General features: G+C 68.3%; 58 protein-coding genes and 7 pseudogenes (2 of these 65 only partly in view). 41 read left to right on the top strand and 24 right to left on the bottom strand.

Annotated features, from left to right (window positions below; all coding sequences use genetic code 11):
• The 9 genes from OG520_RS44945 to OG520_RS44985 form a co-directional block, all read left to right on the top strand.
• Positions 1-258, top strand: the final stretch of a protein-coding gene (locus OG520_RS44945) for an HAD family hydrolase (RefSeq protein ID WP_331737381.1). The gene continues 2,601 nt to the left of window position 1, outside the view; 258 of the gene's 2,859 nt are visible here — the last part of the coding sequence; its start codon lies off the left edge, out of view; the stop codon is at positions 256-258.
• Positions 259-330: 72 nt separating this feature from the next.
• A complete protein-coding gene (locus tag OG520_RS44950) occupies positions 331-1,299 on the top strand; it encodes a carbohydrate kinase family protein (protein ID WP_331737383.1) in 969 nt (322 codons plus the stop codon).
• Positions 1,300-1,475: 176 nt separating this feature from the next.
• Positions 1,476-2,663 (top strand): Cmx/CmrA family chloramphenicol efflux MFS transporter, encoded by a 1,188-nt coding sequence (locus OG520_RS44955; RefSeq protein WP_406016807.1) that lies wholly within the window; start codon positions 1,476-1,478, stop codon positions 2,661-2,663.
• A gap of 650 nt (positions 2,664-3,313) precedes the next feature.
• Positions 3,314-3,814: a hypothetical protein gene (locus OG520_RS44960; RefSeq protein WP_331737386.1), complete on the top strand. Its 501-nt coding sequence runs from the start codon at positions 3,314-3,316 to the stop codon at positions 3,812-3,814.
• Positions 3,811-4,803 carry a hypothetical protein gene (locus OG520_RS44965; protein ID WP_331737388.1) on the top strand — a complete coding sequence of 331 codons (993 nt, stop codon included), beginning with the start codon at positions 3,811-3,813 and terminating at the stop codon, positions 4,801-4,803. Before OG520_RS44960 ends, OG520_RS44965 begins: the two co-directional genes overlap by 4 nt.
• An 89-nt stretch (positions 4,804-4,892) precedes the next feature.
• A complete protein-coding gene (locus tag OG520_RS44970; RefSeq protein ID WP_331737390.1) occupies positions 4,893-5,489 on the top strand; it encodes a hypothetical protein in 597 nt (198 codons plus the stop codon).
• 366 nt (positions 5,490-5,855) lie between these two features.
• The gene (locus OG520_RS44975) at positions 5,856-6,128 is read left to right on the top strand and encodes a DUF6225 family protein (protein WP_331737393.1); all 273 of its coding nucleotides are present in this window, start codon (positions 5,856-5,858) and stop codon (positions 6,126-6,128) included.
• 91 nt (positions 6,129-6,219) lie between these two features.
• The gene (locus tag OG520_RS44980) at positions 6,220-6,564 is read left to right on the top strand and encodes a hypothetical protein (protein ID WP_331737395.1); all 345 of its coding nucleotides are present in this window, start codon (positions 6,220-6,222) and stop codon (positions 6,562-6,564) included.
• Positions 6,565-6,566: 2 nt separating this feature from the next.
• Positions 6,567-6,896, top strand: a complete 330-nt coding sequence (locus OG520_RS44985) for a DUF6233 domain-containing protein (RefSeq protein ID WP_331737397.1) — start codon at positions 6,567-6,569, stop codon at positions 6,894-6,896.
• Between the two features lie 13 nt (positions 6,897-6,909).
• On the opposite strand, the gene ligD is transcribed toward OG520_RS44985, so the two are convergent.
• Both ligD and OG520_RS44995 read right to left on the bottom strand, forming a co-directional pair.
• The gene (gene ligD / locus OG520_RS44990; RefSeq protein WP_331737400.1) at positions 6,910-7,863 is read right to left on the bottom strand and encodes a non-homologous end-joining DNA ligase; all 954 of its coding nucleotides are present in this window, start codon (positions 7,861-7,863) and stop codon (positions 6,910-6,912) included.
• Between the two features lie 23 nt (positions 7,864-7,886).
• A complete protein-coding gene (locus OG520_RS44995) occupies positions 7,887-8,837 on the bottom strand; it encodes a Ku protein (RefSeq protein WP_331737402.1) in 951 nt (316 codons plus the stop codon).
• A gap of 337 nt (positions 8,838-9,174) precedes the next feature.
• Here OG520_RS44995 and OG520_RS45000 point away from each other — a divergent pair, with 337 nt between their 5' ends.
• Positions 9,175-9,882 carry an HNH endonuclease family protein gene (locus tag OG520_RS45000; protein ID WP_406016808.1) on the top strand — a complete coding sequence of 236 codons (708 nt, stop codon included), beginning with the start codon at positions 9,175-9,177 and terminating at the stop codon, positions 9,880-9,882.
• Between the two features lie 732 nt (positions 9,883-10,614).
• Here OG520_RS45000 and OG520_RS45005 read toward each other — a convergent pair.
• Positions 10,615-10,872 (bottom strand): hypothetical protein, encoded by a 258-nt coding sequence (locus tag OG520_RS45005; RefSeq protein WP_406016817.1) that lies wholly within the window; start codon positions 10,870-10,872, stop codon positions 10,615-10,617.
• Between the two features lie 376 nt (positions 10,873-11,248).
• Between OG520_RS45005 and OG520_RS45010 the strand changes: the two genes are divergently transcribed.
• On the top strand, positions 11,249-11,836 hold the full coding sequence (locus OG520_RS45010; protein ID WP_406016809.1) for a hypothetical protein: 588 nt from the start codon (positions 11,249-11,251) through the stop codon (positions 11,834-11,836).
• A gap of 136 nt (positions 11,837-11,972) precedes the next feature.
• Here OG520_RS45010 and OG520_RS45015 read toward each other — a convergent pair.
• The 3 genes and pseudogenes from OG520_RS45015 to OG520_RS45025 form a co-directional block, all read right to left on the bottom strand.
• A pseudogene (locus OG520_RS45015) lies at positions 11,973-12,409 on the bottom strand (DUF2267 domain-containing protein).
• Positions 12,410-12,469: 60 nt separating this feature from the next.
• Positions 12,470-12,865, bottom strand: coding sequence for a DUF2267 domain-containing protein (locus tag OG520_RS45020; RefSeq protein ID WP_331737540.1), 396 nt, complete (start codon positions 12,863-12,865; stop codon positions 12,470-12,472).
• A 101-nt stretch (positions 12,866-12,966) separates the two neighbouring features.
• A complete protein-coding gene (locus tag OG520_RS45025) occupies positions 12,967-13,398 on the bottom strand; it encodes an Hsp20/alpha crystallin family protein (protein ID WP_326743322.1) in 432 nt (143 codons plus the stop codon).
• Between the two features lie 127 nt (positions 13,399-13,525).
• On the opposite strand from OG520_RS45025, the gene OG520_RS45030 reads away from it, so the two are divergent.
• The 4 genes and pseudogenes from OG520_RS45030 to OG520_RS45045 form a co-directional block, all read left to right on the top strand.
• Positions 13,526-14,179, top strand: a complete 654-nt coding sequence (locus OG520_RS45030) for a type III effector protein (protein ID WP_331737410.1) — start codon at positions 13,526-13,528, stop codon at positions 14,177-14,179.
• 94 nt (positions 14,180-14,273) lie between these two features.
• Positions 14,274-14,912, top strand: coding sequence for a transposase (locus OG520_RS45035; RefSeq protein ID WP_406016810.1), 639 nt, complete (start codon positions 14,274-14,276; stop codon positions 14,910-14,912).
• 61 nt (positions 14,913-14,973) lie between these two features.
• Entirely contained in the window at positions 14,974-16,551 is a 1,578-nt protein-coding gene (locus OG520_RS45040; protein WP_331737238.1) for an ISL3 family transposase, read from the top strand.
• A gap of 38 nt (positions 16,552-16,589) precedes the next feature.
• Positions 16,590-17,300: pseudogene (locus tag OG520_RS45045) on the top strand (IS256 family transposase); the annotation flags it as partial.
• A gap of 75 nt (positions 17,301-17,375) precedes the next feature.
• Here the strand turns inward: OG520_RS45045 and OG520_RS45050 are convergent.
• Positions 17,376-19,103 carry a pentapeptide repeat-containing protein gene (locus OG520_RS45050; protein WP_331737414.1) on the bottom strand — a complete coding sequence of 576 codons (1,728 nt, stop codon included), beginning with the start codon at positions 19,101-19,103 and terminating at the stop codon, positions 17,376-17,378.
• A gap of 774 nt (positions 19,104-19,877) precedes the next feature.
• Here OG520_RS45050 and OG520_RS45055 point away from each other — a divergent pair.
• Together OG520_RS45055 and OG520_RS45060 are read left to right on the top strand one after the other, a co-directional pair.
• Positions 19,878-20,057 (top strand): hypothetical protein, encoded by a 180-nt coding sequence (locus OG520_RS45055; protein WP_406016811.1) that lies wholly within the window; start codon positions 19,878-19,880, stop codon positions 20,055-20,057.
• 75 nt (positions 20,058-20,132) lie between these two features.
• A complete protein-coding gene (locus OG520_RS45060; protein ID WP_406016812.1) occupies positions 20,133-20,402 on the top strand; it encodes a transposase in 270 nt (89 codons plus the stop codon).
• A 46-nt stretch (positions 20,403-20,448) separates the two neighbouring features.
• Here OG520_RS45060 and OG520_RS45065 read toward each other — a convergent pair.
• A pseudogene (locus tag OG520_RS45065) lies at positions 20,449-21,129 on the bottom strand (transposase); the annotation flags it as partial.
• Between the two features lie 89 nt (positions 21,130-21,218).
• Between OG520_RS45065 and OG520_RS45070 the strand changes: the two are divergent.
• The 4 genes from OG520_RS45070 to OG520_RS45085 all read left to right on the top strand — a co-directional run bounded on the left by OG520_RS45070 (position 21,219) and on the right by OG520_RS45085 (position 24,296).
• Positions 21,219-22,115, top strand: coding sequence for an IS3 family transposase (locus OG520_RS45070; protein WP_331737418.1), 897 nt, complete (start codon positions 21,219-21,221; stop codon positions 22,113-22,115).
• 7 nt (positions 22,116-22,122) lie between these two features.
• A complete protein-coding gene (locus OG520_RS45075) occupies positions 22,123-22,491 on the top strand; it encodes a hypothetical protein (RefSeq protein ID WP_331737420.1) in 369 nt (122 codons plus the stop codon).
• Between the two features lie 1,044 nt (positions 22,492-23,535).
• On the top strand, positions 23,536-23,988 hold the full coding sequence (locus OG520_RS45080; protein ID WP_331737425.1) for a MarR family transcriptional regulator: 453 nt from the start codon (positions 23,536-23,538) through the stop codon (positions 23,986-23,988).
• Positions 23,985-24,296, top strand: a complete 312-nt coding sequence (locus OG520_RS45085; protein WP_331737427.1) for a replication initiation protein, RepL2 — start codon at positions 23,985-23,987, stop codon at positions 24,294-24,296. The genes OG520_RS45080 and OG520_RS45085 overlap by 4 nt, the downstream gene beginning before the upstream one ends.
• Positions 24,297-24,646: 350 nt before the next feature.
• Here OG520_RS45085 and OG520_RS45090 read toward each other — a convergent pair whose 3' ends face one another.
• The 3 genes and pseudogenes from OG520_RS45090 to OG520_RS45100 form a co-directional block, all read right to left on the bottom strand.
• The gene (locus OG520_RS45090) at positions 24,647-24,892 is read right to left on the bottom strand and encodes a hypothetical protein (RefSeq protein WP_406016813.1); all 246 of its coding nucleotides are present in this window, start codon (positions 24,890-24,892) and stop codon (positions 24,647-24,649) included.
• A 505-nt stretch (positions 24,893-25,397) separates the two neighbouring features.
• A pseudogene (locus OG520_RS45095) lies at positions 25,398-25,933 on the bottom strand (transposase).
• A 79-nt stretch (positions 25,934-26,012) separates the two neighbouring features.
• Positions 26,013-26,267, bottom strand: coding sequence for a DUF6332 family protein (locus OG520_RS45100; protein WP_331737431.1), 255 nt, complete (start codon positions 26,265-26,267; stop codon positions 26,013-26,015).
• Between the two features lie 358 nt (positions 26,268-26,625).
• Here OG520_RS45100 and OG520_RS45105 point away from each other — a divergent pair, with 358 nt between their 5' ends.
• A complete protein-coding gene (locus tag OG520_RS45105; RefSeq protein WP_331737435.1) occupies positions 26,626-27,327 on the top strand; it encodes a hypothetical protein in 702 nt (233 codons plus the stop codon).
• A 212-nt stretch (positions 27,328-27,539) separates the two neighbouring features.
• Here the strand turns inward: OG520_RS45105 and OG520_RS45110 are convergent, their stop codons facing one another.
• Positions 27,540-28,382, bottom strand: a complete 843-nt coding sequence (locus OG520_RS45110; RefSeq protein ID WP_331737542.1) for an IS5 family transposase — start codon at positions 28,380-28,382, stop codon at positions 27,540-27,542.
• Positions 28,383-29,016: 634 nt separating this feature from the next.
• Between OG520_RS45110 and OG520_RS45115 the strand changes: the two genes are divergently transcribed.
• Positions 29,017-29,262 carry a hypothetical protein gene (locus tag OG520_RS45115; RefSeq protein WP_331737437.1) on the top strand — a complete coding sequence of 82 codons (246 nt, stop codon included), beginning with the start codon at positions 29,017-29,019 and terminating at the stop codon, positions 29,260-29,262.
• 39 nt (positions 29,263-29,301) lie between these two features.
• The gene (locus tag OG520_RS45120) at positions 29,302-29,676 is read left to right on the top strand and encodes a hypothetical protein (protein WP_331737439.1); all 375 of its coding nucleotides are present in this window, start codon (positions 29,302-29,304) and stop codon (positions 29,674-29,676) included.
• Positions 29,677-30,071: 395 nt separating this feature from the next.
• Here the strand turns inward: OG520_RS45120 and OG520_RS45125 are convergent.
• Positions 30,072-30,230, bottom strand: a pseudogene (locus tag OG520_RS45125) (short-chain dehydrogenase); the annotation flags it as partial.
• A gap of 225 nt (positions 30,231-30,455) precedes the next feature.
• On the opposite strand from OG520_RS45125, the gene OG520_RS45130 reads away from it, so the two are divergent.
• The 3 genes from OG520_RS45130 (at position 30,456) to OG520_RS45140 (ending at position 33,234) form a co-directional block, all read left to right on the top strand.
• Positions 30,456-31,118, top strand: a complete 663-nt coding sequence (locus tag OG520_RS45130) for a hypothetical protein (RefSeq protein ID WP_406016814.1) — start codon at positions 30,456-30,458, stop codon at positions 31,116-31,118.
• Between the two features lie 233 nt (positions 31,119-31,351).
• Positions 31,352-32,086 (top strand): ParA family protein, encoded by a 735-nt coding sequence (locus OG520_RS45135; protein ID WP_331737443.1) that lies wholly within the window; start codon positions 31,352-31,354, stop codon positions 32,084-32,086.
• A complete protein-coding gene (locus OG520_RS45140; protein ID WP_331737445.1) occupies positions 32,086-33,234 on the top strand; it encodes a ParB/RepB/Spo0J family partition protein in 1,149 nt (382 codons plus the stop codon). Before OG520_RS45135 ends, OG520_RS45140 begins: the two co-directional genes overlap by 1 nt.
• 117 nt (positions 33,235-33,351) lie before the next feature.
• Here OG520_RS45140 and OG520_RS45145 read toward each other — a convergent pair whose 3' ends face one another.
• Entirely contained in the window at positions 33,352-34,602 is a 1,251-nt protein-coding gene (locus OG520_RS45145) for an IS3 family transposase (RefSeq protein WP_331737447.1), read from the bottom strand.
• An 87-nt stretch (positions 34,603-34,689) separates the two neighbouring features.
• Between OG520_RS45145 and OG520_RS45150 the strand changes: the two genes are divergently transcribed.
• Complete coding sequence (locus OG520_RS45150) at positions 34,690-35,337, top strand: hypothetical protein (protein ID WP_331737449.1); 648 nt, start codon at positions 34,690-34,692, stop codon at positions 35,335-35,337.
• A gap of 371 nt (positions 35,338-35,708) precedes the next feature.
• Here the strand turns inward: OG520_RS45150 and map are convergent, their stop codons facing one another.
• Positions 35,709-36,491 (bottom strand): type I methionyl aminopeptidase, encoded by a 783-nt coding sequence (gene map / locus OG520_RS45155; protein ID WP_331737453.1) that lies wholly within the window; start codon positions 36,489-36,491, stop codon positions 35,709-35,711.
• Between the two features lie 65 nt (positions 36,492-36,556).
• Here map and OG520_RS45160 point away from each other — a divergent pair, with 65 nt between their 5' ends.
• Entirely contained in the window at positions 36,557-36,859 is a 303-nt protein-coding gene (locus tag OG520_RS45160) for a helix-turn-helix transcriptional regulator (protein WP_331737455.1), read from the top strand.
• An 829-nt stretch (positions 36,860-37,688) separates the two neighbouring features.
• Here the strand turns inward: OG520_RS45160 and OG520_RS45165 are convergent.
• Both OG520_RS45165 and OG520_RS45170 read right to left on the bottom strand, forming a co-directional pair.
• Positions 37,689-37,917 (bottom strand): annotated as a pseudogene (locus tag OG520_RS45165) (NAD(P)/FAD-dependent oxidoreductase); the annotation flags it as partial.
• Positions 37,914-38,336: an arsenate reductase ArsC gene (locus OG520_RS45170; protein ID WP_062777513.1), complete on the bottom strand. Its 423-nt coding sequence runs from the start codon at positions 38,334-38,336 to the stop codon at positions 37,914-37,916. The gene OG520_RS45170 and the pseudogene OG520_RS45165, both read right to left, overlap by 4 nt.
• A 96-nt stretch (positions 38,337-38,432) precedes the next feature.
• Between OG520_RS45170 and OG520_RS45175 the strand changes: the two genes are divergently transcribed.
• From OG520_RS45175 to OG520_RS45185, 3 genes are read left to right on the top strand one after another with little or no spacing between them, the layout of a single operon-like run.
• A complete protein-coding gene (locus tag OG520_RS45175) occupies positions 38,433-38,741 on the top strand; it encodes a metalloregulator ArsR/SmtB family transcription factor (protein ID WP_331737460.1) in 309 nt (102 codons plus the stop codon).
• Positions 38,738-39,850, top strand: a complete 1,113-nt coding sequence (gene arsB / locus OG520_RS45180) for an ACR3 family arsenite efflux transporter (protein ID WP_331737462.1) — start codon at positions 38,738-38,740, stop codon at positions 39,848-39,850. Before OG520_RS45175 ends, arsB begins: the two co-directional genes overlap by 4 nt.
• Positions 39,847-40,905: an ArsO family NAD(P)H-dependent flavin-containing monooxygenase gene (locus OG520_RS45185; protein WP_331737464.1), complete on the top strand. Its 1,059-nt coding sequence runs from the start codon at positions 39,847-39,849 to the stop codon at positions 40,903-40,905. Before arsB ends, OG520_RS45185 begins: the two co-directional genes overlap by 4 nt.
• A gap of 3 nt (positions 40,906-40,908) precedes the next feature.
• Here the strand turns inward: OG520_RS45185 and OG520_RS45190 are convergent, their stop codons facing one another.
• Genes OG520_RS45190 through OG520_RS45200 form a run of 3 tightly spaced genes read right to left on the bottom strand, consistent with a single transcriptional unit; the run spans position 40,909 to position 42,916 of the window.
• Complete coding sequence (locus tag OG520_RS45190) at positions 40,909-41,415, bottom strand: N-acetyltransferase family protein (RefSeq protein WP_331737467.1); 507 nt, start codon at positions 41,413-41,415, stop codon at positions 40,909-40,911.
• Between the two features lie 25 nt (positions 41,416-41,440).
• Entirely contained in the window at positions 41,441-41,815 is a 375-nt protein-coding gene (locus OG520_RS45195) for a metalloregulator ArsR/SmtB family transcription factor (RefSeq protein ID WP_331737469.1), read from the bottom strand.
• 42 nt (positions 41,816-41,857) lie between these two features.
• The gene (locus OG520_RS45200) at positions 41,858-42,916 is read right to left on the bottom strand and encodes an NAD(P)/FAD-dependent oxidoreductase (protein ID WP_331737471.1); all 1,059 of its coding nucleotides are present in this window, start codon (positions 42,914-42,916) and stop codon (positions 41,858-41,860) included.
• 109 nt (positions 42,917-43,025) lie between these two features.
• On the opposite strand from OG520_RS45200, the gene OG520_RS45205 reads away from it, so the two are divergent.
• From OG520_RS45205 to OG520_RS45225, 5 genes are all read left to right on the top strand, one after another.
• Positions 43,026-44,429 (top strand): NAD(P)-binding domain-containing protein, encoded by a 1,404-nt coding sequence (locus tag OG520_RS45205; RefSeq protein WP_331737473.1) that lies wholly within the window; start codon positions 43,026-43,028, stop codon positions 44,427-44,429.
• A complete protein-coding gene (locus OG520_RS45210; protein WP_331737475.1) occupies positions 44,426-45,667 on the top strand; it encodes an MFS transporter in 1,242 nt (413 codons plus the stop codon). Before OG520_RS45205 ends, OG520_RS45210 begins: the two co-directional genes overlap by 4 nt.
• A 274-nt stretch (positions 45,668-45,941) precedes the next feature.
• Positions 45,942-46,415 carry a transposase gene (locus OG520_RS45215; protein ID WP_406016815.1) on the top strand — a complete coding sequence of 158 codons (474 nt, stop codon included), beginning with the start codon at positions 45,942-45,944 and terminating at the stop codon, positions 46,413-46,415.
• Positions 46,416-46,449: 34 nt separating this feature from the next.
• Positions 46,450-47,181: a hypothetical protein gene (locus tag OG520_RS45220; RefSeq protein WP_331737480.1), complete on the top strand. Its 732-nt coding sequence runs from the start codon at positions 46,450-46,452 to the stop codon at positions 47,179-47,181.
• Between the two features lie 197 nt (positions 47,182-47,378).
• A complete protein-coding gene (locus OG520_RS45225; RefSeq protein ID WP_331737483.1) occupies positions 47,379-47,576 on the top strand; it encodes a hypothetical protein in 198 nt (65 codons plus the stop codon).
• Positions 47,577-47,922: 346 nt separating this feature from the next.
• On the opposite strand, the gene OG520_RS45230 is transcribed toward OG520_RS45225, so the two are convergent.
• The 3 genes and pseudogenes from OG520_RS45230 to OG520_RS45240 form a co-directional block, all read right to left on the bottom strand.
• Positions 47,923-49,329, bottom strand: a complete 1,407-nt coding sequence (locus tag OG520_RS45230; RefSeq protein WP_331737485.1) for an IS4 family transposase — start codon at positions 49,327-49,329, stop codon at positions 47,923-47,925.
• Between the two features lie 999 nt (positions 49,330-50,328).
• Positions 50,329-50,670, bottom strand: coding sequence for a hypothetical protein (locus OG520_RS45235; protein WP_406016818.1), 342 nt, complete (start codon positions 50,668-50,670; stop codon positions 50,329-50,331).
• Between the two features lie 149 nt (positions 50,671-50,819).
• Positions 50,820-50,960 (bottom strand): annotated as a pseudogene (locus OG520_RS45240) (DUF3223 domain-containing protein); the annotation flags it as partial.
• A gap of 300 nt (positions 50,961-51,260) precedes the next feature.
• Between OG520_RS45240 and OG520_RS45245 the strand changes: the two are divergent.
• From OG520_RS45245 to OG520_RS45260, 4 genes are all read left to right on the top strand, one after another.
• Positions 51,261-52,742 carry a replication-relaxation family protein gene (locus OG520_RS45245; protein ID WP_331737487.1) on the top strand — a complete coding sequence of 494 codons (1,482 nt, stop codon included), beginning with the start codon at positions 51,261-51,263 and terminating at the stop codon, positions 52,740-52,742.
• A gap of 99 nt (positions 52,743-52,841) precedes the next feature.
• Positions 52,842-53,369 carry a hypothetical protein gene (locus OG520_RS45250; RefSeq protein WP_331737489.1) on the top strand — a complete coding sequence of 176 codons (528 nt, stop codon included), beginning with the start codon at positions 52,842-52,844 and terminating at the stop codon, positions 53,367-53,369.
• Positions 53,370-53,686: 317 nt separating this feature from the next.
• Positions 53,687-54,130, top strand: coding sequence for a hypothetical protein (locus OG520_RS45255; protein ID WP_331737491.1), 444 nt, complete (start codon positions 53,687-53,689; stop codon positions 54,128-54,130).
• A 161-nt stretch (positions 54,131-54,291) separates the two neighbouring features.
• The gene (locus OG520_RS45260) at positions 54,292-54,618 is read left to right on the top strand and encodes a hypothetical protein (protein WP_331737494.1); all 327 of its coding nucleotides are present in this window, start codon (positions 54,292-54,294) and stop codon (positions 54,616-54,618) included.
• A 403-nt stretch (positions 54,619-55,021) separates the two neighbouring features.
• Here OG520_RS45260 and OG520_RS45265 read toward each other — a convergent pair whose 3' ends face one another.
• Positions 55,022-55,236, bottom strand: partial view of a TetR/AcrR family transcriptional regulator gene (locus OG520_RS45265; RefSeq protein ID WP_331737496.1) — the 3' end only. It continues 451 nt past the right edge of the window; the window shows 215 of its 666 coding nt (coding positions 452-666); the start codon falls outside the window, past its right edge; the stop codon is at positions 55,022-55,024.

Below are 55,236 nucleotides of genomic sequence, written 5' to 3' on the forward strand. Positions count from 1 at the left end.
CTAGCCCGCGCCATGCGCGGCAACAGGGTCCCCGTGCTGGTGGCGGACGACACTAGTGCCCGGGCGGTCGTGGAGCGGTGCGCCTCACTACGGGCGCACGGCGTCCTCGTAGCCGGCTGCGATACCCAGAACAGCGTCGAAGTGCCCAAACAGGCCCAGCGCTACCGCCTGATCAAGGACGTACGCGGCGCCCAAGCCTTGGTCCGCAAGTGCCCGGACCGCCTTCGCGAGTGGACCTGGGCGCTCGACGGCGCCTGAATATCCCGGCCCCCACTTTTGCCATCCCACCCTTTTCGCGCCGCGCGGCGGCACAACCATGGAGGAAAGCACGTGATCGTGTGCATCGGTGACTTGATGGTCGACGTTTTCACGGACGGCGACGGCGCCCAGCGGCGGCACCCCGGCGGCAAGGCAGCCATCTACGGGGTGACCGCCCGTGCCCTCGGCGCCCCCGCGGCCGTCGTCGGCTGTCTGGGCGCCGACGATGACGGCGCGGCCGTCTCTGGCGCCCTGCGTGCCAGTGGCACCGACGTCTCAGGCGTAGTGGTCCGCACGGAGGAGACGACCGGCGCCGACTTCTTCGAGGGCGGCGACTGGCGCATGGAACGCGCCGCCAACTGGGCCCTCACCGCCCAGGACGTCCGCGACGCGCTCGCCGGGCTGAGCGCCCGGGCCACCGACGGCGTCAGAGCCGTCATTGTCAACCAGGGCATCCCGCTGGAGACCTCCCAGGAGGCAGTGTCCTACGCCCGGGAGCAGGATCTCTTCCTGGTTCTGCACCTCGGGCCGGAGGCGCTCGAGGAACGGCGGAAGGTCGACCCGCGTTTCTACCCGCTCGCCGACGTCATCGTGGTCAGTCAGCGCGAGGCCGACGTGCTCGCCGAGCACCTCGGGCTCGACGCCGGCCGGACCGGCACCGACCTCGCCCGCATGCTCTTTGACGCGACCGGCCCGCGGTGGGCGCTGCTGCTCTCGTTCGGTGTCGGTGGCGCCCATCTGGTGGCACGGGACGGCGATCGGGTGCTGACGGCCGAGGTACCGCCGAGCAGCGGGCCGGACCACGAGGTGGAGAAGTACATCGGGGCCAACGACACCGCCGTTGCCGCATGGCTCACCCACCTGGTGCACAGCGACCCCGGAGACTCGGCCCTCCGGGAGACCCCGTCCTTCCGGGAGGCGACCGACGCCCTCGCCCACTCGGTCGGCCTCGCGGCCCGCACGCTGGAGCACCGCGGACCGCTCACCGCGGCGATCAGCACGCCCGAAGTGTTCGTCCGGCTGGACGTCCAGCGGGCGTGACCCGCGCACCGGACATCGCCGTAAGCCGTGCGAGGTGCGGGCTGTCCGATCCCCACCTGTTGCGCGGCCGCCGGCTGTGATCGACTGTCGGCCGGGCCGGGCCGTGTCTACGGCCCGGCCCGCCGCTGAGGACCATGTCGGGCGTGCCGCCCGGCCGCCGGAAGATGGAGCCAACCTTGCCCCTCGCCGTCTACGTGCTGGGAATGACCGCCTTCGCGCTCGGCACGTCGGAGTTCATGCTCGCCGGGCTGCTGCCCGCCATCGCGTCGGACCTGGGGGTGTCCGTGCCCGACGCCGGCCTGCTGGTGTCGGCTTTCGCAGTGGGCATGCTGATCGGCGCCCCGCTGCTGGCCGTCGCCACCCTGTGGCTGCCGCGGCGGGCCACGATGGCCGGACTGCTAGTGGTGTTCGTGCTCGGGCACGTCATCGGCGCGCTCACCGACGTCTACGGCGTACTCTTCGCCTCACGAGTCGTCAGCGCGTTGGCCTGCGCCGGATTCTGGGCGGTGGGCTCGGCGACGGCGATCTCCCTGGTGCCGACGGACCGACGGGGCCGGGCCATGGCCGTCATGGTCGGCGGGATGACTGTCGCCAACGTCCTGGGGGTGCCCGCCGGGGCGTTGGTCGCACAGCACTTCGGCTGGCGGGCCGTGCTGTGGTGCGTCGCGGTATGCGCCCTGCTGACCCTGGCCGGCGTAGTGACGCTCGTGCCCGAGGGCTCCAATACCACGGGTACCGGCCCCCGTCTCCGGGCGGAGCTGCGGGTCTACGCCGACGGCCGCGTGTGGCTCGCGCTGATGACAACCGCGCTGGTCTCGGCCGGTATCTTCGCCGCGTTCAGCTACATGGCACCGCTGCTGACCGACACTGGCGGGCTGGCGGGGACCTGGGTACCCGGGATGCTGGCGTTGTTCGGCGTGGGTTCCTTCATAGGGATCACCCTGGGCGGGCGGTTCGCTGATGGCCACCCCTTCGGCACCCTGTACGCCGGGACCGGCGCCGTCGCCGCGGTGCTGGCCGTCCTGGCTCTGCCCGTGCGCGGGGCCGTGCCGCTGGCGGTGGGGGTGTTCCTGTTCGGGCTGGCCGGCTTCGCCGTCAGCCCCGCCCTCAACGCCCGCATCTTCGCCCTGGCCGACGGTGCCCCCACCCTCGCCGGGGCCACCAACGTCTCCGCCTTCAACCTCGGAAACAGCATCGGCCCCTGGCTCGGCGGCCTCTCGATCGACGCCGGGTACGGTTACCCCTCCGTCTGCTGGCTGGGCGCGGGTCTGAGCGTGGCGGCGCTCGTCACGGTCGGGGTGTCGGCGTCGCTGTCCCGCACGCCCGCCGACCGCTCCAGGCGGGTCATCTCGTCGCCCAGGTGATCCGCCACGGCCTCCAAGGCTGCGGCTGTTGGAAGATGTTGTCACGTTAACGGGTGCTTGATCATCGGACGCTGTGCCGGGGTGTTCCGAGGTGCGGTCTTGATGCCTGGTTCAGGCCGCGGCGGGCAGGCCGATGCCGCCGGTGACGTGGTACCGGATCATCGGACTCGGGATCCTCCAGAACGGCTGTCTGGATCTGCCGGTTGTCAACGCCCATCGCCAGCCCCTTCGCCAGCACAGCCCGCCTCTCCCGCCCGCACGAGAGCGTCCTGCGGACGCGCTGAAACGGGAAGACGCCGGGCCCACCAGCCCAGCGCCACCTCGGCGGCAATCCACCGACGTCCCCCAACAAACAGGCAAAACTGTACGAAGGGTCTGGCCCGGGCGCGTGAGGGACGACCCTCAACTCCAGGAGGACTTCCGTTTCTGTCGCCGTCTGGCCCGGGCGCGTGAGGGACGACCGAATGAGCTCAGCCTGGCAGCTGGACCGAGCTCCTGGTTCAGGCCGTGATGGTGGGGTTCGCGCCATCCTTCGCCAAGATCCAGCAAGCCCGTGCGGCTGTCGCCATACTCGTTCCGCCCGACCCCGGAAAGCAGGGGAGGGCTCGGAGCAAGGGGGGCCGGTGGGCGAAGCGCGGACGGAACACGAGGTGCACCAAGAGCACCAGAAGCTGGTACGTGCTCTGCACGCTCTTACCGACGTCCAGGACCACGACGAGGGTGTTCCGGACGAGGCGTTCGACATCCTGATGGAGCGCGCGCAGGCGCTGATGGCGTATGAGAAGCAGATGCCGGCCCTGCTGGCCGAACCTCAACGCCTGCGTAGCCAGAAGGTCATCTTCTGGTCCTGGCGGGCCCAGAGCGCGGTGGCGATCGCTCTGATCCTCGCCTTCCGTCTGCTGGGGTACTCGGACGGGTGGTACGCCCTGGTTGTGCCGCACCTGGTGGGCACCTTCTGCGGCTGGCCGCTCGAAGCGACCGTGAAAAACCATCTCGCCCGCCGCAACGCGTCCATCGCTCTGCACGCGGTGGGGGCGCTGCTCGTCCTGGTCGTCCTGGGCGTCCTGTCGCCCTGGTTCATCGTCGCCCTCCTGATCGGCTGGGCCTTCGTGGGCACAGCTGTCGCGGACGGACAGGAGGCGGGGAAGTGAGCGACGCTCTGGACTCCCAGTTCCGGGACACCGACCGGCGGGTCCGCAACATCGACCTACAGGTAAGCGGTCTCGACAGCCGGCTGGACGATCTGGAGGGCGAGCACGAGCGGTTGAAGTCCCGGTTCGGCTATACCGAAGACCTGGACCACGAACTGCGTTCCCTTCGCGACGACATCTCCGGCCTGGAGACCACGACCGAGGAAGTCGACGGCCGGGTCGACGAGCTCGATGACCGCATCAAGACCGCGGAGCGAACGGTGAAGAGGCTCACCCAACACGTGCGGCTGCTGGAAGGCCAGATCATGGCTGTCGGGAACGTCCCTCCCGCGGACCTGGACACCTTCACCAAGGACCAGCGCGCCCTGGCCGCCACGATGGAGTCCGGGTGGGACGCCGCCGACGTCCTCCTCACCAGCACCCTCCGCACCCACCACCAGAACCGGGTACAACGCTTCCACGACGCCCAGGCCCGGCACCAGGCGACCCGGGAGGAAGCCGTCGCCCTGGTCGGCACGCTGCTCTCCACCCCCTACAACACCCAGCCCCATGCCAAGGCCGCCGCCAAGCTGCGCTCCGTCATCGCGCGCGAGGAGACCGAGAACCAGAGCCTTGCCCGGCAGGCTTCCGAGGCACGCACGTCCACCGCGGCCCTCGCCGCGGATCGGGCGGCCACCGCCGACAAACAGCCGGCCATCGCCGCCGGCCAGCGCGCGGAGCAACGGCTGACCCTGGCGCTACGCAGCACTCTGGCCGACGCCGTCAGCAACCGCCTGCTCCTGCCCGCGTGGTTCGCCACCGTCCTCGGACCGGCCCCACCAGCACGAGACACCGAACGCTGGCTCGAGTGCGCGACCCGCGTCCTGCTCTACCGCCTCACCTACCACGTCGACGACCAGGTCCTCGCCCTCGGCCCCTGCCCCGACCCCGAAGACGAACACCAACATCAGTGGTGGGAGGAACTGACCACCGAGCTCCGCCACTGGTGACCGGGGCCTGCGGGTCCTTATTCCAGCTGCCGCGCCGTGCCCGTCGTCCAGGGCTCTGGGCACGGTGCAACTAAACAAGCGGGGGCAGAGTGGAAGAACAGGTTCCTGTCGAGCAGCGCGTCGCGGAGCTCATGGACAAGCTGGTAAGAGGCGAGGACACCTTCCTTGAAGAGGTCGTGGCGGCCCTCGCGGTGGAAGTGCAGCGCCCCGAGCTCGATATCGAAGAGATCACGCGACTCTTGGATCTTGTGGTGGTGCATCCTGAGCCGGAATTGCGCGACATCATTGACATCCCATCAGTGGTCGCAACCCTTGCTCTGGTCCCTTTCGTCCAGGCGGTCGCGTCCTCCCTGGGAGAGGTGTTCTCTCAGAAGATCGATCAGCATGCCGGCCAAGCCCTGAGCTCTCTCAAACGCATGTTGATCCGAACAGCTCAGCGCCCTTCCGAGCCGCTTGAATCCCGGATCACGCTCTCAGAAGATGTGCCCACCCACGCTCTTTCGCAGCTCATCACGATCGACTACGAGGCACTCCCCTCTGGAGTGCCCCTCACTGTGCGATGGATGAGTGTCGTCTGGTGCGCCAGCTACCTGGAGGACGGACAGATTGGCGACCTTTACTGGAACGCGCACGAACGTCGGTGGGTGAGTGAGCCGAGTCAAGCTCTCGGTAACGGAGCAAGTTGAACCGCCAGCCGCTGAAATGCGCGACGGCCCGTGTGAGCGTCGCTCGCGTCGCAGCCGGGGCAAGGCGATATCCGTCACTCGCCACGAAGCCGATGGCGCTGGCGTCGCTTCCTGGTTCGTCCGCGTTTTCCGCTTGCCCCGCTTCCTCCCCCGAGCCGGGCGTTCAGGGCGAGAGGACCCAAGAGGCTGGGTCCTCCCCGACGCGGACCGACCGTGCGCCTGCCCGGTACGGTATCCACCGGCTGGGCCTGCTTCACCACCGGTGATCAGCTTTTCACCCCAGCCCTCTGTACCCCGGATCAGCGCTGGCCCGGGGTACAGCCGTGTCTCCACCAGCAATGCCGCCTGATTCGGCACTCTGTGCGCATGACCGACGTCTTTGACCACGCGCCGCAGGTATGGAACGCCGCGCAGCTCCGCGCAGCACTCAAAAACCTGCCCGACGACACCCCCATTCACATTGGTGTCGCCGAAGACCCCGGCGACTTCGGCGGGTACCGCGAATCCGTCCTCGTCGACGCCCACCACGTCGAGAACTGGTGGCCGGCCACTGGTGCCACGCCCGAACGGGCCGAGAAGGAGAAGGCGCTCACCCTGTTCGCCGACTGGACGCCCGGAGAGTACGACCTGCTCGATTGAACCTGCGAACCCACGACGCCGGAGGTGACCGTTTTGCGGGGTTTCGGCGCGTCATTCGCATCCGGTATTCGAACAGACGTACCCTTGGGACGTGCCAAAATCCTTCCCCTTCCCGCAAGATCTCCTCGATGCCCAGGTCGCCCTCGATGAGACCCGTGCCGCGTGCGAGAAGTACGCCAAGACCTTGCCGTGGTCGGCCGAACCGATGCCCGGGTGGGAGAGCGACAAGCAGCTCCACAGCAAATACATCTCCGCGAAGCCGGACAGCCCGGGGTACACCGGGGACCAGCACGCCGAGGTCGCCCGCTTCCGCGCCCGCCTTCTGGAGCTGTCCATCGCCGTGTCGACGCATCCGTTCTGGGGGACTGTCGACCATGGGGACGTTGTCGCGGCCAGGATGGCGTTGAAGCACGCCCACGAGCCGGCCGAGGCGTAGCCATGCCCGGCGGCATATCCGACCTGGACAAGAACCGGACACTGGAACAGTGGCTGGAGTGGCAGCTGCGTCAGGTCCGGGGCCGGATCCGGGAGCTCGAGATCAAGGAGCAGCAGGAGCGGCGGCGTCGGGAGCAGGCGCATGCCGCGCTGCGGTGGAAGATCCAGCCGCAGCGGTCGTCGTCGGCGGCTCTGGTGCACCGCGGGGACTGCGCTCTGTATCCGGTCCAGGGCGGATTCCTCAACCGTGAGGAGGCGATGATTGCCTTGGCGGAGCCTGACATCGAGGCGTGCCAGATCTGTAATCCGCAGACGGGACTGCAGGCGCAGTAGAACAGAGGCCGGGTCAGGTGATGTTGTCGGGGGCGAGGTCGGGGCGCAGCCGGTGCCAGGAGGGATGCCGCAGCAGTCCTGCCCGGGTCCTGGTCGTGTAACGGACTTCGCCCACCAGGCGTGGCAGCACCCACCGCGCTCCGGTCACGCCCGGAGCCTTGTCGAAGGGGCACTCGTCGATCGCGGCGACGCGGAGCAGGCCGGCGAGCGTGGTGCGTTCGGCGTCGCTCCATCCAGTGCCGACGCTGCCCACGTACCGCAGGCCGCCTTCATGCGCTTCTCCTACCAGTAGGGCGCCCGGCAGGCTCGCGAGCCGGCCGCGGCCGGGTACCCAGCCGCCCACGATCACATCGACGGTCCGGACGTGCCGGATCTTGATCCACGAGCGGGAGCGGACGCCGGGTTCGTAGACGGACGCGAGCCGCTTCGCGATGACACCTTCCAGTCCTGCGGTCCGGGTCATCTCCAGTGCCTGCTCGCCGTGTCCAACGACCGCTGCGGGCGTCGACCAGTGCTTCCCGCCCAACCCGAGCTCCTCCAGGAGGGTACGGCGCTCGGTGTACGGCAGCCCGGTCAGGCCGCGGCCGCCCAGGTGCACGGCATCGAACACAACGAGGTGCGCGGGCACCAGCCGCGCCATGCGGGCGGCCTTCGCCTCCGAGGTCAGGCCCATGCGGGACTGCAGCCGCTCGAAGTCGCTGCGCCCCTCGCTGTCGAGTGCGACGATCTCGCCGTCCAGGACCGCAGGCCGTCCGAGCACGGACCCGAGCCCTGCGAACTCCGGGTAGGCGGTGGTGATGTCCGCCCCGGACCGGGACCGCAGTGTCACCGTCCCGTCGCCCGGAAGGTAGACCATGGCCCGCTGCCCGTCCTGCTTCACCTCGAACGCCCATCGGTCCTCCACGGCTGCGGGCGGCAGGCTGCCCGGTGTAGCGAGCATCGGAGCGATCCGCGGCAGACCCACCATGACCATCCCGCCCTGGCGCCCGCTCAGGACGCGCTGCGTTTCCTCGCGGCAGTGGTCTTCTTCGCCGTGCGCTTCTTCCCGGACGCGGTCTTCTTCCCGGACGCGGTCTTCTTCGCGGTGGTCTCCTTGGCCGTGGTCTTCTTGCGGGGCTGCATCGTGTGCACGGTGGCGTCCTGGTCCTGGCCGTGCTCGCCGCGGCTCTCTCTGGCCGCCTTGACGGAGGCGTTCAACGCGGCCATCAGGTCGACGACCTTCCCGGACTCCCGCTCCTCGCCCTCGGCCGGCTCCGGGAGCTCGGCGCCCTCGGCCTTCGCCTCGATCAGTTCCTCCAGGGCGTCGCGGTACTCGTCCCGGAAACCGGAGATGTCGTCGAGGGCCATGGTGTCGGTGAGCTGGACGGCCCGCTCGACCTCCTCCTCGTCCAGGTCGACGTCCTTCGGCTTGAGGGACTCGGGGCTGCGGATCTCGTCGGGCCACCGCATCGCGTGCAGCACGATCGCGTCATCCCGCACCCGCAGCAGCCCGAGCCTTTCGCGGTTGTGCCACGCGAACTTCGCGACCGCGACTTTGTCGGAGCGTTCCAGCGCCTTGCGGAGCAGGGTGTACGGCTTCGCGGCGACCTGTCCGTCGATCGCGAGGTAGTAGCTGTCGCTGATCCGGATCGGGTCGATGCTGTCTGCATCCACGAAAGCGACGATCTCGATGGCCTTCGCGGTGGGCAGCGGCATCTCGTCGAGTTCTTCGTCGGTGACCGGGACGAGCTCGTCCTTGGTGAGCTCGTAGCCCTTGCCGATCTCCTCCTGCGGCACGACCTCGTCGTCGATCGAGCAGACCTTGCGAGTGCGGACCCGGCCCATGTCCTCCAGGTGGACCTGGTGGAAGCGGATCGCATGGTCCTCAGTCGCGCTGACGACCTTGATCGGGATGCTGACCAGGCCAAAGGAAATGGCTCCGGTCCACAAGGGCCGCGGCATCCGTACCTCCAGGCCCCCCTGGCGGGTAGGTGGGACGGGAAGCGGACCAGCGCGCCAGGAAGGCGCGCTGACCCCGCGCGCAGACAGGGACGCGGTCGGGCCACCCGTACCTCGATCCTTGTGCGGGGCGGGAGTGATCGCATCACGAAGACGCCGGCCCAGGACCGCGGCCGCGGGCGGCCTTGTGCTTGTGTACGCGCAGGGATCAAGGCCGGCCGAGTGGACCGGAACTGCCCGCGGCCCGCCGCCACACACCCGGTACGACTTCCCACCCACGCGGGTGACACCCGCCAAGCAGCAACGATTCTGCGCCGTCCTGGGCCGGAGCATGATCGGCATGACTCGTCATCCGCTGCGCCGAACAGCGCTCCTCACGGCCGTTTCGGCGCTCGCCGGGCTCGCGCTGACCGCCGCCCCGGCCACCGCCACCGCAGTCGGCCCCCACACCCCCGCGCACAAGGCCACCGTCGGTCAGGCACCGTCCCTCCGAGAGCTCCCCGAACCGCCGGACGCGGTCAAGGCCCGAGAGCTCCTCGCGGACCTGGTCGTGGCCGATGAGGACGACGTTCCCGGCTACTCCAGGGCGAAGTTCCCGCACTGGATCACCCAGCACGGCACCTGTGACACCCGCGAGGTCGTGCTCCAGCGTGACGGCCAGGACGTGGTCCAGGACGACCAGTGCCGCGCCGTGTCCGGTACCTGGTACTCCGAGTACGACGGCAAGACGATCACCTCCGCCTCCGGCATCGACATCGACCACGTCGTCCCCCTCAAGGAAGCCTGGCGTTCTGGGGCATCGCAGTGGACGACGCCCGAGCGGCGCGCCTTCGCCAACGACCTGGTCGACTCGCAGCTGATCGCGGTGTCGGCCGGCAGCAACCGAGGGAAAGGTGACAAGGACCCGGGGAACTGGAAGCCGCCGCTGCAGTCGTACTGGTGCACCTACAGCCGCGCCTGGATCAGCGTGAAGGCCACCTACCAGCTCACCGCCAACCCCGCCGAGGCCGCAGCCCTGTCCGAGATGCTCGACACCTGCGACGCCTAGACCGCCGGAGGACCGGACGACTCTGTCCGCTGTCCGTGCCCCGACTCGCCGCAGGGGAGGAGAAGGCCCCCGCCCGACCCTCTTCCCCTGCGGCGACCTCACCCCCAAACCCGGAGTAGCCGTACGCTCCCGTGCTACAGAAGCTTCCTGTTTCGCATTTCGCCGCGCACCCGGCGATGAACTCCAAATATGCCCCTGACATATTCCGTTTGCTGGGATTCGGTTCCTTGACTCGTGGGGCGTGCGTAGCATCGGCAGCGTCGTCGTGAGACGCAGGAACGGGGCCGCCCCCTGAAGGAACGGCCCCGCGGAGCGGTCGCCGGGCTACAGCGGGAGCCGACTGAGTAAGTCGAGCAGCAACTCGACTGCACTCAGGTAGAAGCTCCACGCGGCGTAGTCCGGCGCATCGTCCCACTTCATGATCTGCCTCCTCGACAAGGCCGGGAGAGGCACTTCCTCCCTCCGGCCAGCTGGTCCGGAGAGAATCGAGCGAAGAGGGACACCGCGCGATCGCACTCTAAGCGCCGGGACGCGGCCACCTTCCGCCATGAACGAAAGTGCACGGTCGGTGCCCCTTCTTGACCGAGTACGAGGCAGCCCGCGATGGCCGGCCCGGAGCCCGAGCACGCTGGAGGCATGACCGCGCGCCGATCACCATGCATCGATGCGGCACCTGCCGTGCGGTACGGGCAGGCGCCGCCGCTGTAGGCCGACCGCCCGTACGACTGCCGGTCAGGGCGAGTCGCCGGCCCAGTCCCACCGGCCCGGGTCGCCGGGCCGGCCCTCGTAGTCGGCCCGGCCGCCGGGGCCGTAGCTGCTGGCCTCGGTTATGAGGCAGGCGCCGCCATCGGCCAGGTGCGCCTCCGGCCAGGACGTCACGTCGAGCAGCTGACCGTCGAGCGGGCCGCCGACAAGCTCGACGTAGCGCTGGCCGGGCTGCTCCCAGGGGTCCGGGTCATCGTGGTACGCGCCGTACACCCGGCGCCGCATCTCTGCCATCACCCCAGCATCCCAAGTGGGTGCCGGCCGCGGCAGGGGATCGGGAGACCGGCCGCACGGAGGTGATGCCGGCGGCTTTCTCCTCGCTGCCCTGCCCGGCCCGGGAAGACTGGTTCCATGATGATTGGCACACGCGCTGCACCTTGCGGCCCTGATGGAAAATGCCGACCGGCCACAAGGCGCCATCGGCTCTGGCGGGAACAGATCTCCCGGAGCGACGACTGACTGGACACCGAGGCCGCTTCGGGCATCTGCTGGGACATCCTGCAGCACCCGGACCCGCAGATCGGCGACTGCCGAAGCCACCCTTACTTCGAGTCGGCCGGCTGTTGACCCTCGACTTGGTGGAGGGCTCAGAGTGCTGGGTGTGGAGAGCGAGATGCGCAGTATTGGTGAGATGGCCCGGGACAGTGGACTGAGCGTGAGCGCCGGGCCCCGTGTGCAGATCATCGTGCCGTCCCCGCTCGCCGACGCGATGCGGGCGCTGCTGAGTGACGACGCATCCGTTCAGCTCACTGTGGATGGTGACCGCGTGGCCTTGGAGACGGGGGACCGTCAGGCGGCTGGCCAGTGCCTCGATCACGACTTTCCTGATTACCGTCGCCTCGTCCGCCTGCCAGCAGGGCGCCGTGCCCTTGTCGATGTCCCGGCTTTCCGGGAGATGGTGGAAACTGGCCCCGTCCGTGCAAGCGAGGTGCGCGAGCAGGACGGCGTGCCCTGTGATCTCAGCGTGCTTAAGGTGGCGGCCGACGGCGTGGTGACCGTCTGCGAAGACGGTGACGACGATCAGGACCACATCGCCGTCAACCGCGAGTTCCTACTGCATGCACTCGCCGCCGGAGCCCGGGACCAACTGATTCTGGAGTTCGGCGCCCCTACAGCGCCCCTGGCGATCCGCCGGACCGACACCGAGGACACCTTTTCGATACTGATGCCTGTCCGCCTGGAGAACTGACCACTGGGGCAGGCGCTCCGCGGTCTCCCTCGGAGCAGACAGTGCCCTCCTGCTGGTCCGTTCGTTGACCAGGCCATGGAAGAACGTTGGGTAGGAGGCCCGGCCGACGCCCTGGAGGTGGCCGGACACGGCCCGTCTACGTGGCGGGGGTGAGTTCGGCGCGGCCGAACAGCAGCGCGTGGCCGGAGGGGAGCTGGCGCAGGATGCGATCGAGGAGATCGGGGCCGGCCAGGACGGCGACGGCGGAGAAGACTGTTCCGGTGTCCCAGCGGGTGGTGGCCAGGGAGGCGCCGGAGCGAGCGGCGAGGCCGTTGACAAAGGCCCAGCCGGTCAGAGGCTCGGTGTCCGGGATCTGCGCGGTCAGGACGCGGGCGGCTTCGAAGGGCAGGCGGGCGGCGAGTTCGACGCGTTCGTCGCCCGTCAGTTGCGCCCCAGTCCCGCTATGACCAGCCGGACGGCTTCCTCGGCCCGCTCCGGGGTGGGGTAGGCGCCTTCGTAGCGGACCTTCTCCAGCATCTGCTCGTATGTCATCGCGGGCAGCTGGTGCAGCGGTGCACGTGGGTCGGAGATCACTGCCGTGGTTGCCTTTCTGTTGCCGTGGTGCCGGTGCGCGGGCACCGGGCGTGCTTCATGTCAGGTGGGCTGGGGACGGCCGAAGAGGAGGTCGTAGCCCGCGGGGAGCTGGAGCAGGATTTGCCCCAGCAGGTCGTCACCGGCCGCGTCGGCGGTGGTGCTGAGGACGGCGCTGACGTCCCAGGCCGCGGTCTGCTCGGTGGCCCCCTCGATCCAGGCCGCCGCCGCCCGAACGAACCGCTCCGGTGGCAGCGGCTCGGCGCTCTGCAGCGGGTTGAGGAGGATCAGGGCGAAGCCTTCCGGCAGTCGCGCCGCCAGCTGGGCACGTACCTCGCCGACCAGGTGTGCGCCCAGCAGGGCGAGCACCACGCGGGCCACGCGTTCTGCTTCCTGCCGGCTGCCGTACTCACCGCGTTCCTGCACCTGGTCGAGGAACGCTTCCCGTCGCACAGTCACGTCGGCCGTCACCCTTCCTCGGTCCATGGGGTGCGGAGGACGGGAGAGGGGGAGATCAGTTACCCGTCCTCCGCCGCTGTTGGGGCCCTCGTCGTTCCGGCTCAGCCGGAGATTTCCCTCCGGCCGGATCCGACGCCGATGGTGATCTTGCGGGGCTTGGCACGTTCGGCGATCGGGATCCGCAGGGTGAGCACGCCGGCGTCGTAGTCGGCCTTGATGTGCTCGGTGTCCAGTGTGTCGGCCAGCATGATCTGGCGGGAGAAGACGCCCAGCGGCCGCTCCGACAGTTCCATCTGCACGTCGTCGGCCTTCGCCACGGGCCGGCGTTCGGCCTTGACGGTCAGCATGTTCCGCTCGACGTCGATGTCGATCGCGTCCGCGCTGACGCCAGGGATGTCGAAGGCCACCATGTACTCGTCGCCCTCGCGGTAAGCGTCCATCGGCATCGGGGAGGGCCGCGACCAGGTGCCCGGGCCCGTCAGCTGCTGAGCCAGCCGGTCCAGCTCACGGAAGGGGTCAGTGCGCATCAACATCGTGAAAACACCTCCAGCAGGTTCGGGCAGTTGCTGCCAATGCGCTTCACTGAAGCCGTTGTAACATGTCATCCATCGGATGACAAGCACGGTGTCGTCCACTCGATGACAAGCTGAGGAGGTGCCCGTGACAGCAGCCGAACAGCCGGCCCCGTCCAGCGCCGACGGCCGAAGCCCGGCCTCGTTCCTCGCCGCCGCGGCGGCCCTGCACGCCATAGACGACGCCCTGCACTCCGCCCGGCGGGAAACCTCCGACGCCCCTGATGCCGGCCCCGGCACGGAGCAGGCCCTGGCCTCCCTGCTGCTGCTGCGGCAGGTCCGCGAGCAGCTCGCCGGATGGGAGACCGGCCTGATCGAAACGGCCCGGGACGCGGGAGCCAGCTGGGCCGACCTCGCCCACCCCCTCGGCGTTGCCAGCCGCCAGGCCGCCGAACGCCGCTACCTGCGGGGCCGTCCCGGCCCCGCAGGAACCACCGGCGAACAACGCGTCCAGGCCACCCGTGAACGCCGCGCCGCCGACCGCACCCAAGCCGAATGGGCCCGCCGCAACGCCGCCGACCTACGCCGCATCGCTGGCCAGATCACCGCCCTCACCGACCTCCCCACCGCCGCCCGCCACCCGCTCGACCAACTCCACGCTGCCCTCGCTCACAACGACCCCGCCGACCTCATCAACCCCCTCACCGCCACCCGCCCCCACTTGACCGGCACCCACCCCGACCTCGCCGCCCGACTCGACACCCTCACAGGTCCCGCCACGGCCCCGCCCCCACCCGACTGAACGGACGGGAGTGTCATGAATTAGGTGGGAACTTCACCGGAAGGGACACCTGATGATGATTCAGAAGCCTCACTCTCTCGAGACGGTTGGCGGCGTGTCGCTTGCGCCCGTCGAGGCGGCCGTGGACGGTGCGGGCGTGAAGAGGATGCCGGAGACTGTGGACGGGCTGGGCCTGGACCTGCTGGACGCGCTGACGCTGCTGGCGCGGGACAAGGTCCGCGAGGGCGGGCTGAAGCTGGTCGGCGAGCAGGGCCTGTTGCCGGCGATCACGCAGCACCTGATGCAGGCCGCGCTGGAGGCCGAGATGGAGGAGCATCTGGCCGCCGAGGCCGAGCGCGTGGGCGGCAGGGGTGCGCGCTCAGGCGGCAACGGGCGCAACGGCTACCGCACGAAGAAGGTGATGAGCGAGGTCGGGCCGATCGCGCTGCAGGTCCCCCGCGACCGGCTGGGCACCTTCCGCCCGGGGATCCTGCCCCGGCATGCGCGGCGGACCGGTGCACTGGACGAGATGGTCCTCTCGCTGACCGCGCGGGGGATGACCTCCGGGGAGATCGTCGCGCACCTGGAGGAGGTCTACGGGATGAAGACCTCCAAGGAGACCATCTCCACCATTACCGACAAGGCCCTGGACTCGATGAACGAGTGGCGCACCCGCCCCCTCGACCCGGTCTACCCGGTGATCTTCGTGGACGCGATCCACGTGAAGATCCGGGTTCTGTCGACGATCTTGTGATCCGGACGGCTGAGCACGTTGCTCCGCCAGTTCGCGATCATGCATCGCGTGCTCTGGTGATGTGCTCCTCGAGCTGTTTCCGTACCTGTCCGCGTTGCTGATCGAGGAGGTCGAGCGGCGGCCGGACCAGGTAGTGCTGAGAGCGCGGGTGCGGGCGACGACTGGCTCCTGTCGGTGCGGTCAGAGCTCGGCCCGGGTGCACGGTCGGTACGTACGCAGGCTGCGTGATGTCGCCGTGGGCGGGCTCGGTGTCGTGATCGAGTTGTGCGTGCGCCGCTTCCGCTGCGAGAACCCTGCCTGCACGGCGGTGACGTTCGCCGAACAGATCTCAGGACTGACCACCCCGCACAGTCGGCATACCCCGCTGCTGCGCGAGGTGTTGACGCAGATCGGGCTGGCCCTGGCCGGCCGGGCAGGAGCCCGACTGGCGTCCGCGGTCGGCCTCACCGTAGGAAAGGACACGCTGCTGCGGCTGGTCAGGGCTCTGCCCGAGCCGGAGATCGGCAAGGTGGAGATCCTCGGCGTCGACGACTTCGCCTTCCGCAAGGGCCGCCACTACGGCACGGTATTGATCGACATGGCCACCCACCGGCCGCTGCACCTCTACGACGGCCGCGAAGGCGAGGACCTGGCTGCCTGGCTCCGCGATCACCCAGAGGTGAAGGTCATTTGCCGGGACCGTTCCAGCGGTTACGCGGAGGGCGCTCGGGTCGGGGCACCGCAGGCCGAACAGGTCGCGGATCGCTACCACCTGTGGGCCAACCTCGGCCAGGCGGTCGAGAAGACGGTCAACGCCCATCGCTTCCGCCTGGCCGAACCGCCTCCCGGCTCGGCCTCCGGCCCCGACCACGCGGAGGTGGAGCCCGAAGTGGTCCAGCCACCGAAAGACCTGAAGATCGTGATCCGGCTGCGTGAGCAGCATGCTGCCGCCCATGAGCTGTGGCAGCAGGGGATGTCGAAGGCGGCGATCGGCCGGAAGCTCGGGCTGCACCAGGCCACGGTCCGTAAACTGGTCAACGCCCGCTCCGCCGATGATGTCGTGGCCAAGAACCTCCAACGAGCGCATGTTGTCGACCCGTACGTCGGCTACTTGCACCGGCGCTGGAATGAGGGCGTCAGGAACGCCGCCCAGCTCTACCGCGAAATCCAGCAACTCGGCTATCCCGGCGGAGAGTTGGCTGTTCAGCGGCATCTGCGGCGCTACCGGACCGGGCGCGGACACGCACCCGACCCGGGACCGAAGCCTCCATCGGTCCGCGAGGTCACCTCCTGGATGATGACCCACCCCGAGCACCTGCGGGACGAGGACGCCGGCAAGCTGCACCGGCTGCGTGAGCGCGATCCCGAACTCGACCGGCTCACTCTTTACATCAAGAGGTTCGCCGCAATGATGACCGGTCGCCACGGCGACCGCCTCGAAGAGTGGATCACCGACGTCGAACGGGACAGTCTGGCTCCGCTTGCGGGCTTCGCCCGCAACCTCCGCCGCGACTTCGACGCGGTCCGCAACGGGCTGTCCCTGCCGCACAGTTCCGGTGCCGTCGAGGGCAACATCAACCGGCTGAAGATGCTGAAACGCCAGATGTTCGGCAGGGCCAGCCTCGATCTCCTTCGCAAACGCGTCCTGCTCACACGGTGAGCCTCGACCGTCCGGATCACAAGATCGTCGACAGAACCAAGATCCGGGACGGGCAGGTCGCCAACAGGCCGATCTACGTCGCCATCGCGGTCACCACCGACGGCTACCGCGAGATCCTTGGCCTGTGGGCGGGCGACGGCGGCGAGGGCGCCAAGTTCTGGCAGCAAGTCCTCACCGACCTGCGAAATCGCGGCGTGAAGGACGTCCTCATGCTGGTCTGCGACGGCCTGACCGCCCTGCCGGACGCGGTGGCGAACGTGTGGCCCCAGACCGTGGTCCAGCAATGCGTGGTTCACCTGATCCGCGCGAGTCTGCGGTACGCCTCGAGGCGGGACTGGCCCGAGCTGGCCGCTGACCTCAAGCCCGTCTACACCGCCGTCAACGAGGCCCAGGCCCGCGAACGCCTCGACGAATTCCATGCCAAATGGGGCGACAAGTACGGCAGTATCGCCGCCGTCTGGGAACGAGCCTGGAGCGAGTTCGTGCCCTTCCTCGCCTTCCCCGACGCCATCCGCGAGGTCGTGTACACAACCAACAGCATCGAGTCCCTGAACGCCCGCTATCGTCGCGCGGCCTCCGCCTGCGGACACTTTCCCAACGAACAGGCGGCGCTCAAGAGGATCTACCTCGCCACCCTCGCCCTCGACCCCTCCGGCCGCGGCCGCAAGCGCTGGAACAACAAGTGGAAGAGGGCTCTCAACGAGTTCGACCAGCTCTTCGACGGCCGCCTTACCGCCGGCCGGGTGTAGGCCAGTCAGACCAACCAAAAACCTCTAGGCCAAAAGGCCTAAAAACACCTAAATCATGATAGACCCCGGGAAGGTTCAGCGTTTGATGCGTCCGCGGATGGCGAGGACGGCGAGGGCCAGGAGGGCGGGTTCGAGGAGGCGGGAGGTCATCTCGATGTAGGTGCCGGCGGTGGTGAGGTCTTGTCCGCTGGAGCGGAAGACCACGGAGTTGAGCGTGATGTTCAGGGCTTTGTCGAAGCGTTTGCTGGTGAATTTGTCCCCGGCCGGGTTTCTTAGGTCCTGCTTGTCGATGGTGAAGGTGACCCTCCCCCCGCCCGGTGGGAGGGTGCCGGTTGCTTCCTGCTTCGGGGAGGACGCCGGCAGGCCGAAGGCCATCAGCAGCACGATCGTGGCCAGCATGGAGGCGGCGAGCCACCCCAGGGCACGGGAGGCGCGCAGACCGTAGCCGGACAGCAGCCAGTATCCCCACAGCAGACGGCGTTCGACTCTCGAGGTGCCGGTGCGATCGTGGCGGCGCATCTCGCACTCGCCGTAGTAGAAGTCCGCAGCGCCAGGCTCATTCTTGCCGTCCTCGAACGCCTTACGGAGCTGCCGGTACAGGGCCGAGACATCGACCGGGTCCGGGGTATGGGCCGGGTCCGGATGGTGTGGGCCGGTACGCCACCGGTCGGTCGGCGGCACGGTACCCGCGGGCACAGCGGACTGGCCTGCTGCCCGCGCCCGCCAGTGGTGCTCCTCGGCCAGCGCGCGCCGACGTGTCCAGCGACCGATCTGTATGCCCCGGCGGTGCCAACCGGTGGGCGGAGGGGCAAAGATCGTGCGGCCTTCCAAACGGAGCTGATCGAGGTGGAAGGCCCCGGAGAACAAGCAGTCGGACACGTCGGTGTCGGTCAGCACTAGGTTCGCGGCGTCCACCCCCTGCACCGAGGTCACCCGCACCCCTGCGGGGCCGGACAACAGACTCTCGTCTACGACACCACCAGCGGTGAACGGGGCGGGGTGGGCGGTGACCGCAACCGGAGCCGTCAGCACCGCATAGCCTAGATCTACGGAGGCGTAGCGCAACCTCACTGTGGCCGTCGAATCCCACCGGGTCTGCACACACAGCACCTCACGCGCCGCCATCTCCAGCGTCACCGGCGCTAGGAACACAGCACCCGACAGATCCAGCGTCCCTGAACAGACAATCGGCCCCCACCGCGAAGTCAGCGAGAACGTCGCCTTGTCGAACTGGCCCTTGCCTGTGACTCGCACTCCGACGAACCGGGCGTCGCCGGAGAAATGTACGGAGTCGAACCGGGCGTCGCCAGCAAACTGAGCCCTGTTAAATATGGCGCTGCCAGCGAACTCGGCCTCGACGAACATAGCGACGCGGGAAAACCGCGTCCTGAGGAACCATGCGAGACCGGAGAACCGCGCCGCAGCAAACCAAACTTCGCCGGAGAACCGCGCCTCGTCGAACCAGGCGTTGCCGGAGAAGCGTGTCCAGTCGAACCGGGCGTCGCCAGTGAACTGAGCGCTCTCGAACCGGGCCTCGCCGAGGTGGGGGTATGTGGTGGCGGGGTCGCGGACAGCGGTCAGAAGTCGATTCAGAAGGTCTTCGGTGAAGGGTGTGCCGCGGTGGTCGATGTCGGCGCCGGGGGTCAGGCCCGTCATGTAGGCATCGCGATCGGTGTCGGTCAGGTGGGCGAGGCAGGCGGTGTGGCCGGGGACGTGGATGCCGCGGCAGCCGACGGGGTCGGTCGCCGGGTCGGCGCCGCGTGCGCAGTACGGCCAGGACGGTGCAGGCGGGGGTGTGCTCATGGTGTGACGGCTCCAGGAAGAAGAAGTGTGCCGGGGGCCGCCCGGACGGGCAGCAGCGTGGGCCGGGCGGCTGCGCCGATCAGTCGCGACCGGGGGGAATGGGTTGTACGCGGTGTACGGGTTCCTCTTGGACACACGCCGCATCAAGGTCCTCGACCTGGCGGTCACGAGCGAGTTCTTCGATGTCGAACGCGATACGCAGTAGCGCTCGCTCCCGCTCCGTTCGCTCCAGCCGCCACACGGCCAGCCGTACCCACGCCAGCACCCGCCGCTCTCGCCGGAACTTCCCCAACCAGTCACCCCGCACCCACCACAGCCTGCCAGGCCCGCACCCACCACACCGCACGTTCAGCAAACTGAACACCCAACCGCTACTCACGGCGCTGCCACTCCCCGAGGGCGTGGTCGTACCGATCCTTCTGACAGCCAGATCGTCGCAAAGAGTGCAAGCGCCGGTTTTCGTTCGGACTCCTCAATCCCCGAATAGCGCAGGGTTGGAACACCGACTCTTCGCCAGTGGCCGACGACAACGACTGGGCCGACGACCCCGAGGGGCGTGCCGACCTGGAAGAGCAGTACGCGGACGCGGTCCGCGAGTGAGCCGTGCCGCCGACGCCTCGCCGAACAACCAGATTCCGCCGTGGCCCGGCCACACCACGCCGGGCAAACCGGCCCCGGCGGCCGGGCCGGCCTGACGGACACCGTCGACCGGGCGGCCCGCACTGAACCGCCGCCGTTTCCACTGGAAACGGCAGTGCGCCGCACGGAGTATCCGTGCGGCGCACCTCGTACGCGGCGGTCGGTCTCGCCGATGCGCGGGAGACCAATGGCCGCTACTCCTGCTGCTGGGGAGCAGTGCTCCCGGGAGGCCGGCCACCGACGTTGTCGCGGTCCCAGCCCTTCTCCCAGGCCACGACAGCCGCCCGCTCCCACACCCGGCCAGCCCTCGTCTGAGCGACGGGTGAACCTTCCCCTTGATCGTGGACACCTGGAGACTGGGACGTGAGAGCCCAGAGGAAGCAGTGCCAGGTGGGAAGCAAGTACACGAAGCGGTACTCGGAGGAGTACAAGCGGGACGCGATCGAACTCGTGCGGTCGTCGGGACGGACGGTGACCGAGGTCGCCCGGGAGCTCGGGGTCAGTTCGGAGTCACTGCGGGGCTGGGTGAAGAAGGCCCGCGCTGCCCAGGACACCGGATCGGGACCTGGTTCCGTGCGAGCGGGGCGGGCCGCCGACGATCGGGACGAGGAGCTGAAGCGGCTGCGGAAGCTGACCGCCGAGCAGGCGAAGACGCGGTGATCAGGTCGCCTTCCCAGTGGCCGGGAACAGCCCGGTCCTCGGCCTCGGCCGGACGCTCGTGGATGGAGACCGCGTCGCGGATACAGCCGCGCTGCTGACCGGCGGTGGAGGCGTTCTTCGAGCGGCGCATCGTGCGTCGGCGGCGCAGATGGGAGACAAGCTCCTTCTTCAGTACGCCTCGGGCCTGGATGAACAAGCTCTTGTAGATCGTCTCGTGAGACACGTACATACCGTCCTCGGGTGCGAAGGCGCGGGCAAGCCAGCCTGCGATCTGACGCGGCGACCAGTCCTCCTTCAGCTTGCCCGCGACCGTGTCCCGCAGGGCCGGACTCTGTTGCAACAGACACGGCTTCGGGCGCCGGGCATTGCTCCAGGCGCCCTCGTCCGCGCGAGCGGCCCGGTACCTCTCACGCCCGCCGTGACGCCCCACCTCGCGACTGACCGTGGACGGTGCCCGACCCAGCCTGCCCGCGATCGCCCGGAAGGAGTCACCGGCGGCCAGACCTCGGGAGATCTCCTCCCGCTCCGCCAGCGACAGCACTCCGGCCGACCGAGTCCTGGCCGCCGGGACGAAACCGCCGTTCGCCGCGACCACCCCGTGGATTGACCCGGGCACCTTGCCCAGCGCACGCCCGATCTCGCTCAGCGACTGCCCGTCCCGCCATCGCCGCCATACTTCATGCTTCTGCTCGTCCGACAACCCCGGACGCCCGATCCTCGCCACCACCCAGCAACACCTCCAGCAACCGTTCTACCTGGGATGTTGCACCGACCCATTGACCTCACCACTGCCTTCTTCGTGAAGGAGAGCGACCGGTGAGCAAGATATGCCGGTTCATCCACGCGGAGAAGGCGAACTATGCGGTCACGCTGCTGTGCAAGGTGATGAGGACCGCCCGCTCCACGTACTACGCGTGGGTGGCCGGGCGGCAGGCCCGCGAAGCGCGGCGGCAGGCGGATGAGGCCCTGGCCCACGAGATCACGGTGATCCACCTGGCTTCCCGGCGGAACTACGGCGTCCCGCGCGTCACCGCCGAACTGCGCCGGCAGGGCCGACTGGTCAACCGCAAGCGGGTGGAGCGGGTCATGCGGGAGCACGGCATCGCCGGGCACAGCCGGCGCACCGGACGCCGCGGCCTGACCAAGGCCGACACCAGGGCCGCCCCGTCGCCGGATCTGATCGGCCGGGACTTCACCGCGACCCGCCCCGGTACGAAGATCGTCGGGGACATCACCTACATCCCCACCGCCGAGGGCTGGCTCTACCTCGCCGCGTGGCTGGACCTGGCGACCCGGGAGGTGATCGGCTACTCGATGGCCGACCACCATCGTGCCGAACTCGTTGTCGATGCCCTGGACATGGCTGCCGCGCTGGGCCGCCTGGAGCCCGGCTGCGTGATCCACAGCGACCGCGGATCGGAATACACCTCCGGCCAACTCCGCATGAAAATCGGCGATTTGGAGTGTCGGCAAAGCATGGGGCGGACCGGCAGCTGCTTCGACAACGCCGCCGCGGAGAGTTTCTGGGCCGTGCTCAAAGAGGAGATCGGCACCCGCTTCTGGCCCGACCGGGCCACCGCCCGCACCGACATCTTCGACTTCGTCGAGACCTTCTACAACAGACGCCGTCTGCGCAAGCACATCCACTGGGGCTACCTCACGCCCCACGAGACGCGCCTGCGCTACCAACAGGATCAGGCCCTCGCGGCGTAACGACGACGTGTCCAAGATCACGGGGAAACTTCACAGCACCGTCGACCAGGTCCTCGCCCACACCGGCCTCGACGTCAACCACGGCGTGCGGCACTACGCCTACACCCGCGCCGTGGGCCTGGCCATCGCCGCCCAGCACCAGCACCGCTTCGACCCGTACGTCGACTGGCGCGACAGCCAGCACTGCGACCACTGGCAGATGCGCCCCTGCGCGCTGTGCGAGCAGCCCACACCGCTGCGCTCCCACTTCGGGGAGCCCGTCCACATGAGCTGCGCCGAGGACTGGATCGCCGCGAACCCGGTGGAGGCCCGTCGTCTCGGCCGGTTCGCCTCCGACATCCAGGCCAAGCGCCGGTACGACGACGACCACGCCTGAACCCCTCCGCCCGCCCGGCCGTCAGAAGCAATCGGTCCTGACGGCCCCGCCGAATGCGAGACCACTCGATGCTCGTCTACGACCAGTTCACCCGTCGCATCACCGACGTCACCACCCAGCTCACGACCCACGGCATCCCGCTCACCGCGCCAACCGCACCGCCCGCCGGCCCCGACCCCACCGACCCGTGGGCCGGCAACTACGCCGCCGTCCGTTGGTCGCCGGGCTGTAGGGGTGGACGTCGGGATGGCAGCGGGTGTGGCATGGGGTGAAAGTGGTGAAGTCGTTTCGTTGGAGTTCCGGGACTGGGTGGCCGCTCTCCGCGCCCAGTGGCCGTTGCGTCCTCGGCCCTCGGGGGCCTGCGGTGCACCGGCGGGAGGCACCGCGATCACGCGGCTGCGGGCCGTTCGGTGGGTTCGGATGCAGTGGCTGGGGTCGGTTCGGGCTGATCGAGACACACGTGGCGGGCGCATTGTCGGCTGCGGGCGCACTGTGGCGTGCTTTCGAGGGCTGAGGACAGAGTGGGCATTACCGAGTGCTTACCGGCCAGAGTAGGTCAGCCCTCCCCGAGGCCCTGCTCGAAGACGATGAGCGTGTAAGTGGACGGCAGCATGCCGTCGCCCGGGGAGTCCGTGGAACTGCAAGGCGGACGACCTGTTCCTGTTTGTATAAGAGTGCGCGGGCCTTGAAGGTGCTCTGACCTGCGGAAGCGCATAAGCAGGCAGGTTCTGACGATCTGGCACCCGGTTTATAGCATCGTGCACCCAGTTTCTGAGGGCAGGGCAGGCAGTCCGAAGGACCGCGCTGTTCATGTTCTGAGGACTGGGTACCACGGTTGCAGGACCTGAGTAGATTGACGTCACGTACATGAGTAAAGGCCGTACAGGCGCGGCAGGCTGGGTTCGTGGATTGATGCCAGGTCGATCGACACGCCCTGGGGGCTGGGTCCATGGACTTGGCGCTCATGTACGTTAGGTTCATCTGGGCGGCCTCCAGGACCGTTGCTCATGAACGCCACAGCAGTACCCAGCCCGGGAGGGCCCGTTGGGAGCACTACGCAGACTGGTCGACGCCGACACAGGCGAGTCCATCCCTTATGCGCCCTACGCCTTTTCCGGTGACCACATCCAGGTCGACAAGGCCAGGGTCGAAGCGATCACCGAAAGCAAAGAGTTCACTCCGAGCCAGAAGTACATGGTGCTGTGGTGGATCGGTGTTTCTCCGCAGGGCATGGAGCCGCTGAGGGCGACTGGCGCGGACATCGCCAAGAAGGTCGGCATGACTGCCGACGCTGTCGGAAAGATCAACCGGAAGCTCCTCAAGCGGCGCATCCTGATCGAGCGCGGGCGCATCGGCAACTACAAGCTCTACCGGATCAGCCCCTACATCGCGTTCCACGGCCCCGGTGTTGAGCAGCGGGAAGCAGTCAAGACGTGTAACCCGCCCGATATCCCCGGCTTCAACAGCACCGTTCCCTCGACCTGGGAGGCCCAGTGAACAACGATGACAAGCAGAAACTCCTGGACGTCCTCCACCGCACCGTTGGCATGACGGCCAACCAGCGCCTGGTTGTCATGCTCTACGCGCTGCACCCCACCGACCGTGCCGGTGCGGTTATCGAGACCGGTGCCAACCTCGCCAGCAGGGTCGGCATGTCCCCGACCGTCTTCTCCCGCATCCGGCGCCAGGTCGTCGACGCCGGATGGCTCGAAGAATCCTCCCGGCTCGCGCACATCAGCTACTACCGGCTCAGCCCCAGGTCCACCGGCGAAGATGTCGTCGTCCCTCTGCGTCGCGCAACCTGAAGGGTTCCAGTGAGCAGGGCTCATGTACGTGAAGTCAATGAAGACGGGATTCCAGGCCGGTCCTCATTGACTTCACGTACATGAGCCCAAAGTGCGCGACAGGAGGAAGCACGGCGTCAGGCTGACGCCGCCGACAGAGAGGCCCACCACTGAACAGCAAGAGCGCCAGTGGCCAGGTGACCGGCTGGTGCCATGGATGTTCACTGCCTCCCGTCACGTGGGCAGTGGTGCGACAGCTGCGGCTTGGAGAGATGGGCGGCGGCTCCCGGGTCAGCCCTTCCCGCTCCGTTAGCGGCCTGTTCCACCTGCCCCGAACAACTTCGTCACCAGGAAGAGCTGACACAACCGGGTCATGCATCCGGGCCCCGGCGGTACTTGTCCTGCGGTTGGGGACCTTTCAGCGGCAGGCGATCGCGGTAGTACGTCGACTCGAACCAGTCCTCGATCACAATGAGCGGACGCGTCAAGCAGGTGTCGCCGATCTGCTGCGTTCGTATGAGAAGGCCGAGGTCGGTCAGGGCGAATGATCCGTCAAGAGTGAACAGGATCGTTCCCCCGTACTCGGCCGCGTAGTCCTCCAGGAGCCACTGCTCCATCTGCTGGGGATCCCGCCCGGCCAGGGGGACGCCGGCGAGAGTGGTCTGGGGTCCGGCGGCCGCCTGTTGGACATCGTGGCCACGCGGCCAGGCGCGAGAGCCGCAGCCGTCCAGCACGATCTGAACTTCTGCCCGCCTCGCGTGAGATCGCCGGAGTAGACATCACCCAGATCGGACCATCGATAGGCCAGCCTTGCTGGTGAGCGGCGAGGCCTTCGATGAGTTGATCATTCAATGTCCGTCAAGACCTTCAGTGAGACGAGATAGCACGATCGGTCAAAACTGGTGAAAATTCCTTTCTCTGGCTAAAAGCGACCGGCAGAAAGGCGGTGCTGGCGGCCTGCTGGCAAGTGGTCGGTATGACGAGACGTCCGAGCTGCCAATAGGTCGCCAGGGAGTCGCACAGCCGTTTTTGCCTGTCGTGAATGGGCCGGGGAGCCCTGATACGTGCCCCAGACGTCGCTTCATGAGACTGAGCGGCTGAGTTGGCCCTTCAGAAGTGATCTCATCCGGCGAGTCTGCGGTAGCAGATGAGGGTGCAGACGATGCCGGTGAACGCCAGGAAGTGCTCGGCCTTGCGTTTGTAGCGGCGGTGGAGTCGGCGGCAGCCGGCGATCCAGGCCATGGCGCGTTCGATGGTTCACCGGTGCCGTCCGAGCCGCTGGGAAGTGTCGATGCCCTTGCGGGCGATCCGGTGCCGGATTCCGCGTCGCGAGAGCCATTGCCGAAGGTGGCGGTAGTCGTAGCCCTTGTCGGCGTGGAGCTTGCCGGGTTGGCGCTGACGAGGGCCTCGGAGGGAGCAGATCGAAGGTATGCCCTTCACGAGTTCAGCTTCGCCCATACCCTGGCCTTCGACCACTCAGTAAACCGGCGATGCGCCGTAGCCCCGGACGGCCCGAACGACGCGGCGGGCAGCTGCTGCCACGCGCACCCAGAGATTGCCACGAACACGATCGCCGCCAGCACCCCACGGTCGCCATGCCGACGCCGACCGCCACCCTGAGGTCGCGAGGGTGCCTCCGGCACCACACGCTGGAACAACTCCTACAACTCATCCGGCACCAGCCGCTGAACAATCCCCACGTCGGCAGGCTACCGACCCCAAGGAGGAGGCCCGCAGTCAGTGACCTCTGCGGCGCTGTGCGTCGAACCGACGCAGCACCCGCACCAGACGCCACACTCCGGCCGTCGCTCCAAGCAGCGCACCTCCCACCAACGTGCCCTTCCCCGCTGGACCAGAGACGCCAAAAGCTAGTGCGAGAGCCAGAGCGACGGCAAAGACCGCCGCAGCCAGCACGACCGCAGTGACCAGAGCAAAAACGATCTCCACCGTCATTGCATCCTTTTCCCACCGCGACTCACGCCCCATATCCATGCTGTAAGTCTCACATCACGGTCAAGCCATTGAGCCTGGACCGAACAGCACCTGACTTCTTACAACCCGCGCGGATAGGGGCGGTTGGGCGTTTTGGCCAGGTCACGGTGAGGCGGGGCGGCTGCTACGGACTGTGATTGTTACTACAGGTACGGTGGTGCCTCCAGTCGGTGGTGTCGGTAGAAGTGCCTATTGCGCTACGGCATTTCGCCGTGGAGTGTCGGGCCGGAGCGGGCGTGTCAGCGAGGGCGTTTACCATGCCGGTGCGGCTTCGAAGAGGTCAGCTCAGCGGCTCACCATCTGACAGATGCACTTCGACAAAACTCGACGCCAATTACACGAGGGTAGTGTCCTGGCCATGATTGCCAACGTGCGTAGCTACAAGAAGAATCAGGTCTCCCAAGCCGAGGTCATCACGGCAATCGGCCGGTTTCACGACGACTACAAGATCAAGCATGTGACCGCGGCGCTCGACGAGATCGAGGACTACACCGGCGATGTCTGGTTTGTCGATGGCGACCTGCACATACCCGGCGACCTCGACCTGACACAGGAGGGCGTCTACCTCTTGGTCGTGCTCGGCGATCTGGTCGTCGACGGCGCGTACGGCGATAGCGACGATCCCGAGTCCTTTTTGCTGGTGACCGGCAACATGCGGGCACGCGACGTGGTGACCGCCGGCTGGCTCGAGGTCCACGGCGACCTGAGCACCGATCGGCTCATCGGCGACTACAACGACTGCTCCGCCTACATCGGCGGCGATGTCCATGCCCGGCTCTTCTATGGCGAAGAACATCACTTCACCATCGGTGGCGCGCTCAGCGCCGACGCGGTGATCGGTCGGCCGCGCCTTGAGATCGCGACCCCACCGGCCGTGATCGGCATGGACGACCTCCGCATACTGGAGCATTTCGACCGCGCCCTACTGCGCGTGTTCGACGACCATGACAACAACGGCAACGCGATCACCTACGTGGACGGTTTCCGCGACTTCCGCGAGCTGAAGCGGCGCGTCAACGCAGGTCTACCGCTCCGCGCTGCTGAAACACGCGACAACTGAGCCTTCACCGCCGCACCGGATAAGGCCGGGCTTGTTCGCCACCAGGTCCCGGTCGCGTCCACCATCGTCCAGCATGCCACCACGCTTTCCGGCGACACTCCTGCCATGCTGCAAAGTTGTAGTGCTGGCCCCCTGCTGACCACGTCCCGCACGGCACGCCCCTGGGGGCTGCCGCGTGGCCGACACCCCAGGGGCGTGCCAACGTCGGCGGTTCAAGGGCGGTGGTGGGGTCGGGTGTGCCAGCGGTGGGTGGTCCATGCCCGGCGGATCAGACTGCGGACGGTGATGATGGTGTCGATGAGGTCGAAGAACGCGTCGGCGACCACGGCGCGGCGCTCAAAGCAGCGGGCCAGGCGATGGAAGGCGTTCTGCCAGGCATGTGTCCGCTCCACATGCCATCGCCGACTCGCCTGGATAGGGGCTTTCTCGCCCTTGCGAGCGATGCGGCCGTGCAGGCCGCGCCCGGCCAGCAGGGTGCGGGTGTTGTCGCTGTCGTAGCCGGCGTCGAGGTGGACGGTGATCTGCTCAGGCAGAGGCCCGAGACCGTTTAGGAGGTCCAGGGTCGGGGCCAGGAGTGGTGAGTCGTGGCGGTTGGCCCCGGCCAGGACACGACCCAGGGGGATGCCGTAGCCGTCCACCATGCCGGAGCGTTTCAGGCCCTGCTTGCCCCGGTCAACCGGCGAGCGCCCCGCGACCTCACCACCGCCCGGGGCTTTGGTGATGCAGCCGTCGACGGCGACCTGGTCCAGGACCAGCCCCACGATCCGGTCGTACGCCTGAAGCGCGAAATGCCTCAGCCGGGCAAAGACACCCAGCCGGATCCACTCATCGCGGCGGGTGCGGATCGTGGTGGCCGAACACGTGGTGTCGGCAATCGCCTGGTAGGAACAGCCGAACCGCAGCAGCTGCAGCAACTTGTCGAAGACGACCCGGTCACTGATACGTGGCCGGTGACAGCCCAGCGGATGAGCCGGATCGTAGACCGGCCGCTCGGGCAGCAACGCCGCGAACTGCTCCCACAACGGCTCGGTCAGCCAGGACGGCAGGACAGGCACAAACACCCCCAGCAATCACGGAACGTCACCACTCCATGGTCACCAAGGCCGCGACCCACCTTTCTGCCGGGTATCCCCAACGCGCCTATCCGCGCGGCTTCTTAGTGCTTGAGTTGGCCCGCCTGAGCGCCAGAGTTGGCCCGCAGGGTAGCGGCAAGCCCTTTCACCTGCCGAGTCTTCGGGGAAGTCGCACGGGAGGCAGTGCGAGCGGGGCTGCTCTGGGGCATGAAGGTTACGGTCCTCCGGAGATTGAATCCCGGCCGGTGTGGTCGCACAGCTGCGCCCTGGATGACCTCATCGTGCCGTACGCCATCGATCCGGCCGTGGCGGGGAGACTGGAAACGAAGCCCAGGCCAGCGCCCATAGGCCAGCCCGAACAATGACGGCACCTGACGCATCTGACCGAGGAGTGCTCCGAATGCTGCACAGGCCGCCGATCAGCGAGGCTCTCTCGTTCTTGCGGGAGGAGTTGGAGAGCGGGCACCGTGAGCTTGCTGAGCTGACTGCGCGCGACGTCTGACCGGCGTTCCTATGCTTTGGACGACAGTGTTTCGACACAGTTGCGACACCCGACTCCGACGGACTCCTGTTCCAATACGGCTCACAGGCCTTCAGCGGTCCCCTCGTGTTCACCTTGGACCTCACCCGACAGCTCAAGATCAACGATGTCGAGGGCGAGCACGACCACTACGTGCAGGTCCACTGCGAGCTCCGATACTCGCCCCAGGCGTCGCTCCGGGATCTCGGCAGCTTCGACGCGTGGTTCTTCCATGACGCCGACGGCAACCTCGACATCTGGACCGCCTCGCTCAGCGTCCATCTGGAACTGCTCCAAGATCTCGAACCCGTCGAAATCAGTCTCTACGAAGAGGCGATCTAACGCCCGCCTCCCAGATTCGGTTGTGAGAAGGTCCTGTGCATGATCGAGTCCTGGACATTCAGTGACAGCGCTGCGATGTCGTCGCCCGAGGCGGTGCTGGAGAGGCTTCGGGCAAGGGTCGCCGGAGGTCAATTTGAGACCCGGCTGACAAGTTCGGCCGGGCGGTTGCTGGTCATCGTGACCAACAGCGAGCGCGCGATGGTGATGCTCCTCGACAGCGCGGATGATCCCGGCGAGCACGCAGTGGACCCGGAAGCCAGCGGCCGGAGCAGGGGCTTCATCCTGGCAAACGGACAGCACGACGAATACCCGAATGAGGACACCGTGCCGTTGGAGGACGCGTTCAGGATCGTCGACCACATCGTCGCCTCGGGATCACCGCCTGCTGATGCAGCCTGGTGGGTAGACCGCTGAGCCAAGCCACATCATCGCCAGCCCAGATGGGAGAGCTGCGAGATGGCGCTCCCGACATTGTCAGCGATTGAGCGTCCTACTTGGCGAAACGGGCCAACTGAGCCACTCAGTCACAGCTTCAGGGCCCTGGAACCTTCAACTCGTGGTTCTTCCATTCGTGGTTCTTCCATGACGCCGGCACGGTCGGGCTGGCGACTGTTCTGGGCAACGACAACGTTGACCAGGTTCTCGGGCCGCGTCGACCCGGCGCGCGAGGGCAGCACGCTGGTCGCCCGGCAGGGGCGGGCGCTTCGCCGACGACGACCCGCGCTCGATCCTGGGACACATCGCGGACAGCAAGCCCGTCGGCGAGGTCGTCCGCGCGGACGAGGCCAGCACCCGTGAACCGGGGACACGCGCACCGAGACCGTGGCGACCTCGGCCTTGGCGGAACTCTGGCTGCCGAGTACGGCAGTGGCCCTGGTCGCTGACAACTGCTCCGCGATGAAGTACCCGATGCCAGCGTTGCCGCCGGTGACCAGGAAGACGCGGTCCTTGGCGCCGGGCAGCAACATAGCGACGGGGCTCCCTTGCGGTTGAAGGCGACTGCGGCTGCTCCATTGGGTAACACGTCACCCACGGTTCCAACGGCCACCGACGCATCACCTATGGATCACCGACGGTTCCGCCGGACAGCCGACATCCCGCCGACGCGGCCTGGCGGGGAGGTGAAGGTGGATCCGGCTCGGCCACGACAAAGCGGGCCCCGCTCCCCCGCCATCAGGTGGCTGCTGGCTCCGGTGCGGCAGGCACTCTCGCAGGGTGCGGCGAAGGCCGGCTGGGACGCCTCCACACTGGACCCGGCGATCCGGGGCATGGGCATCCTGCTCGCCGACCGCTACCGCCGCATCCGCTCCCTCTGGCTCGACGGTACCGACCTGCTCAAGGTGATCGACACCCGCACCCGCACCGGAGCCGAACGGCTGCGCGGCCAGTGGACCGATCCGTTCGAGGCCGCGATGCGCAGCCTCGGCTGTGCCACCCCGCCACCCGGACGCGCCGTGCCACCGCAACCGGCCGACCCGGACGAGGGCCTCGGCGAGGACCCGGACGACGAGTTCGACCCCGACACCGAGGACTGGGAGGACGACACCGACCTCCCCGACGGCAATGAGGACGACGGAGTTCGTCGCCGCCGACGGCGTACCCATCCTGCTGCTGCGCGCACACAAGGCGGTCCTCGCCGCAGGAGGCCGGATCCACACCGGACCGCTCGCCCAGGCACTCGGCTACGAGGACTCGCGGACGCTCGGCATCGCCCTCAACAGCCTCCTGCGGGAGGTGACGTCGAGCCGCCCGCAGGAGGCCAGCTCCGCGTCCTCGGTGCATGGGGAGGGCATCGACCGGCTCCAGTACGTCGAAGCCACCGCTGCGTTCCCGGCCCTGTGCAGCGAGGGCTCTGACCACGTTGGCTTCGCCGACAGCATTCACCGCCTGAGCTCGGTTCCAAAACCGGGTTTTGAACCGAGCCGCAGTTCGCCCTTCAGGGAGGGGACTGCTGAGTGTTTCAAAACCCGGTTTTGGAACCGGCAAGCCGAGGCGCCGTTGATGGAGGCACGCATGGCATCCTGTTTGGGTCCGCTAGTACCGACCCAAACCGGGCCGGGAAGCATACGGAGCATCAGGAGTACTACCCATGGCACGGATCACCGCGCTTATCAACCGCAAAGGTGGAGTCGGTAAGTCGACTATCACCGTGAACGCAGCGGCCATTACCGCCCACGTGCTGGGCCAAGCCCCCGAAGGCGACCCTCACTACGTCGCTGCGGTCTCCGCCGACCCTCAGGGATCCACCACCTGGTGGTCAGAACGAGTCGGTGAGGATCTGCCCTTCTCCTTCCAGCAGATCAACTCCAGGGACGACCTTGAGCTGTTCTCGCACCTGAAGAAGTCCCGCAAGGTCAGGCACGCCTTTATCGACACCCCCGGCTGGATGGACCTGCCCGAGGACGAGAAAGAGGAAGCCGGCGACCCGTTCGGTAAAAGCACCGCAGCCGACGCGATGCGCGCTGTCCTGTCCAACGCCGACGACATCATCATCCCCGTCGAGCCCGAGCCTCTCGGCTTCATGCCTACACGGGACACGATCGAAGAGGTCGTCAAGCCGCTCGGCATCCCCTACCTCGTCGTCATCAACAACTGGGACCCCCGCGACGGGGAAGCCGATCTCGAGCAGACCAAAGACTTCGTCAGAGCTCAGGGATGGAAGCTGGCGAACACAGTCATCCGGCACTACAAGGTCCACACCCGAGCAGCCCTCGAAGGCACCGTCGTCACGCAGTACAAGAAGAACCGCGTAGCAATGGAAGCACGCGAGGACTTCTACCAGCTCGCCCTGGAGCTCGGTGCAGGCAAGAAGGACCGCCGCTGATGGCCGCCGCCAAGAAGCCCTGGACGGATCTGCTCGATGGCCCTGGCAAGGCCGCGAAGAAGAGCACAGACAGCACCGACCAGCCCGCCAAGCCGGACGTCCCGCCGACCACCGTGTACATGCACACAGTCATCGGTAACCCCGGCAACCCGCGCACTGAGCTCGACTACACGGACGAGGACGCGGAGTTCCGCGAGCTGAAGGACTCGATGCGATCAGTGGGCCAGCTGCAGCCCGCTGTCGCCATGTCGAGTGACGCATTTCGACGTGCCAAGCCCGAGCACGCCGATGCCATCGGCGACGCTGAATGGGTCGTCATCCTCGGGAACAGGCGATACCACGCGGCCAAGCAGCTCGGCTGGACCAAGTTCGAGGTCCGAGTCCGCGACCGTCTCGGTAGCGTGGAAGATGACAGGGTCGACGAAGCAGTCGTCATCGAGAACATCCACCGCAAGAACATCCCGCCGTACAAAGAGGCGGAGTTCCTCCAGGGGATGCTGAAGCGCCACGGGTCCCAGGAGAAGGTCGCCGAACGTATCGGCAAGTCTCAGATGTACGTGTCCAACCGCCTGGCACTGCTCAATCTGACTCCGGAGCTGCGAGACGTCGTTGACACCAAGCAGATCAAGGTGAAGACGGCTGAGCAAATCGCCAAGATCGCAGATCCAGAGGAACAGAAGGTCAGGGCCGCAGAGGAGATTCAGAAGGCTGCGCAGCCGAAGGAACGGAAACCTCGGAGGCCGAAGGCAGAGGCAGCCGCCAGCCTGGTTCAAAACCCGGTTTTGAACCAGGGATCGCCGGAGACATCCCAGAATGTCACTGCGACCATGGTCTCCAACGAGAACCAAGGACGACTGGTACCGAGCCCCGTCCCTGAACCACGTCCCGGAACCGATCAGTCTCCACCTGCAGCCGGAGGGACATCCTCTCCCCCGGCGCTGTGGCACGACGGAGCCAGCCTCATGGACCTGGCTTTCACGCGACTCGACGATCGTCAGCGAAGCCTCTTCATCCAGCGCTACTTCCACCGAAGCCAAGGTGTGGAACAGGTAGCTGCGGATATGAAGAGCCAACTTCGCCCTGAGGACTGCTTGGCCTTGGCCTCCATCCTTCAGCAGGTCTCGATCCTCATGACAAAGCACGAGTAGCTCATAGGACACAGGCCCCGCTCCCCCATACAGATATGAGGGAGCGGGGCTTTGGCATGTCTGTTCCGAGTCAAGGGTGCACGAGGTCACTGAACCGTTCCGGGTTCGATAGAGACTTCAGATTGTGGTTGTGACCTGGGGTTTGGTGGTTGCGCGGTAGTAGTTGGTCTCGTATTCGGCGGGGGGGATGTGCCCTATTTCACCGTGGAGCCGACGGTGGCAGTACCAGTCGATCCACTCGGCGGTGGCGAGTTCAACCTGGGAAAGCGTTCGCCAGGGCCGTCCGGGCTTGATCAGTTCGGTCTTGAACAGGCCGATCGTGGACTCCATGAGGGCGTTGTCGTAGGCGTCACCGACCGAGCCGATCGAGGCCGCGATGCCGGCGGCGTCCAGGTGCTCGGCGAGCCGGAAACTCGTATATTGCGACCCGGCATCGGAGTGATGTATCAACTCGCCTGCTCGGTGCGGGTGTTCGTCGCGGTCGCGTTGCCACAGAGCCATGTCCAGGGCGTCCAGGACGAGCGTGGTCTGCTTCGACGTGGCGGCGGACCAGCCGACGATCCGGCGGGAGAAGGTGTCCACGACGAAGGCGACGTATACCACTCCTGACCAGGTGCTGATGTGGGTGAAGTCGGCAACCCAGCAGCGGTTCGGGGCCGGCGCGACGAAGTTGCGGTCCAGCAGGTCCGGTGCCCGCTCGACGGAACTGTCCGGGATCGTGGTGATGATCTTCTTTCCGCGGACGGCACCGGTGACGCCGAGCTCGCGCATGAGGCGCTCGACGGTGCACCGGGCCACGACGTGGCCCTGGCGGTGCAGCTCACGCCAGACCTTCCTGGCCCCGTAGACACGGTAGTTGCCCTCGAAGATCTGCTGGATGAGCGGCTTCAGCTCGGCGTCGCGGACAGTGCGGGCGGACGGGGCCTGGAGGCGCTTGCGGTGGGCGTAATAGGTGGAAGGGGCGATCTTGCAATCGTGCTCGGTGAGCACGCGGCAGATCGGCTCGACACCGCCGAAGCGGGCCCGGTGCTCGTCGATGAACGCTACGAGCGTGTGTGGCCGGTCGAGCTCGGCCGCGAAGAAAGACGCCGCCGCCTTCAAGATGTCGTTCGCCCGCTTCAGCTCGGCGATCTCCTTCTTCATCGCCTTGATCTGCGCGGACTCCTCCGTGGTCGTCCCCGGACGCTTCCCGGAGTCGACCTCGTCGCGCTTCACCCAGTTCCGCAGGGTCTCGGCCGAACCGATGCCCAGCTTCTGGGCGACCGCCCGCAGAGCGGCCGACTCGTTCGGGTAGTCACCACGGACCTCGGCGACCATACGGACCGCTCGTTTGCGCAGCTCAACGGGATAGGAGGAGGGACGTGCCATGACTCAATCCTTTCACGGAATCGAGTCTCTATCGAACCCGGAACGGTTCACACTCCTCAGCAGGCGGCCCTGGTTCAAAACCGGGTTTTGAACCAGGCTGGCGACTGGGCCGGCCTTGGCCTCCGAGGTCTCCGGCCTGTCGCCCTTCGCCTCACGGAACTCCGCATCCTCGGTGGTGTAGAAGAGCTCGGGCAGCTGGCCCGGGACAACAGCTGGGGCGGCGCGGAGCAGATGGCATGGTGGCAAACCGAGCAGGAACGGCGAGCAGCAGCGTCGGCTGATTGTTCAGCCGCTAAGAGGGCAGCCAAGAAGGCCACCGCTGCCAAGCAGCTGATTGTCTCCTCGAAGCCGCTTGCCGAGCCCGAGCGGCACAGCTCTGATGCTGAGGAGTTTTACGGCCGTAAAACAGAACCTGATGCTTCAGTAGCGTCGAAAGCTTCCTCGGCACCGAAGGGACCGGCTGCCGTAGACCGGGCTCCGGTCCCCGCACCGACGGCCACGGAGGTTGAGCCTCCCGTCAACGGGTCAGAGGAGACCACACCATCTCTCCCTGCGCAGGCCACCGCCGCCGAAGCCACGGCCGGTGTGGAAGGGCAGCAACCGAAGAGGTTCCCCTACGAGGACGGCGCCTACGCGGCACAGCACCTGATCCACAAGATGCCGTCAGATGAGTTCAACAAGTTGCTGGACCTGCTCATCAAACACAGAGACAGCCAGACCGTCCCTGTCAGCTGATTTCGTTCCAGCCAACCACAACGTAGGGGCATCGACTGCGAGGGCCAGCCTCCCGAATCTGGGAAGCTGGCCCTTCGCACGTTCGGGTCAGGGGCCGGAACCGACAGTCGCCCGCCATGCGGGATGTTCAGTTCTCGGCGGACTGCTGCGGCGGGGGGCCGTCCACGTGGCGGCGCGAGGATTCTGCTTCTTCAGTGGCACCGGCCCGTGTGTAGGCGGTGGTGGAACGTTCCCACGCTTCCCTGATGCGCGCAGGATCCGCGCCGGCGGCTTCCAGCGTGGTGGCCAACTCTTCCCATGCATGGGCCGCGATCCGGAGGTGGTGGGGGTCACCTCGCAGCCGTTCTGCGCTGGCAGGATGGCACTCGGCCTCACGCCCGCGCTTGCTTCGGCATGGTGAGGATCTCCGCTCCGTCGTCGGTGATGGCTATCGTGTGCTCGCTGTGTGCCGTCCTGCAGCCGGTGGCGCTGCGGAGGGTCCAGCCGTCGGCGTCGGTGACGAGTCGGGCGGTGTCCGCCATGACCCACGGCTCCAGAGCCAGCAGCAGTCCGGGGCGCAGTGTGTAGCCGCGGCCGGGCCGTCCGGTGTTCGGGACGTGCGGGTCCTGGTGCATCGTCGAGCCGATGCCGTGACCGCCGAACTCGGTGTTGATCGAGTACCCCGCCTTGGTGAGGGCCGTGCCGATGGCATGGGCGATGTCGCCGATCCGCGCCCCGGGCCCGGCGGCAGCTATGCCCGCGGCGAGCGCGCGTTCGGTCGCACTGATCAGGGCGACGCTCTCCGGGGGCTTCGCGTCGCCCACGATGAAACTGATGGCGGCGTCGGCGGCGATTCCGCCCAGGGAGACGGCGAGGTCGAGGGTCAGCAGGTCACCGTTGGCGAGCGGATAGTCGTACGGCCGCCCGTGCAGGACCGCGTCGTTGACGGCGGTGCAGATGTAGTGGCCGAACGGGCCGCGTCCGAAGGACGGGGCGTAGTCGACGTAACAGGACGTGGCTCCCGCCTCGATGATCATGTCTTTGGCCCACCGGTCGATGTCCAACAGGTTCGTGCCGATCGTGCTGCGGCTCTTCAGCGTCTGCAGGATGTCGGCGACCAGGGCGCCGGTGTCTCTCGCCCGGGTCAGCAGGGTGGGGTTCAGGATCTCGATCATGCGGCGTCCTCCTCGCGATACCAATAACTATACCGGCCATACTGTACCGGTATAGAATTCGTGCCATGGTCAGGTTGCCGCTCACTCCCGAAGAGATCGAACGCGGACAGCGTCTCGGCGCCCTCCTGCGCCGGGCCAGAGGGGAGCGTTCGATGCTTGACACCGCGCTCGCCGCACGCGTCTCGCCGGAGACTCTCCGGAAGATCGAGACAGGCCGCGTGGCCACCCCCGCCTTCCCGACCATCGCGGCGATCGCCGACGTCCTCGGCCTCTCCCTCGACGCGGTATGGGCCGAGATCAGCGGGGCCGAACGCGTCGTCGGGCTCGCCGGCTCCACCCACCGCTCCCCGGAACGGCTGGCGTCCTGAGCGATGCCGCGGCGGCCCTGCCGGCCGGGGCAGCCGCCGAGGCGGCGCGGACTCGGGCCCGGCTTCCCAAAGGCATCCGGGCGGGCCGTTGACGGCCTTCTACGGGGGAAGGGCTCCTTCTCATAGGCATATTGGGGTGCAGGGGTCCGTCTGCGGTTTCGTGAGCGGGCCGCAAGCCGGGACTATCGGCGGGTTTGTCGGGGGCCCACATCAACCGACGCCTCGATCGCCGTCTGTCACCCCTGCCCCAGCCGGCCGCCGACATCCCTCCGTGCCTTCAACGGGACGGCTGCGCCGTCTGCGGGACGCCACTCTCCCGGGTGCTTACGGACGGGTCCGGCCGACCCGCTCAGGTTCCTGTCGAGCAAAGCGCTCCTACTGAGCAAGAAGGCGGAGCTCGCTACTACCGGCTGACCAGTCCAACTTCATTGGCAAACAATCCAACTTCGGTGTCGGAGGACATCCGGGCCCAGCGCGACTGGCTCGCCACCTACCAGCAGCTCGCCGCACCTCGCCCCCGCCACACCCGCCCTGCGCCGCGGCCTCCTGGACCTGTCCGCCCAGGTCCAGTGGCATCCGTTCTGGTCCACCCCGCCCGGCACACCCGCCGCTCGGGTCGAGTTGCGACGGCTCGCTCGCCGCCAGGAGCAGCGCGGGACGCGTGCGGCATGACCCCGGCCCGACGTCCTGTCCGCCCGGCAGGAGGCGATCCTGGCGACGATCCGGGACTGGGTCGCCGAGACCGGCGAGAGCCCGTCCGTCCGGCAGATGGGCGAGCGGGTCGGCCTGTCCAGTACCAGCTTCGGATGCGGTCCTGGCGCAGGCCGACCGCCGAACTTCTCGGCCTGGGCCCGCATGTTCTCCATCAGGACCGGGCCGTCGATGCCATCGGGGAAGCCGGGGAAGTTCTCGACCTCGGTCGTGGTGGTGAGCGATCCGCCGACGAAGATCGAGCTGCCGAACAGCAGGGGCCTCAGCTGGGCGCGGGCGGTGTAAAGGGCGGCGGTGTATCCGGCGGGGCCGGAGCCGATGATGACGACCTCGCGTATCTCGCTCACGCCGTCGCCTCCGGCTTCGCCGGGGCGATCTCGGCGATCAGGCCCTCGACCAGCGTCTTGATCTCGTCGCGGATGGGGCGCACGGCTTCGACGCCCTGGCCGGCCGGGTCCTCGAGCTTCCAGTCCAGGTAGCGCTTGCCGGGGAAGACGGGGCAGGTGTCGCCGCAGCCCATGGTGATGCAGACGTCCGACTCGCGGACCGCGTCGATGGTGAGGATCTTCGGGGTCTCGGCGGAGATGTCGATGCCGACCTCGGCCATGGCCTCGACGGCGGCCGGGTTGACCTGATCGCCGGGGTTGGAGCCGGCGGAGCGGACCTCGACGCGGTCTCCGGCCAGGTGGGTCAGCCACGCGGCGGCCATCTGGGAGCGGCCGGCGTTGTGGACGCAGACGAACAGGACGGACGGCTTGTCGGCCATGGTGATCGTTCTCTCTCGTCGCATGGCGGAACCCGGCCCGCCAATGACTTCAGCCCCCGCTGGTATCAGCGAGTGATGATGTGAGAGTATCAGTGCATGCTGACTTCAGTCGATCCTGATGTGATCCGGGTGCTGGGCGATCCGCTCCGCCTGAAGATCGTGACCCTGCTGGCGCGCGAGACGCTCTGCACGACGCACCTGGTGGAGGAGACCGGAGCCAAGCAGACCAACCTGTCCAACCACATGAAGGTGCTGCGCGAGGCCGGGATCGTGGAGACCGAGCCCTGCGGCCGCTTCACCTACTACAAGCTCAAGCCCGAGGTCCTGGCCGGGCTGTCCGAGCAGTTCGCCGCGCTGGCCGAGTCCGCCCGCACCGCTTCCGAGAACAAGAGGGCCTGCCCGTGACCTCCACCGAGCCCACCACCGCCCCCGCTCCGGCTGGCGGTGGAGACGACTCGATCGTCAAGAAGCTCTCCACCCTCGACCGCTACCTCGCGGTGTGGATCCTGCTCGCCATGGCCGTCGGTCTGGGCCTGGGCCGCCTGATCCCGGGGATGAACGACGCGCTCGCGAAGATCGAGATCGGCGGGATCTCCCTGCCGATCGCGCTCGGCCTGCTGGTGATGATGTACCCGGTCCTGGCCAAGGTCCGCTACGACAAGCTCGACACCGTTACCGGCGACCGCAAGCTGCTGATCTCCTCGCTGGTCATCAACTGGATCGTCGGACCTGCGGTCATGTTCGCCCTGGCGTGGATCTTCCTGCCGGACCTGCCCGAGTACCGCACGGGCCTGATCATCGTCGGGCTCGCCCGCTGCATTGCCATGGTCATCATCTGGAACGACCTCGCCTGCGGCGACCGCGAAGCCGCCGCTGTTCTCGTCGCGCTGAACTCGGTGTTTCAGGTGTTTGCGTTCGGCCTGCTGGGCTGGTTCTACCTCGATCTGCTGCCGCGCTGGATGAACCTGGGCGACGGCCAGGGTCTGGACGTGTCGGTCTGGCACATCGCGCTGAACGTCGTCATCTTCCTCGGTATCCCGCTGCTGGCCGGCTTCCTGACCCGTCGCATCGGCGAGCAGAAGATGGGCCGCGAGAACTACGAGGCAAAGTTCCTGCCGAAGATCGGCCCCTGGGCGCTGTATGGGCTGCTGTTCACGATCGTCATCCTCTTCGCGCTCCAGGGGAAGACCATCACCTCCCAGCCGCTGGACGTCGTGCGGATCGCGCTGCCGCTGCTGGTCTACTTCGCGATCATGTTCTTCGGCACGTTTTTGCTCGGCAAGGGCCTCGGTCTGGCCTACGACCGCACCACAACGCTGGCGTTCACGGCTGCGGGCAACAACTTCGAGCTGGCCATCGCGGTCGCCATCGCCACCTTTGGCGTCACCTCCGGCCAAGCCCTGTCCGGAGTCGTCGGACCGCTCATCGAAGTTCCGGTGCTGATCGGCCTGGTGTACGTCGCGCTCGCCTGGCGCCGGAAGTTCCCCGCCGACGCGGTGGCGACGGCCCCGTGACGCAGCACGCGGATGTGGTAGTGGTCGGCGGCGGCCAGGCTGGGCTCGCCGCCGGCTACCACCTGCGCCGCCAGGGCCTCGACTTCATGATTCTCGACGCCGATACGGCGCCGGGCGGAGCCTGGCAGCACATGTGGGAGTCGCTGCACCTGTTCTCCCCGGCCGAGCACTCCTCGCTGCCCGGTCGGCTCATGCCCGCCCAGCCGGGTGAGACCTACCCGGATGCCGGGCACGTGGTGGACTACCTCACCGACTACGAGAAGCGCTACGGGTTGCCCGTCCAGCACGGCACCCGCGTGGGCGCCGTACGCCGCGACGCAGGCGGGCTCCTGGTCGAGGCGGACACCGGCATCTGGCTGGCGAAGGCGGTCATCAGCGCGACCGGCACCTGGTCGAGGCCCTTCCTGCCCGCAGTCCCCGGCCGCAGCGTCTTCACCGGACGCCAGCTCCACACGGTGAACTACTGCTCCCCGGCCGACTTTGCCGGACAGCGCGTGGTGGTGGTCGGCGGCGGGAACTCCGGCGCGCAGATCGCCGCCGACCTCGCCCTCGACGGCAACGCCCACGTGACGTGGGTGACCCAGCGCCCACCGCGCTTCCTGCCCGACGACATCGACGGACGGGCCCTGTTCGACGTCGCCGCCGCCCGCCGCCGCGCCCTCGACGCTGGCCGCACCGACACCGGCGGCCTCGCCTCGCTCGGCGACATCGTCGCGGTCCCGCCCGTGCGCGCCGCCCGCGACGCCGGACTCCTCACCGCGAAACCGATGTTCTCCCGGCTCACCGCCAGCGGCGTCCGGTGGGACGACGGCAGCCGCGCCGGCGCGGACGCGATCGTCTGGTGCACCGGCTTCCGCCCGGCGCTGTCCCACCTCGCCCCGCTGAACCTGCGCGGCCCGCGCGGGCACATCCCCACCGACGGCACCCGCGCTCTGGGCGAGGCGCGGCTGCACCTGCTCGGCTACGGCGACTGGACCGGCCCGGCCTCCGCCACGCTCATCGGCGTCGGACGGCCGGCCCGTGATGCCGCACGCGAGATCGCACAGCTGAGCTGACGGTCAGGTGATGGCGGGGCTGCGGCGTTCAAGAAGGACGACGTCGCGCCAGACGCCGTGATGGCGCCCGATCCGCTCCCGCGTGCCGATGACCCGGAAGCCTGCCCGCTCATGAACGGCAAGGCTGGCGGCGTTCTCGGGGAAGATCCCGGACTGGATGGTCCAGATCCCGGCCCGCTCGGTGGATTCGATCAGCGCCTTGAGCAGGGTGGAGGCGATACCGCGGCCGCGGGCTGCGGGGTGGACGTAGACGGAGTGCTCGACCACGCCCGCATACGCGCACCGGTCGGAGACTCCGCTCGCCGTGACCCACCCCAACACCGTCCCGTTCTCATCGAGAGCGGCGAAGCGGTGCTCGGGCAGCTTCGCCGCATCGAACGCCTCCCAAGTAGGGGCAGCGGTCTCGAAGGTGGCGTTCACTTCGTCGATGCCCGCCTGGTAGATCGCCAGCACCTGCTCGGCGTGCTCCACCGCCAGCGGCACGACTACCGCACTCAGCGCCCCGCTCACCGCTCTCCCTCTGTCCGTCCGGTCGTCAGGCCGCTGCCGGCATGGCCAGCAGCTTGCCCATCGCGGCGAGCACCGACGGCTCGACCCGGTAGTACACCCAGGTGCCGCGCCGCTCGGAGGTCAGCAGCCCGGCCTCCTTCAGTTTCTTCAGGTGGTGGGAGACGGTGGGCTGGGAGACACCGACGTCGGAGATGTCGCACACGCACGCCTCTCCGCCCTCGTGCGACGCCACGGCGGAGAACAGCCGCAGCCGCACCGGGTCACCGAGCGCCTTGAACATCCGCGCCGCCGTCTCAGCCTCCGCGGCACTCATGGGGCGCTCGGTCAGCGGCGGGCAGCACGGCGCCACACCCTGACGATCGGCGGGTTCGAGCAGCGGCAGCACCTTCGCATTCGACATGCGTCTATGTTGACACACATCGAACCAGTGCGGGGAGACCCGTCACCGGTGCGCGAGGTGGACGGCCAGGCGCCGGGCGATCCGCTCCGCGTCCCGGCCCACACCGCGCAGCGAGTTCGACGAGAGGCTGCGCTGCCACTCCAGCCCGACGAGCGCCAGCCCCGGCACGCTGGTGGCGAGGCCCTCGCGGTGCTGCGGCTTCCCCTCGGTGTCCAGGGCGCCGCCGAGGTCGGCGAGGTAGGGCAGGTCGGGGCGGTAGCCGGTGGCGAGCACGATCGCGTCGACCTCCTCCCGCTCCCCGTCCTGCCAGATGAGCTTGGTCCCGTCGGCGCCGGTGAACAGCGGTCGCCGCTCGGGTCGTCCGGCGGCCAGGGCGGCGCGGTAGCGGCCGTCGTCGAGGACCGGCTGCGCCGGCGGACGCGGCAGGAGCCGGCCGAGGGGTGCGGTGTCCAGGCCGGTGCGGGCCGTCCAGAAGTGCAGGTCACGGCCGAGGATGCGCTGGGCTGCGAACTTCACCGGCCCGCGGGTGGCGAGCGTGACGCGGGCAGTGGAGGCGAGCTCGGCGGCGATTTGCACCGCGGAGTTCCCGGCCCCGACCACCAGTCGGCCGCCGGCGAACGGGGCCGGGTTGCGGTAGTCAGCGGCGTGCACCACCTGGCCGGTGAACTCCTCCAGGCCCGGAAGCATCGGCCGGTACGGTCGGCCGAAGGTGCCGGAGGCCGCGACGACGGCTCGCGCCCTGAGCCGGCCGCCGCCTTCGAGGGCCACTTCGAGTACGGATCCGTCTCGTCGTACGGAGGTGACGCGCCGGCCGGTGCGGATGTCGGCGCCCAGGCGGTCGGCGTAGGCGGCGAGGTAGGCGACGACCTCATCGCGATGCGGGTATCGGTCGCGGTCGGCACCGGGGAACGGCATCCCGGGCAGAGAGCTGTACCGGGCAGGTGAGAACAGCGTGAGGCTGTCGTAGTAGCGCGCCCACGACCCGGCCGCCCGGTCGGACGCCTCCAGCACCACCGGCCGCAGCCCGCGGCGCAGCAGCGCGTGGGCGGTGGCAAGTCCGGACTGGCCGCCCCCGATGACGGCGACGTCGATGAGCTCCATGAGCAATCCCCCTGGTTTCGATGAATGTCTATGTTGACGCTCATCAATACAGGTGCCATGCTGGGCCGCGCAAGCCATCGACAGATGTCGAACCACGCAAGGAGTCGCCGTGAACGCGCCCGCCACCACCGAGCTGCCCGTCGTCGTGATCGGAGCCGGACCCGCCGGCCTGGCCGCCGCCGCCCACCTGCTCGACCAGGACATCGAGCCCCTGGTCCTGGAAGCCGGACCGAGGGCCGGCGCCGCCGTGCGCGAGTGGGCGCACGTACGCCTGTTCTCCACCTGGGGCGAGGTCGTCGACCCCGCCGCAGAGAAGCTCCTCGCTCCCACCGGCTGGACCCGTCCCGACCCGGCCACCTACCCCTCCGGCGGTGACTGGGCCGAGCAGTACCTGCAACCGCTCGCCGATACCCTGGGCGACCGCGTCCGCCTCGGAGCGGCGGTCACCGGCGTCTCGCGCACCGGCCGCGACCGCATCGTCGACGCCGACCGCGAGCAGCAGCCGTTCGTCGTGCACTTCACCCGCGCCGACGGCCGTGAGGAACGCGTCTTCGCGCGCTCCGTCATCGACGCCTCCGGCACCTGGGCCACCCCGTCCCCCGCCGGCGGCAGCGGACTGCCCGCCCTCGGCGAGAGGGCCGCCGCGGACCGGATCACCTACCGCGTCCCGGACCTGAAGGACCCCGCCGTGCGCGCCCGGTACGCGGGCAAGCGCACCGCCGTGATCGGCTCCGGCGCCTCCGCGTTCACCGCCCTCGCCTACCTCTCCGACCTCGCCAAGTCCAAGGACGGCGCGGGCACGAAGGGCGTATGGATCCTGCGCCGCGGCATCTCGGGCTCCACCTTCGGCGGCGGCGAGGCCGACCAGCTCCCCGCCCGCGGCGCTCTGGGCCTGGCGGCCAAGGCCGCCGTCGACGAGGGCCACGCGGATGCCGTCACCGGCTTCCGCACCGAGGCGATCGAGCGCGACACCGACGGCCGCCTGGTCCTGGCCGGCGAGGACGGCCGCCGCCTGGACCCGGTCGACGAAGTGATTGTGCTGACCGGCTTCCGCCCCGACCTGTCCTTCCTCGACGAGCTGCGCCTGGGCCTCGACGAGCGCCTCCAGGCACCCGTCGAGCTCGCGCCGCTGATCGACCCCAACCAGCACTCCTGCGGCACCGTCTACCCCCACGGCCACCGCGAGCTCTCCCACCCCGAACCCGGCGTGTACCTGGTCGGGATGAAGTCCTACGGCCGCGCCCCGACGTTCCTGGCGATGACCGGCTACGAGCAGGTCCGCTCGGTGGCCGCCGCGATCGCCGGCGACCTCGAGTCCGCCGACCGCGTGGAACTCACCCTGCCCGAGACCGGAGTCTGCGGCGGCGCCGGCCTGTTCGATACCCCCGGCGCCCAAGAGGCCGACGGTGACGGCTGCTGCGTGCCCGTGCCGCAACTCGTCCAGCTCGGCGCCCCCGTCACGGTCGGGGCCGCCGCCGAGGAGGCACCGGCGGGCGGCTGCTGCGGCTCGTGACCGACCTGGGCACCACCTCGCGCGGGGCCGCGACCGGAACAGGGGACCGGTCGAGGCCCCGCGCCGCCCTGCCCGCCCTCTGCGCCACGCAGATCGTGAGCTGGGGCATCGTCTACTACGCCTTCCCCGTCCTCAACCCCCAGATCACCGCCGCGACCGGCTGGCCGGCCGGGGCGACCACCGCGGCGTTCTCGCTGGGCCTCGTCGTCTCCGCCCTCGCCGGAATCGGAGTCGGCCGCATCCTCGACCGGCGAGGCCCACGCACCGTCATGACCGCCGGATCCGTACTCGGCGTGGTCAGCCTGCTGATCGTGGCCGCGGCCCCTAACCTGCTGGTCTTCTCCGCCGGCTGGGCGCTCGCCGGGCTCGCGATGGCGGCCACCTTCTACCAGCCCGCGTTCGCCGCACTCACCCGCTGGTGGGCCCCCGACCACGTCCGCGCCCTGACCATCGTCACCCTCGCTGGCGGACTCGCCTCCACCGTCTTCGCACCCCTCACCGCGACCCTCGCCGACCACCTGTCCTGGCGCCACACCTACTTCGTACTCGCCGCGATCCTCGCCGCCATCACCATCCCCGCCCACGCCCTGGCCCTGCGCGCACCCTGGCCCGAGGCTCCAACCAGCCCTGCACACACGGCCGCCGACGCTGCCGATGTTGCGCGCAGCCGCCCGTTCCTGCTGCTCGTCGCTGCCTTCACCCTTTCGGCCTTCGCGATGTACGCCGTCGTCGTCGCCCTCGTCCCGCTCCTCCTGGAACGCGGATACACCACCAGCCAGGCCGCCTGGGCTCTCGGCATCGGCGGCGCCGGACAGACCCTCGGCCGCACCCTGTACGCCACCCTCGCCCGCCGCACCAGCGCCACGACCCGCACCACGATCCTCATCGCACTCGGCGCTCTAACCACGGCCGCGTTCGCCGCCACCCCTGGCCCGTACGGCCTTCTCATCGCCGTGTCGGTCGTAGCCGGCATGGTCCGCGGCAACCTCACCCTCCTCCAGGCCACCGCCATCACGGACCGCTGGGGCACCACCCACTACGGCCGACTTTCCGGACTCCTGGCCGCACCCGCCCACACAGCAGCAGCACTCGCACCGTTCGCCGGCGCCGCCCTCGCCGTGCCCCTCGGCGGCTACGGACCGCTGTTCTTCCTCCTGGCCGCCGCCTCCGTGGCCGCCGCGCTCATCGCACCGTGGACAGCCACCGACGCCGTACGCCGTCGATCCCCAGGGCAGTGACAACCGCGAAAGCCCCTGCAGGCGCAGACGAACCCACTCTCATTCCGATGTCCAACCCGGGGCGACGCGCGGGTTCGACGGTTGAGCCCTCCAGGAATCTGCGAACCCGCGCGCTTCGCGGAGGCCGGCACGGAATCGTCCTCCGGTACGCAGGTCCTCGACGAAGGCCGCCACGGCGCGGCGGAAGGGAGTGTCATGAATTAGGTGAGAACTTCACCGGAAGGGACACCTGATGATGATTCAGAAGCCTCACTCTCTCGAGACGGTTGGCGGCGTGTCGCTTGCGCCCGTCGAGGCGGCCGTGGACGGTGCGGGCGTGAAGAGGATGCCGGAGACTGTGGACGGGCTGGGCCTGGACCTGCTGGACGCGCTGACGCTGCTGGCGCGGGACAAGGTCCGCGAGGGCGGGCTGAAGCTGGTCGGCGAGCAGGGCCTGTTGCCGGCGATCACGCAGCACCTGATGCAGGCCGCGCTGGAGGCCGAGATGGAGGAGCATCTGGCCGCCGAGGCCGAGCGCGTGGGCGGCAGGGGTGCGCGCTCAGGCGGCAACGGGCGCAACGGCTACCGCACGAAGAAGGTGATGAGCGAGGTCGGGCCGATCGCGCTGCAGGTCCCCCGCGACCGGCTGGGCACCTTCCGCCCGGGGATCCTGCCCCGGCATGCGCGGCGGACCGGTGCACTGGACGAGAACACCGCGCAGTTCTTCGACCGCGGCCTGGTCCTGCGCCCCGAACACCGCGTCTTCTGACCTCACCGCCCAAGCAGTCCGCATTGGAGCCACGTTGACCTTCGAGCCAGCCGACCTGAATCTGACCGACCCGACGAAGAACTACTTGCACTTCGTCCTCTACACCGAGCCCCGGCGCGGCGCCGTCACGTCGTCACTGAACGCGGTGCTGGACATCGAGGCCCAGCAGACCGTGACACCGCACTTCCAGGAGTGGCTGGACAGGCTGGTGCGGTGCGAACCGAACGCGATGCACTGCACGCTCGTGGGGTCCACGTACATCCCGACACTGTTCCACCCGTGCGTCACGGAGGACCCCAGCAGCCCGTCGGCGATCAGCGGATCGGGCTGCATGTGCCGCCGGACCTTCTACGACCCCGAGTACGGGCTGCCCGTCGTCGGCAAGCACTCCAAGCACCGCGGCGAGGGCGGCACGGACCAGTGGAGCTACACGACGTACGCGCCGCTCGAACTGCGCCCGGACGACATCTTCAGCCGCTTCCACACCGGTCGCGGTCTGTTCTGGGCCCGGACGGACAAGGGCGTGCTCTCGATCCTGCCGCAGAGGAACGGCCTGGGCTACGAGATCGGGTACAACGGCGGCGGCCCGCACGCCCTGGCCGCCTACCTCACCCAGGTCGCCACCACCGACGGGCAGCACACGACCGCCGGCGCCCCGTACGAGGATGCGCACCCGGCGATCGTTGCCTGGACGCAGAGCAAGGCGGCGGACCGTGGCACGAACGAACTGTCGCTCAGCGACCTCAAGGACATGATGCAGAGCTGACCGCCGCCACATCAGGACGCCCCAGCCGTCCGTGGGGCGTCCGCGCGTACGCCAGTAGACCGGACCAGCCGCGCTCCGCCTCGCGGGACACAAGGCGAAGTTGCCGGCGCACCTGCCGGGATGCGATCGACGCGGACGTCCCGGAGGTGACGGTCAGGGACGAGGGTGCAAGACCACACCCGACTACGGAGGCCCCCATGGTTGAACCGGTCCAGCCGTCCCTCTCGCCGGAGCAGCGCGAGCGCCTGGAGCAGCTCGCCGACGCCGCCCGGCTGCGCATGGCGCTGTCCCCGTCGCCGACACCGCCACCCGCCCGGCGCCCCTCCCGCTCCCGGCAGTACCCCGGCGGCCGGCCGAACCCCTGGCGCACCGCGCGGGCCCGCCGCCGGGGATGAGCGGACGCGATGGACTCCACCGCGCGCCGTGCACGGAGGGAGTGGAGACCGGTGGTGCGGATCGGGCGGTCCACCCTCTCCACCCGACGTGTGTACAGAGGTCGACGGCGCATCGGACGCGTGCACGCGATGCACACCTCCTTGGCGAGGTGTGCTGCCGGATTCCACCCAGCCCATCGAGTGGGACGTTAAACGGGCTCTAGCGGGTCAGGGCTGCACATCCCACAACTGCGTCGGCGGGTCCCGCTCGTCCGCAACTCTTGCGCGGCCAGGAGGGCCGGGAGAGAGGGCCAGTCGAGATGCCGAGCCTCGTTCTCGTTCCCGCTCTTACGGCAACACCGTTGCGTTAGGGCCGTGAGCGGCTGCTGAGGCCGTGGGCGAAGAATGCAACGGTGGTGTGGACGGTGTAGTTCTGGGCCTTCTGGGGGTGCTGTCCGGCGTTCGGGCCGTACTTGCTGGTGGGGTTCTTGCGTGTGCGGGCCTTCACTCGTTGCCGTCGGTGGGCGGGCAGGAGGTCGCCCAGGGCGGCGTGGCCGATCGTGCCGACCAGGTCGATGAGGGTGCCGGGGAAGATTCCAAGGCCGGCGGTGACGGTGTCGGTTGCGGCGGCCAGTAGGACGGTGAAACTGATCCGTTCCATGGGTACTTCCGGCCGCCCGGTCAGGGCGTCGTCGCCGGCACGGATCAGAGCCTGGTAGGCGGTGAGCAGGGCGTAGACCTCCTGGTCGAGGCCATCGATGCTGCGGGAGCGCAGGACGCGGCCGTCGAGCATCGTGGCCTTGATCGAGAAATACGTAGTTTCCGCCTGCCACCTGCGGTGATAGAGATCAACGAGCTCGGCGGCCGGAAAACGGACGGGGTCCAGCAGATTTGTGATCAGCCGCCACTGCTCGGTGCGGACGGTGCCATCGGCCAAGGTGACGGTGAGGGTCGCCTCGGTCACGCGCACCGGCAGCAGTACCCGCAGGACGCCGTAGCCGATGCGGGCGATGTAGGAGCCGTCGCCCAGGTGCTCGGCGGGGGTGGGGACGCGGCGGGCCCCGGAGCGCACCAGGAACCGGGCCCCACTCTGATGGACGGCATCAAGGAACTCGTTGCCGTCGAAGGCCGCGTCGGCCAGCAGGAGCATCGTCTTGTCCAGGGCGGTCAGAAGCCGCTTGGCATAGGGGAGTTCACCCTCGGACTCCGGTCCGAAGGCGGCGGCTATGAGCGCGCGGGTGCCGCACTCGACCAGGGCCAGCAGCCGCAGGAGCGGATAGCCGAACTCCAGACTCTCCGCGGCCCGCTTGGGGTAGCGCCAGGTGAGCGTCTCGTCGTCGGGGGTGTGCAGCAGGGTCCCGTCGACAGCCACCGTGCGCAGGCCCCGGTGGAAGGACCCGGCCTGCCCGGGGCGGGCGACGGGCCCGGCAAGCGTCTCGAACAGACGCCGCAGGGGTGCAGCCCCCACCCTGCGCCTGGCCCGCGTCAGCGAGGAGACCGCAGGATGCATCAGGGCCAGCGGGGTCAGGGCGGTGGTCAGCTTGGACCACACCGTGCGGTACGAGCGGTGTTCGAACAGTGCGAGAGCGAGCACGAAGTACACCACCACCCGCGAAGGCAGCAGCCGCAGGCGCTTCTCGCGCCGACCGGTCTCCTCCAGCACCGCGTCCACCAGCGCGAAGTCCACGATCTGGGTCAACTCCCCCAGATGACCCGGCGCGAAAACACCCCGGGCTGTCTCGATCGTGGACGTGATGACAGACTTCTCCTGCAACGGGACCCCTGACCTTGACCGACTTTCTTCGCCGATCGTTGATCTATCAGGTGGTCCCGTTGCGCTGTTCAGCAGGGCTTGACGTACAGCTCAGGGGCCAAACGCAACGGTGTTGGCTCTTACGGACACGCCTGATCAAGAAATCGAGTTGTGCCAGGCAACTCTCCACACTGGGCAGGCTCCTGCAGTCCCACCGGTGCAGCCGGTTCGTGGTCAGTACATAGACGTGACCGTTCGCGACCTGACCCTTGTAGCGAGCAATGTCCTCCGCAGCCTGAAGCTGCACACGCCTGATGATCTGGCACAGCTCGCATTCTCCCGGCCCCGCCGGTGCGCGGCAGGAGCATCGGCCGCACTCTCCGCACGCGATGCAGGCGTGCTGCGCGGGAGCTGCCCCTGGAGTCTTCGGTGTCACCGGGGAAGCGCTGCTCGGCGCCTTGTCCCGTGCTGCCATGCGATCTGAGACTTCCATGGCGGATGCGGTGGCTACGTACCCTCCGGCCATTCCAAGACTCTCCTGCGCCCGCTTTACAGTCGATCCGGGGAGGTCCTGACCCCAGACTGCCTGCTGGATGAGCCACCGCGCCGCTGATACTGCGTGCAGGGCACCTTCTACCCGCACACCCCCGGGCATCGCGCCCTCAAGGGCGGAAGGCATCCCGATCGCCTGCTGGTCGTGAGCTTCGAGGGTTCCTGAGTCGATAGAACCTGCCAGCGTCCTCTCAACGGCGCGCAACATGTCGAGGGCGGCTTGCCACTCACGTGACGAGGGCGGAGCCGGATGAGTTTGATCCATGTGTATTCAACTTCCCACGAGCACCGTGGTCACAGGCGGGGCATTCTGCGATCGGACACGGTGGAGCGGACCGCACGGTGAACTCCACTTGCACCGCACCAGAGTGGAGTCCACCGTGGCGCGGTGCACCGCGCATCCGATGCGCGCCGTCACGATGCCGTGCATCGCGTCGGGTGCCGAGGGCAAGCGCGACAGGGCGGGGGCTACACGTGCGGGCGGCGGAGGTTCTCCTTGGCCGACAGCAGGCCGAGAACGGCGTGCTCCTGGTGGTGGGCGTGCCAGCGCTCCGCCAGGGTCCGGTCGGTGAACAGGGCCAGTCCCCGCGCCGTTTCAGAGGTCAGGGCGACGGCGTCGAAGCCGCCGGCGGCCTGGACGAACTCCATCGCGATGTCGTGGAAGCGCGGGCCGCGGAAGTAGGAGACGTGCGTGTCGTCGGGAGCCAGGGGCTGGCCGCTCTCGTCGGACACGAGCGTGTGGGACGCATTGCGGGACCCGTAGTAGGTGTTGACCTGCGGCTGGATCTCGGTGCGCATCGCGGCCAGCACGCGCTGGCGGTGCGTGGGTGCGTCCAGGCACTTCTGGTAGGAGAAGGCGACCTTGCTGCCGTCAACCAGGACCGCCTCCGCGGGGTGGGGATGATCCGGAAACGGTCGACCCCTGGACCGACCTTGCCCGCAGCGTCGGGGTGCATGTCCAGCAGGTCCCGCAGCAGCAGGTCGTCGTCCTCCTGGTCGACGACCTGCCCGAGGCCGTAGCGGCCCAGGACCGCCTGTACCGCCTCCTGGCGGGCCTTCTTCGTCGCGTAGCGGCGCGAGCCGATCCAGACCTCGGGCACCTTCAACTCCTCTGCCAAGCGGTGATGGGAGCGCTCACGCTAGAGCAGACCTCCTGGTCCGGGCGGGGCTTTGCCCTTGCTGTCAGCCCGCCGGGGGACAGGGAGCCGGTCGTGATGCCGCTCACGGTCAAATCGGGAGGACAAGGGGCGGTCAAGGGACGTAACGGGCATCGGTGGCGGCGGCGGTCAGACCGCGGTCAAGGGGTGGCTTCGCACGGTGGCCCCGGCCCGCGCCCACATCGGCGTGCGGGCCGGACGCTCACCGTCCCGGCCAGCAGGCCGGAGAAACGCGAGGACACCATGCCCGCCGACCACACCCCTGATCCCGCCCGCGAGCCGCACGGCGCCGCCGACCAGGCACCCGCCGCCGACGTAGACCAGGACCCACAGGCCCCCTCCACGGGCACCTCCATCGCTCCCTCCGCGGCCTCTTCGCCCGCCAGGCACGTATCCGCAGGTCAGACCCGGCAGAACAGGGCCTGCGCCGCGTTCGACAACCCTTCTAAGTCTTCTAAGCAGACATGGAAGCCAACCCACACCCGGAAGAAGGAAGTGCTGAAGGCTCTCGGGATTTTCCAGAGGGCTACCGCTGAACACCTGTGGCGGATGCTGCGCCCCGGAGACTCGCACGACCGGTGCACGAGGGACACCCTCAACGCCCTCAAGGACGACGGGAAGGTCCGGGTGGAGACGCGGCTGGAGTCGAACCATCAGCTGTGGGTGCTCACCGAGCGAGGACACAAGGAAGCCAAGCAGCTGCTGCCGGGGAACGTCCGGGTCTCCGCGCTGCGCAAGCCCGAGTTCGACGACGACGGTGAGCCGGTTACCGGCGAGGGCTTCGACGAACACGCGGCCGCCGTCACGATGACCGCTGCGGTCCTCACCGGGGCCGGCTTCGGCACGCCGCTGTCCTGGCAGACCGAGATCGCCCACCGCCTCCCGTACGGCTACACCCAGTACGCCGACCTGACGATGCGGGCCCCGGACGTCGACGTGCCCGCGATGCTCCTGGAGGTCGACCGCGTGAACGAGCCCGTCGACGTCCTGGTGGCCAAGGTGCGCCGCTACAGCGAGTGGTTCGAGCTCCTGGCGCCGAAGGCCGACAAGGTCAGGGCGCAGGCGGCCCGTCACGATGGTGCGGCGGTGCACGACTTCCGGCTGTGGTCGCGGATCTACCCGGCGACCGGCCACGAGGGCTACGTGCCGGTGGCGTTCGTGTTCACGGGCAAGACGAAGGCGCAGCGGGCCAGCAGGATGCGGCGACTGGAGCAGGCCGCCCGTTCCTACTTCGCCGGCACCAAGTACGCGGGCGGTGGCATCACGGCCGTCGACTACCACCAGGCGGTGCCCGTGGTCGTCACCGAGCTGGAGCGGATCACCGCCGACCCGGCCGGGGCGGCGGGGAAGGTGTGGCGCAGGCTCGGGCGCGATGAGTGGCAGACGCTGACGGAGGCCCTGGATAACCCCGACGGTGACCGGCTGTACGTGGTGCAGCGGGAGCAGGCCCGCAAGCGCCAGAAGGGGCGCGAAGCCGCGGCCCGCGAGGCGCAGCGGCCCGTGTGCAGGCGCTGCGGAGCGAAGTTCACCGACGACCGCTGGGACACGGTCCGGCAGTACCCGGCGCAGCAGCACCGCGAGCTGTGCGGACCGTGCCTCCACGAACACCATGAACAGGCGCAGACGGAGAAAGCCGCGCGGCTCCAGGCGGAAGAGACCGCCGTACGGGAAGCCGCCGAAGCGGAGGCGAAGAAGAACCGCGGACTGTTCGGCCGCCGCCGATAGCCGGTGCGCGAGCCGACGGCCGGAGGACGTCTTGTCCGCTGCCGGGCCGGGGCGGAAAGATCGGATGCGGACCATCCACAACCGAGGGGGAAGAACACGGTGAGCAACAAGCTGCTGGCACCGGACGGCTGGCTCGTACTGGGACTGCCCTGGCCGGAGCAGACCCAAGATGGCTGGGGCGAGTGCGCGGTGGCCGTCGCCCCGACGATGATCCCCCGCCACCTCGTCAGCAAGGGCGCCGGCATCGCGCTCGATCTCGCGACCGGCCTGGCCCGCGACCCGAAAGACGGGCCGGGCAAAGCGGTCTTCTTCTCCGACGTCACCCTCTGGCTCGACAAGCAGGGCAAGGACTGGGCTGACTTCGGAGCCGACTACGAAGCCGTCATCGACGAACTCGTCAAGGCCCCGGTCCCGCAGCTCTACATGACGCTCGTGCAGAAGGCCCACGCCATCCTGTGCGACGCCAGCCGCGACGGGGTGCGCCTGTACTACCCGGGCGGCGACGTCGAACACGTCACCCCGCAGGTACGCGCCGACGTCCACGCCGCCCTCACCACCAGCCTGGAACGGGACTGGCCGCCCTACATCCAAGGACTCATCGACCGCGGCGCCCTCCAGACCCGATAGCCGTACCGCACACGCCACGGGCCCGGCCTTCACCCAGGCCGGGCCCGTCGCCGCCCCGCCCCGGCTGTCGGTGGCGGCTGGAAGGCTGGTCGGATGAACGCCGATGGGTGCAGACCCTTTGAGGGGTCGTTCCACGTCGCCGGTCTGCTGCGCTGAAGAAGCGGCCTCACGGAGTCCTAGTGAGCCCCGAGGACAACCTCACACGAGCCACCAACGGCCATGCCGGAAAGCCGGAAACGAAGGAGGAATTGAAACTCTTTCGTGGATGACACTCGAAGTCCTGACATAACGCGAATATGAAGAGGATCCTGGGTCGTATGAAGAAGTTTGCCTTAGTGGCCGCTCCGCTCGCCCTCGCCGCGAGCCTCGCCTTCGCTCCGACCGCCAGCGCCGCCCCCTCGGACACGCCCGCCCTGGGCTGCGTCCGGGTGTTCAACCTCGACAGGCCGCCGTTGGGCCTAGACATCGACGCAGTCAAGCGCGTCGCCACGTTGCTGGGCCTGCCCGGAGTCCCGAACCGCCTCGGGATGGTGTGTGAAACGCCCCAGCAGACCGACGCCGAGCACGGCGTAGTCAACTACCCCCGCCATGGCCCGATCATCCTGCGCAACATCGGATCAGCTCGGTTGCAGGAGTACTGCACCGACTCGGTCAGCGAACCCGGCGCGACAGCCCCCCTCCCCGGGACCGACATCATCACTAAAGGACTGGTCGTGTTCGGATCAGGCTGCGTCACCGAACCCAACCCGATCGCCGTGTGAACCAGCGCCGGGCAGCAACCAGAGCTAAACGCTCCTGAGCGCCCACAACGGCCTCGCACCCGATCCCCCGGGGTGCGAGGCCATTTGTCGTTGGGCGCAGATCCAATCACGGTCCCAAGGCCCACAAACGGGCCGCTTCTTCAGCGCAGCACGCCGGCGACATGGAGCGGCCCCTCAAAGGATCTGCACCCAACGCCGATGACGAGCAGCTGCTGCGCGGCCGGGTGTACGGCCGCGACCACGACGACCCCGACCCCGGTCCGCTCCCGCACCAGACGTACGCCGCGCTCGTCGGCGGGCCGCTGGACGGACTGCTGCTCGACATCACGGGCTGGCGGACCGAGGAAGTCGACGACGGTGTCGCCCTGATTACCGAGCTGGGGCGGTGGCCCGGCGGCCGGGCGCTGTACGACCCGCGCTCCGGTGAACCTCGCACACCCGGCCCCGGCGTCAGCTGCCGCTTCTACTACTCCGGCGATACGCCCTGAGTGCCCATCCTTGAACCTCATGTTCCTTGGCGAATCCAGTACATGGGGTGCGTGGAAGGTGGCAGGCCAGGGCGGCGTCGTTCAGCGAATTTGTCCGGTTTGATCACGTGATGCCGAGAACGGCCACCAGTCGGATGGCGTCGCACGTGTGGTGGTGGAGGCCGGTGGCGATGTTGGTGCGTCCGGTACGACGTAGGGCTCTGGAAGCGAGGTTGGTCAGGCGAACCGCGGCCCGGGGTGCGGTGGCGGTGGGCACACGCGAGGCGTCCTCGGCTCAGAGGTGTCGCGCACATGGTGGATCTTGTTCTCGATGCCGGGTGTCACATGCTTGCCCCGGGCGAGCGGGTGCGGCCGACGGGGAGGCGTGGGCAGGTCGAACAGGTGGAGCCCCGGAGTGCGGGGTTCATGCCGCGCCGGGACGCGAACACTCGTCACTGGCTGCGTCGCTCCTTCCGCCTCCGGTGTGCCGATCGTCTGTGGTGAACAGTCCGTCCAGGTGCTGATCGACAGCGGTGAGCACGTCCCGGGGCTCGATCACGTTCAGTTCGATGAGGGTGGTGAAGCCGGTGAGGGCGAGAAGCAGATTGGTCTCGGCCACCGGGTCGCGGTCGGGGCCGA

The organism is Streptomyces sp. NBC_00984 (genome assembly GCF_045162475.1).
In the GTDB taxonomy this organism is placed as follows: Bacteria; Actinomycetota; Actinomycetes; order Streptomycetales; family Streptomycetaceae; genus Streptomyces.

What these genes read in the sequence shown, in the direction of transcription:
- OG520_RS45175 (WP_331737460.1), top strand. Translation starts at nt 38,433, where the DNA reads ATGCTGACTTCAGTCGATCCTGATGTGATCCGGGTGCTGGGCGATCCG.
- OG520_RS44995 (WP_331737402.1), bottom strand. Translation starts at nt 8,837, where the DNA reads ATGCCGCGGCCCTTGTGGACCGGAGCCATTTCCTTTGGCCTGGTCAGC.
- OG520_RS45000 (WP_406016808.1), top strand. Translation starts at nt 9,175, where the DNA reads ATGACTCGTCATCCGCTGCGCCGAACAGCGCTCCTCACGGCCGTTTCG.
- OG520_RS45005 (WP_406016817.1), bottom strand. Translation starts at nt 10,872, where the DNA reads ATGCGGCGCCGGGTGTACGGCGCGTACCACGATGACCCGGACCCCTGG.
- OG520_RS45025 (WP_326743322.1), bottom strand. Translation starts at nt 13,398, where the DNA reads ATGTTGATGCGCACTGACCCCTTCCGTGAGCTGGACCGGCTGGCTCAG.
- OG520_RS45225 (WP_331737483.1), top strand. Translation starts at nt 47,379, where the DNA reads ATGGTTGAACCGGTCCAGCCGTCCCTCTCGCCGGAGCAGCGCGAGCGC.
- OG520_RS44975 (WP_331737393.1), top strand. Translation starts at nt 5,856, where the DNA reads ATGACCGACGTCTTTGACCACGCGCCGCAGGTATGGAACGCCGCGCAG.
- OG520_RS45195 (WP_331737469.1), bottom strand. Translation starts at nt 41,815, where the DNA reads ATGTCGAATGCGAAGGTGCTGCCGCTGCTCGAACCCGCCGATCGTCAG.
- OG520_RS44985 (WP_331737397.1), top strand. Translation starts at nt 6,567, where the DNA reads ATGCCCGGCGGCATATCCGACCTGGACAAGAACCGGACACTGGAACAG.
- OG520_RS45050 (WP_331737414.1), bottom strand. Translation starts at nt 19,103, where the DNA reads ATGAGCACACCCCCGCCTGCACCGTCCTGGCCGTACTGCGCACGCGGC.
- OG520_RS45135 (WP_331737443.1), top strand. Translation starts at nt 31,352, where the DNA reads ATGGCACGGATCACCGCGCTTATCAACCGCAAAGGTGGAGTCGGTAAG.
- OG520_RS45090 (WP_406016813.1), bottom strand. Translation starts at nt 24,892, where the DNA reads ATGGAGCAGTGGCTCCTGGAGGACTACGCGGCCGAGTACGGGGGAACG.
- OG520_RS45160 (WP_331737455.1), top strand. Translation starts at nt 36,557, where the DNA reads ATGGTCAGGTTGCCGCTCACTCCCGAAGAGATCGAACGCGGACAGCGT.
- ligD (WP_331737400.1), bottom strand. Translation starts at nt 7,863, where the DNA reads ATGGTGGGTCTGCCGCGGATCGCTCCGATGCTCGCTACACCGGGCAGC.
- OG520_RS45145 (WP_331737447.1), bottom strand. Translation starts at nt 34,602, where the DNA reads ATGGCACGTCCCTCCTCCTATCCCGTTGAGCTGCGCAAACGAGCGGTC.
- OG520_RS45255 (WP_331737491.1), top strand. Translation starts at nt 53,687, where the DNA reads ATGAAGAAGTTTGCCTTAGTGGCCGCTCCGCTCGCCCTCGCCGCGAGC.
- OG520_RS45105 (WP_331737435.1), top strand. Translation starts at nt 26,626, where the DNA reads ATGATTGCCAACGTGCGTAGCTACAAGAAGAATCAGGTCTCCCAAGCC.
- OG520_RS45245 (WP_331737487.1), top strand. Translation starts at nt 51,261, where the DNA reads ATGCCCGCCGACCACACCCCTGATCCCGCCCGCGAGCCGCACGGCGCC.
- OG520_RS45260 (WP_331737494.1), top strand. Translation starts at nt 54,292, where the DNA reads ATGGAGCGGCCCCTCAAAGGATCTGCACCCAACGCCGATGACGAGCAG.
- OG520_RS45200 (WP_331737471.1), bottom strand. Translation starts at nt 42,916, where the DNA reads ATGGAGCTCATCGACGTCGCCGTCATCGGGGGCGGCCAGTCCGGACTT.
- OG520_RS45120 (WP_331737439.1), top strand. Translation starts at nt 29,302, where the DNA reads ATGATCGAGTCCTGGACATTCAGTGACAGCGCTGCGATGTCGTCGCCC.
- OG520_RS45140 (WP_331737445.1), top strand. Translation starts at nt 32,086, where the DNA reads ATGGCCGCCGCCAAGAAGCCCTGGACGGATCTGCTCGATGGCCCTGGC.
- OG520_RS45100 (WP_331737431.1), bottom strand. Translation starts at nt 26,267, where the DNA reads ATGGATATGGGGCGTGAGTCGCGGTGGGAAAAGGATGCAATGACGGTG.
- OG520_RS45170 (WP_062777513.1), bottom strand. Translation starts at nt 38,336, where the DNA reads ATGGCCGACAAGCCGTCCGTCCTGTTCGTCTGCGTCCACAACGCCGGC.
- map (WP_331737453.1), bottom strand. Translation starts at nt 36,491, where the DNA reads ATGATCGAGATCCTGAACCCCACCCTGCTGACCCGGGCGAGAGACACC.